Genomic DNA, 56,995 nt, shown 5'->3' with positions numbered 1-56,995 from the left:
CCGGTGGCGTTCTGGGAGAAGGTCATCGCCGAGATCAACAGGACCGACCCCGACGTGATCTTCCTGGCCGAGGCGTTCACCCGGCCGGCGATGATGCACACCCTGGCCCGGATCGGCTTCCAGCAGTCCTACACCTACTTCACCTGGCGCAACAGCCGCCACGAGCTGACCGAGTACCTGACGGAGCTCAGCGGCGACGCGGCGGCGTACATGCGGCCGAACTTCTTCGTCAACACGCCCGACATCCTGCACGCGTACCTCCAGAACGGGGGGCGCACGGCCTTCGAGGTGCGCGCCGTGCTCGCCGCGACGCTCTCCCCGAGCTGGGGCGTGTACGCCGGCTACGAACTGTGCGAGAACACGCCGGCGGCGCACGGGAGCGAGGAGTACGCGCACTCCGAGAAGTTCGAGCTGAGGCCGCGCGACTGGGCGCGTGCCGACGAGGAGGGGCGCAGCATCACCCCGCTCATCACCGTCCTCAACGAGCTGCGGCGGCGCCACCCGGCGCTCCGGCAGTTGCGCGACCTGCACTTCCACTACTCCAACAACGAGCACATCCTGGCGTACTCCAAGCGGTCCCGGACACCGCACGCCGACTGCGTGCTGACTGTGGTCAACCTCGATCCGCACCACACCCACGAAGCGACGATCTCGTTGGATATGGCGCAACTCCAGGGGTGCGGTCTCACGCCCGCGCAGGAAGGCGGAGCCGAGCCCTTCCCGGTGTGCGACGAGCTCACCGGAGCGACCTATTACTGGGGCAGGGACAACTATGTGCGGCTTGAGCCGGGACGGAGCGGCGCGTACGCCTCGTCCGCCCACATTCTGGCCCTGCGACCGTCCTCACAGACCGGAGGGTCACCCACACCATGAGCGTCAATGAGCCGGTCCTCGACACCTTCGAGGACACGCCAGCCCGCGACCGCGACCCCGAGTGGTTCAAGCGCGCGGTCTTCTACGAGGTCCTTGTCCGATCCTTCCAGGACAGCAACGGCGACGGAGTCGGTGACCTGAAGGGGCTCACCGCCAGGCTCGACTACCTTCAGTGGCTCGGCGTGGACTGCCTCTGGCTCCCGCCCTTCTTCGCGTCCCCGCTGCGGGACGGCGGGTACGACGTCTCGGACTACACCGACGTGCTCCCCCAGTTCGGCGACCTGGCCGACTTCGTGGAGTTCGTGGACGCCGCGCACCAGCGCGGCATGCGGGTCATCATCGACTTCGTCATGAACCACACGAGCGACCAGCACCGGTGGTTCCAGGAGTCGCGCAAGGACCCGGAAGGCCCGTACGGCGACTACTACGTCTGGGCCGACGACGACAAGGGGTACGCGGACGCGCGCATCATCTTCGTCGACACCGAGTCGTCGAACTGGACGTTCGACCCGGTCCGCAAGCAGTACTTCTTCCACCGCTTCTTCTCGCACCAGCCGGACCTCAACTACGAGAACCCGGCCGTGCAGGAGGAGATCCTCTCCGCGCTGCGGTTCTGGCTGGACCTCGGCATCGACGGCTTCCGCCTCGACGCCGTGCCGTACCTCTTCGCCGAGGAGGGCACCAACTGCGAGAACCTGCCGGCGACGCACGCGTTCCTGAAGAAGGTGCGCTCCGAGATCGACGCGCACTACCCCGACACCGTCCTGCTGGCCGAGGCGAACCAGTGGCCCGAGGACGTGGTCGACTACTTCGGCGACTTCGACAAGGGCGGGGACGAGTGCCACATGGCGTTCCACTTCCCCGTCATGCCGCGCATCTTCATGGCGGTGCGCCGCGAGTCGCGCTACCCGGTCTCCGAGATCCTCGCCAAGACCCCGGCGATTCCCGCGCACGCGCAGTGGGGCATCTTCCTGCGCAACCACGACGAGCTGACCCTGGAGATGGTCACCGACGAGGAGCGCGACTACATGTACGCGGAGTACGCCAAGGACCCGCGGATGCGGGCCAACATCGGCATCCGCCGCCGTCTCGCGCCGCTGCTCGACAACGACCGCAACCAGATCGAGCTGTTCACGGCGCTCCTGCTGTCCCTGCCCGGCTCGCCGATCCTGTACTACGGCGACGAGATCGGCATGGGCGACAACATCTGGCTCGGCGACCGCGACGCCGTCCGCACCCCGATGCAGTGGACCCCGGACCGCAACGCCGGCTTCTCCTCGTGCGACCCGGGCCGGCTGTACCTGCCGACCATCATGGACCCGGTCTACGGCTACCAGGTCACCAACGTCGAGGCGGCCATGAGCTCGCCCTCGTCGCTGCTGCACTGGACGCGCCGCATGGTCGAGATCCGCAAGCAGAACAGCGCCTTCGGGCTCGGCAGTTACGTGGAGCTGCCGTCCTCCAACCCCGCGGTCCTCGCGTTCCTGCGCGAGTACGGCGACGACCTCGTCATGTGCGTCAACAACTTCTCCCGCTTCTCCCAGCCGACCGAGCTGGATCTGCGGTCGTGGGAGGGGCGGGTGCCGGTCGAGCTGATCGGCGGGGTGCGGTTCCCGCCGATCGGTGAGCTGCCGTACCTGCTGACGCTGGCGGGCCACGGCTTCTACTGGTTCCGGCTCCGCCAGGGGGCCGCCGAGCGCTAGCCCCGCGGCGCGTGCCGTGCCGCCCCGCCGCCCCGCCGGAACGGGGCGGTGGAGCGCGGGCGGCGGGGCCGCGGCGCGGGAGCAGCACAGGCTTACCCCCGGACATCCGGGGGTAAGCGTTTCTGCATCGCCGCCCAGCTCTGCCCAAGGCACTCCATCTGCGTTACGGGCCTCACCCGCTCGGTCGCTGCCTTCACGACACGTCCCACACCGCTGGGCAACGCTCACCGCAATCCGGGACACTTCGCCACATATCTCGTGCCCGGGGAAAGGACGCCATGTCGGACAGCTCCTCACCCCGGACGGTTCCGGCGCGCCTCCCGCTCGCCACCCCGCCGCAGGGCAGCGCCCTGCTGAGGTCCCTCACGGGCCTCCTCGCCCGCTGGATGCCGAGGCAGCGGTGGTTCGCGGGCAAGGGCCGTCCGCTCAGCTCGCTCACCCTCGTCTCGGCGACCGAGCTGCTGCCGTGCACCGGTGACGGCCCCACGCCGGGCCTGCTGCACCTCCTCGTCCGCACGCGCCTCGGCGGCCAGGAGGGCGCCCCGCCCCCGAGGGCGACTGCTACCAGTTGCTCCTCGGCGTACGGCCGGTCCTGCCCCCGTCGCTCGGCCCGGCCCTGGTCGGCCGCCCCGCCGACGGGCCGCTGCGCGGCCGCGCCGTCTACGAGGCCCTGCACGATCCCCGCCTCGCGGGGCTGCTGCTGGAGCGGCTGCGTGCCCCCGGACGGCTGGGCGGCCTCACGTTCGCCCGCGCGCCCGGCTCCGTGATCCCCTCCGGCGCGTCGGCGCGGGTGCTGACCGGCGAGCAGTCGAACACGTCCGTCGTCTACGGCGACAGCCACATCCTGAAGCTGTTCCGGCGGGTCTCCCCCGGCGTCAACCCGGACCTCGAACTGCCGCTCGCCCTCGCCGAGGCGGGGTGCGACCGGGTGCCGCCGCCCGCCGCGTGGTTCGAGGCGGCACCGCCGGCGCCCGCGCCGCCCGGGCACCCCTCGTCCGCGTCACAGCCCGCGGGCCGGGAGGAGCCGGTGACGCTCGGGGTGCTCGCGCCGTTCCTGTCCAAGGCCACCGACGGCTGGCAGCTCGCCGTCCAGTCCCTCGCGAGCCGCACCGACTTCACCGGCTCGGCGCGCGACCTGGGCCGTGCCACCGCCGAGGTCCACACGGCCCTCGCCACCGCCCTGCCGACCGCCGAACTGCGGGGCGAGCGCCTGGAGCAGATCGCGGCGGGGATGGCCGGCCGGCTCGACGACGTGGCGGACGCCGTGCCCGCCCTGCGCCCCCACCGCGCGGGCCTGCGGCGGTCGTTCGACGCCGTGGCGGCCTGGGCCCGGCGCGGCGGCACGTGCGTCGCGCAGCGGCTCCACGGCGATCTGCACCTGGGGCAGGTCCTGTGCGCGCCCGGCGAGGACACCTGGACGCTGATCGACTTCGAGGGCGAACCGGCCCGCCCGCTGGCCGACCGGCGGCGGCCGGGCCCCGTGGTGCGGGACATCGCGGGGATGCTCAGATCGTTCGACTACGCCGCCTGCCAGCACCGCGCCGGCGGCGCCTGGGTGGACGCCTGGTCGCGCGCCAACCGGGCCGCCTACTGCGCGGGTTACGCCGACGCGTCGGGCCAGGACCCGATGGGCCAGCTCGACCTGCTGCGCGCCTACGAGGCGGACAAGGCCGTCTACGAGGTGCTGTACGAGGCACGGCACCGCCCGGCGTGGCTGCATGTGCCGATGGCGGCGGTGCGGCGGCTCGCCGCCGCACCGGACTGACCGCGCCCCGCACCCCCGTACCGCGCGTGCCCGCGTCCGTGGCGGCGCCGTGCACCGATCGAAGAGGAGAGAGCCTGTGCCTTCCGCCGTGCTGTCCGCCGAGGACCGGAACCGACTGCTCTCCGGCGCCCACCACGATCCGCACGCCCTGCTCGGCGCCCACCCCGAGCCCGGGCGGGGCGTACGGGTCCGGGTGCTGCGCCCCGGGGCGCGCGAGGTCACCGTGCTCGGGACGCGCCTCGCGCCGGAGGGCGACGGGCTCTTCTCCGGGCTGCTGCCGGCCGCGGCGGCCGGGCCGGGCGGCGGGGTCCCGGCGTACGAGCTGGAGGTGACGTACGGGGACGGCGACACCCGCGTCGCGCACGACCCGTACCGCTTCCTGCCCGCGCTCGGCGACTACGACCTGCACCTTTTCGCCGAGGGGCGGCACGAGCGCCTGTGGGACGCGCTCGGGGCGCGCGTGCTCACACACCAGGGCGTGCGCGGGACCAGGTTCACCGTGTGGGCGCCGAACGCCCGGGGCGTGCGCGTCGCGGGCGACTTCAACGGCTGGGACGGCGGCGCGTATCCGATGCGGTCGCTCGGTTCGTGCGGCGTGTGGGAGCTGTTCCTGCCGGGGGTGGGCGCCGGGGCGCTGTACAAGTTCGACATCTGCGGGCAGGACGGGCGGCACGAGCTGCGCGCCGACCCGATGGCGCGCCGTACCGAGTGCCCGCCGGCGACGGCGTCGGTCGTGGAGGAGAGCGGCTACACCTGGGGCGACGACGCGTGGATGGCGGCGCGGGCCGGGCGCAGGCCGCACGAGGAGCCGATGTCGGTGTACGAGCTGCACCTCGCGTCGTGGCGCCCCGGGCTCACCTACCGGCAGCTCGCCGACGAACTGCCGGCGTACGTCGCCGACCTCGGGTTCACGCACGTCGAGCTGATGCCGCCGGCGGAGCACCCGTTCGGCGGCTCGTGGGGCTACCAGGTCACCGGCTACTACGCGCCGACCGCGCGGCTCGGCACGCCCGACGACTTCCGCCACCTGGTGGACGCGCTGCACCGGGCGGGGATCGCCGTCCTGATCGACTGGGTGCCCGGGCACTTCCCGAAGGACGAGTGGGCGCTGGCGCGGTTCGACGGGACGCCGTGCTACGAGCACCCGGACCCGCGCCGCGCCGAGCATCCGGACTGGGGCACCCTCGAGTTCGACTTCGGGCGCCGCGAGGTGCGGAACTTCCTCGTCGCCAACGCGGTGTACTGGTGCGAGGAGTTCCACGTGGACGGGCTGCGCGTGGACGCGGTCGCCTCGATGCTGTACCTCGACTACTCGCGCCCCGAGGGCCAGTGGGTGCCCAACGAGCACGGCGGCCGGGAGAACTGGGACGCGGTCGCGTTCCTGCAGGAGATGAACGCCACCGTCTACCGGCGCTGCCCCGGCGTCATCACGGTCGCCGAGGAGTCCACGGCCTGGGACGGCGTGACCCGGCCGACCGACGCGGGCGGCCTCGGTTTCGGCTTCAAGTGGAACATGGGCTGGATGCACGACTCCCTCGTGTACATGGCGAAGGACCCGGTACACCGGGCGTACCACCACGGCGACATGACGTTCTCCATGGTGTACGCGTACTCCGAGAACTACGTCCTGCCCATCTCGCACGACGAGGTGGTGCACGGCAAGGGCGCGCTGGTGTCGAAGATGCCGGGCGACTGGTGGCAGCAGCGGGCGAACCAGCGGGCGTACCTCGGCTTCATGTGGTCCCACCCGGGCAAGCAACTGCTCTTCATGGGGCAGGAGTTCGCGCAGGGCGCGGAGTGGTCGGAGAGCGAGGGGCCGCAGTGGTGGGTGCTGGACGACCAGTGGCCGGCCGCCGAGGACCACCGGGGCGTGCGGCGGCTGGTGCGCGCCCTCAACACGCTGTACGCCGCGACGCCCGCGCTGTGGGAGCGGGACACGGACCCGTCCGGCTTCCGCTGGCTGCTGCCGGACGCGGCGCACGACAACGTGCTGGCGTACGAGCGGTTCGCGGCGGACGGCACGCCGCTGCTCGTGGCGTGCAACTTCTCGCCGGTCGTCCGCCACGGCTACCGGCTGTACCCCGGCGGTCCCGTGCCCGGCTGGACGGAGGTGCTGAACACGGACGACCTCGCCTACGGGGGGAGCGGCGTGACGAACCCGGACACGCGGAAACCCGACCCGTCGGGCGCCCTGGCGCTGACGCTGCCGCCGCTGGCAACGGTATGGCTGCGGCCGGCGTGAGGCGGGTTCCGCGTCAGGGGGTCCGGGCGGTGCGGACGCGGTCGGAGACCAGACGGGCGAGCTGCTCCAGGTGGCCGATGTCGAAGGGCTGCCCCTCCTCACCCCGTCCGCTCACGAGGGCGATCGTCGCGCCGGTGCGGACGACGACGAACCGGGGCTGCGGCCGGGAGATGCCGGTCTCGTAGGCGAAGCTGCCGTCGCCGATCGCCGGCAGGTCGAGCGGCCGCGCCGATCCGTCGCTCGACGACAGCGCCAGTTCTTCGAGGAGGACCTGGGCGATCTCCGTGTTGTCGAGGGCGTAGAGCGTGACGTCGGCGGTCATGCCTGCGTCGTCCGTGTAGGAGACGGTGGCCTGCGGGCCGCTGAGTGTGCCGGAGTCGTGGTTCAGGGTCGCGATCGTGGTGACGGGCAGTGCGGCGAGCAGCCAGCCGTCGGGCAGGTCGAACGAGTTCGGGAGGGCGTCGGCCACCGTCTCCTCGGTGAGGACGACGGCGGCGCGGGCGTCGTCGCCGCCGCCGGGCGGGGGCGTCGTGATGGCGATCTCGCCGGGATCGGAGGTGTCCGAGCCGCCGGTGACCCGCCAACCGCCGTACGCGCCGAGGCCGACGAGGGCTGCGAGACCGCAGGCGGTGACCGCCAGGGCGGCGCGGCCGGCCGGGGTCCGTGCGAAGGAGACCGGGCCGATCGTCAGCGGAGTGCGGGGCGGGACGGGTGGCGGCGCGTCGTCGGTGCCGGCCGGGGGCTCGTCCTCGGGAGGGCGGGCGGGTCGGCGGGGGCGGCGGTGGCGCGGTGCACGACGCGGGTGAGGGCGGCCAGGAACGCCGGGTCGCGGTCGCCGAGGGCGCGGATCGTCCCCTCCAGGCGCCGTACGGTGCCGGGGTCGTCCGGTGCGTCGTCCAGAGCGGTGAGGGCGGCCCGGCCGACGGGGTCGTCGGCGAGGCGGCGGCGGACCAGGTCGGCCACGGCCGCGGGGGCGATCCCATCGCCGGGCGCCGCCATCAGCCGTACCGCATCGCGCACCGTGTCCGACGCCACGCCGCCCCCTCTGCCGCCGCCCCGCCCCGCGTCAACTCGCTCCAGAACCTGGCTACTTGACCACCACCGTAACCGCCCCCGGCGGCCGGGGCCACCGGGGGCGGAGCGGGACGCGTCAGACGAGCGCCTCGCGGTAGTACGGGTCGGTGACCGTGCCGGAGCGGCGCTCCTCGTCCCACCGGTAGACCTCGCGGCCCTCGATGAAGACGGTGAGGGCGCGGCTCATCACGTCCAGCGGGTCGCCGGACCAGATGACGATGTCGCCGTCCAGGCCGGGCCGCAGGGCGCCGACGCGGTCGTCGAGGCCGAGGATCTCCGCCGGGTTCGCCGTGATGGTGCGCAGCGCGGCGTCGCGGTCGAGGCCCTCCTTGACGGCCAGGGTGACCTGGTGCACGAGGAAGTTGATCGGGACGACCGGGTGGTCGGTGGTGATGGCGACCTTGACGCCGGCCCGCTGGAGGATGCCGGGGTTCGCCAGGGTGCGTTCGCGCAGCTCCACCTTGCTGCGGGTGGTGAACAGCGGGCCGCTGATCACCGGGATGTCGCGGCGGGCGATCTCGTCGGCGATGAGGTGGCCCTCGGTGGCGTGGTTGATGACGACGCGGTAGCCGAACTCGTCGGCGAGCCGCAGGGCCGTCGATATGTCGTCGGCGCGGTGGGTGTGCTGGCACCAGGGCAGCTCGCCGTCGAGGACGCGGACCAGGATCTCCAGGCTCGGGTCGCGGTCGAACGGCTTGCCCTCGGCCGCCGCGTGGTCGCGCTTCGCCCGGTAGTCCTGGGCGCGGGTGAACGCGTCGCGGATGACGGCGGCCACGCCCTGCCGGGTCGAGGGGAGCTGTTTCTTGTCGCCGTAGACGCGCTTCGGGTTCTCGCCGAGGGCGCTCTTCACGCTGACCGGCTCGCGGATCAGCATGTCGTCCACGCTGCGGCCCCAGCACTTGAGGGCGACGGTCTGTCCGCCGATGGGGTTGCCGGAACCGGGCTTGATCACGGCGCTGGTGACGCCGCCGGCGAGGGCGTCGGCGAAGCCGGTGTCGGCGGGGTTGATGGCGTCGAGGGCGCGCATCCGGGCCGCGTTGGGGTCGGTCATCTCGTTGGTGTCGTTGCCGGCCCAGCCCTCGCCCTCCTCGTGGATGCCGATGTGGCCGTGTGCCTCGACGAAGCCGGGCAGGACCCAGCGGCCGGCCGCGTCCACGGTCCGCACGCCCTCGGGGACGGTGACCTCGGCGTCGGGGCCGACGGCGGTGATCCGGCCGTTCTGGACGAGTACGGTGCCGCCGTCGATGGGATCGCCGGTGACGGGGACGACATGACCCGATCTGATCGCTATATCCATGGCGAATGAACCTATCCCACGGGCCGGCGGGGGCGGGCCGTGCGGGGGCGGGGGTCGGTGCGCGCCGGGCCGCCGCCGTAGGGTGCTGTGGTGATCGACCATGACGACATCGAGGCGGCCGCGGCCCGGGTCGCGGGGCACGTCCGGCCCGTGACGGTGGCGCCCGCCGGGGAACGGCGGTGGTTCGCGCTGGAGTTCCTCCAGCACACCGGGACGTTCAAGGCGCGGGGTGCCCTCAACTTCCTGGCGGAGCGGCGCGAGGCGGGCGTCCTGCCCGACGCGGGCGTCGCGATCGCCTCCGGCGGGAACGCGGGGCTCGCCTGCGCGTGGGCCGCGGCGCGCGAGGGTGTCACGGCCACCGTCTTCGTGCCGGAGACCGCGCCGGCGGTGAAGGTGGCGCGGCTGCGGCGGCTCGGCGCTGATGTGCGGCAGGTGGGGCGCGAGTACGCGGAGGCGGCGGCCGCGTGCGCGGAGTTCACGGCGGGCAGCGGGGCGCTGGCGTCGCACGCGTACGACCATCCGCTGATCGCGGCGGGGGCGGGCACGCTGCTGACGGAGATCGTGGCCGTGCGGCCCGGGGTGCGTCGGGTGGTGGTCGCGGTCGGCGGGGGCGGACTGTTCTCCGGGGTCGCCGCCGCGGCCGCCCGTCACGGGATCGAGGTGGTGGCCGTCGAACCGGAGCACTGCAGGGCGCTCGACGCGGCGCTCGCCGCCGGGGAACCGGTGGACGTCGCGGTGGACTCGGTCGCGGCGGACTCCCTCGGGGCGCGGCGGGTGTCGGCCGAGGCCCTGTACTGGGCGCAGCAGCCGCACACGACGTCCGTCCTGGTCACCGACGAGGCGATCGAGACGGAACGCCGGCGCCTGTGGACCGACCACCACCTCGTGGTGGAACACGCCGCGGCAGCCGCCCTGGCGGGAGCGCCGGACACGGACGACGAGACCTGCGTGGTCCTGTGCGGCGCCAACACGGACCCGACCGACCTGACGACGGCCTGACCACCGTCCGGCGAGAGGCCGGGTGGTGGAACGTTGTACCCCGCGGGAAGACACCGGAGTACAACGTTCTACCCCAGGCCCCGCAGCAGCCTCGGACACCACAGAGAAGCCAGCGACCGAACGCCGGTGGAACGTTCTCCCCGACAGCATGTGCGGGGTCGCGGGGGCCGACCAGCCGTGATCACTGCGGTATGTCATCTGTATGAGGCATGCGCGGGGTGGCGGGCCGGCTGCTGAGCGCCGCGAAATCCCGCTCCGGAGCCGTATTGACCCTCGACCTTGTGCAGGGCCCAGAGTGCCGGGTGTGGAGAACGACATGCGCAGCATCGGCGAGACGGCCCGCGACAGCGGCCTGGGCGTGAGTGCCCTGCGGTTCTACGACCGTGCCGGTGTGCTGGTCCCGGCCTGGGTGGATCCGGTGAGCGGATACCGCTGGTACGCGCCCGAGCAGCTCGAAGAGGCCCGGGTGCTGGCCCGCTTGCGCCGGGCCGGCATGCCGCTGGCGGACATCCGGCTGGTGCTGGCCGGCTGGTCCGGCGCGGACACCGGCCTGGTCCGGAAGCTGCTCGAGGCATACCTGCGCCGCGTCGAACAAGGGCTGTCCGATGCCCGCAGCGAGTTCTCCGCGCTCCAAGCGCTACTCGATCACAGGGAGAACGTCATGACTTCGCCCCGCGTCGCCACCGTCCGGCTGTCCATCGCCGCGCCCGGACTGGCAGCCGCACTGGACACCGTCCGTTTCGCGGCGAGCACCGACCCGGAGCTGCCCATGCTCGGCGGGGTCCTGTTCGACATCGAGGGGGAGAGCCTCCGTGTCGTGGCCACCGACCGGTACCGAATGGCCGTCGCGCGGGCCGGCGTCGCCGGACACGACGGGAGCCGGGTGCAGGTCATCGTGCCCGCCCCGCTCGTCGACGCGATGCGGGCGCTGTCGGACGGCGAGGGACCCGTGCGGCTCTGTGTCGACGGTGACCGCGTGACTCTGGAGGCCGGGGACAGGCAGGCGGCCGGTCGGTGCCTCGACCACGACTTCCCCGACTACCGTCGTCTCCTGCCGGTGGCCGGCGGACGCCGTGGCCTTGTCGGGGTGGCGGCCTTCCGGAAGGCCCTGGTGACCGGTCCTGTCCGCGCCGGCGATGCGGGAGCGCCCGACCTCAGCGTGCTCAAGGTGGAGGACGGCGACACGGTGACCCTCTGCGCGGACACCGACGACGACCCGAACCGCGTCGCGGTCAACCGCGGGTTCCTGCTGGACGCGCTGGCCGCCGGAGCCCGGGACCGGTTGTTTCTGGAGCTGGGGGCACCCACGGCGCCGATCGCGATCCGCCGGCCCGACGACGAGGACGCCTTCTCGATCCTGATGCCGGTCCGCCTGGACGACTGACCGTACGTCCGTCCTGGTCCGGCCCGCTCCGGCCCGCTCCGGCCAACCGGACGCAGCCGGATAAGGGCGTCACAGCTGCTGGGCCTCGGCGTGCGACGCCACCAGCGCGAGGGCCGGGAATACCGGCCGACTTGAAGGTCCTGCTTGCCGTACTGATTCGTGTCGCGGTCTGGCTGGAGCGGGGTGTGCCGGCCAACGGGAGATCAGGGATGCGAGACGCGTCGACAAGGCAGCGGCGAACCGGCCGCGCGGCTGACGAACCCGACCGGGCCGACGGCATGGGACGACAACGTTCCACTCGCCCGTACGCGGGTCGGGAAGCCGACAACGTCCTGGGGATCCGGGGACCGGACCGATGTTCCCGGGGGTCGGCAGGGTCCGCCGCGGAAAACGTTCCACCGGGCCGGTCGCGGGCTCGCCAGGGTCGCGGGGCGTCCCTCCCCCGGCCCCGCGGCGGGTGCGCCGCCGGAGAAAACGGCTGATCCGCCGGCCGTGATCCGGTCCTCCGCCGCCTGGGGCACCGGCGTCCGACCGGGCCGGTGCATCGTTCCACCACGCGTCCCGACCGCTCCGACCGGACGACACGCGAACGACCGCGCCCGCGCCCCTCGGGGGCACGCTCCCGGACAGCCCGGCGCGTCATGGGGTAAATCGTTCGACCGGTCCGGACCGCTGCGGCAGGGTCGTGCCATGGAGATCGTCCACTGGCCCCTCTACGCCCTGCGGTTGCGGACCCCGCGCCTCGAACTGCGGCTGCCCGGCCCCGCCGAGCTCGATGAACTCGCCGCCGTCGCCGCTGCGGGCGTCCACGATCCGGAGCGGATGCCGTTCTCGATCGCCTGGACCGACGCGGAGCCGCGCGAACGGGGGCGTGCAACGTTCCAGCACGTCCTCGGCACCATCGGCGACTGGCGGCCGGAGCGGTGGACGCTCAGCCTCGCCGTGTCGTGCGACGGCCGTGTCGTCGGGCGCCAGGACATCTCGGCCCATGACTTCGCCGTCACCCGTGAAGCGACAACCGGGTCCTGGCTCGGACTCGCCCACCAGGGCAACGGCCTCGGGACCGAGATGCGCGCCGCCATCACCCACCTCGCCTTCGAGTGCCTGGGCGCCCGCGCCGTCACCTCCGCCGCCATGCTCGACAACCCGGCGTCGCTGCGCGTGTCGGAGAAGCTCGGGTACCGCCCCGACGGCATCGAGGTGATCTCCGTGCGCGGCGCCGCCCGCACCCTGCGGCGGCTGCGCCTCGACCGCGCGGACTGGACGGCGCACCGGACCGTCCCCGTGGAGGTCGGAGGGCTGGACGGCTGCCGAGGGCTGTTCGGCCTGTGAGCCGGACCGCGCCGGAAGTACCGGACGAACGCATGTCCACCGCCCGGCGCCGGACAGTGGGAGACTGATGCCCGTGCAGGTCGGCATTCTCGGGCCGCTTGAAGTGGCCACCCCGCAGGGACAGCCCGTCGCCGTCACCGGCGCGCGGCTGCGGACGCTCCTGACCCGCCTCGCACTGGACGCGGGCTCTCCGGTGCGGGCCGAGTCCCTCGTGGACGCCCTGTGGGGCGGTGGCGAGGTGCCGGGGGACCAGGCGAACGCCCTGCAGTCCCTCGTCTCACGGCTGCGCCGCGCCCTGCCCGACTCCGGTCTGATCGTCTCGGCGCCGGGCGGGTACCGGCTGGCGGTCGCGCGGGACGAGGTGGACGCGTTCCGCTTCGAACGGCTGGCCGCCGAGGGCCGGCGCGCCCTCGGCGCGGGGGACGCGGAGGCCGCCGCCGGGGCGCTGCGCGCGGCGCTCGCGCTGTGGCGCGGCCCGGCGCTCGCCGACGCGGCGGACGCCCCGTTCGCCACCGCGCCCGCCGCCCGTCTGACGGAGCTGCGGCTCGCCGCCCGCGAGGATCTGTACGGGGCGGAGCTGGCGGCGGGCCGGGGCGCGGCCGTCCTCCCCGAGCTGGAGGCCCTGGTCACCGACCACCCCCTGCGGGAGCGCCCGCGTGCCCTGCTCATGCGGGCCAGGTACGCGGCCGGACGGCAGGCGGAGGCGCTGACGGCGTACGAGGAGTACCGCACGCTGCTCGCCGACGAGCTGGGCGTCGATCCCTCGCCCGAGCTGCGGGACCTGCACCTTTCCGTCCTGCGCGCGGACCCCGCGCTCACCCCGCCGGCCGCCGCGTACCCGCCCCCCGCCGAGGAGGCGCCCACCGGCACGGGCGCGGCCGGTCCCCGCACCGGCAATCTGCGGGCGGCCCTCACGAGCTTCATCGGCCGCGAGGACGAGCTGAACCTCATCACCAAGCGCCTGTCCGAAGCGCGTCTCGTGACGCTCGTCGGCCCGGGCGGCGCGGGCAAGACCCGGCTGGCGTCCACGGCGGCCACCGCGCTGGCGGACGGCTTCCCGGGCGGCGCGTGGATCGCGGAGCTGGCGCCCCTGACCGACCCGGACGACCTGCCGCAGGCCGTGCTGGACGCGCTGGGCCGCCGCGTCACCGCCATGCTGGAGCGGCCCGTCCCGCCCGGTGCGGCGAGCCGCCCGAGGGACGCCCTCGGCATGCTGACGGACGCCCTCGCCTTGACGCCGACGCTCCTCGTTCTCGACAACTGCGAACATCTCATCGACGCCGCCGCCCGCCTCGCCGACCACCTCCTGGGCCACTGCCCCGCCCTGCGTGTCCTCGCGACGAGCCGGGAACCCCTCGGCATCACCGGCGAGACGCTTTCCCCCGTGCCGCCGCTCGGGCTGCCCACCGACGGCGCCGACCCGCGCACGGCGGCCGACGCGGCGGCCGTACGGCTGCTGACCGACCGAGCAGCCGCCGTGCGCCCCGGCTTCACCGTGGACGAGCACAACGCGGCGGCCGTCGTGGAGATCTGCCGCCGCCTGGACGGCCTGCCGCTCGCCATCGAACTGGCCGCCGCCCGCCTGCGTTCCCTCTCCCCCGCTCAGCTCGCGGCGCGGCTGGACGACCGGTTCAGGGTGCTGACCGGCGGGAGCCGGACGGCGATGCCGCGGCACCGCACGCTGCACGCCGTCGTCGCGTGGAGCTGGGAGCTGCTCACGGACGAGGAGCGGCGGCTCGCGGACCAGCTCGCCGTCTTCTCCGGCGGCGTGACGCCCGCGTCCGCCGAGGGCGTGTGCGGGATCCCGGCCGACGAGGCGCTCGAACTGCTCACCTCCCTCGCCGACAAGTCCATCCTCCAGGTCGCGGGGCAGGCGGACGATCCGGACGGGCCGCGGTTCCGGATGCTGGAGACGCTGCGCGAGTACGGGTTCGAGCGGCTCGCCGCCCAGGGACGGGTCCGCGCCGTCCGCGACGCGCACGCCGCCTACTTCCTGCGGCTGGCGGAGACGGCCGAACCGGAGCTGCGCGGTGCCGGGCAACTCCCGTGGATCGCCGCGCTCATCGCGGAGCGGGACAACTGCATGTCGGTCCTGCACCACGCCGCCGCGACCGGCGACGCCGAGACGGCGATCCGGCTGTGCGCGGCGCTTGCGCTGTTCTGGACGATGCGGGGACTCCACACGGAGGCCGTCAACTGGATGCGGATCGCCCTGGCCGTCCCCGGTGAGTCGCCGGCGGAGGCCCGTACGCTCGTCCTCGGCGTGGCCCTCATCAACGAGGCGTCGACGGGCGACGGGCAGGGGCTGACGCCCATGGTCAGCCGTCTGCGGCGCGAGCTGAAGGCGCTCGGCGACCTGTCCGTGCGCCATCCACTGCTCGCGTTCTTCGTCCCCGGCATCGAGATCTTCAGCCGGCGGATGAAGCCCGGGGGACCCTTCGAGCTGCCGACGCTCACCGTGGACCACCCCGATCCGTGGGCGCGTTCCCTGGTGGGACTGATGCGGGCCGCGGTCCGCGAGAACACCGGCGATCCGCTGGGCACGCGGGACGAGATCCTGCGCGCGATGGACGATTTCCGGTCGATCGGCGAACGCTGGACCCTCGCGATGGCGCTCACCACCCTGGGCGAGACGGAACGGATCCTCGGCGAGTACGGGTCGGCCGAGGCCAGGATGACCGAGGCGCTCGCCCTGATGCGGGAGTTGCGCACCGAGACGGACGAGCACCAGGTCAGCGTGCGGCTGGCGGCGCTGCGCGCGTTGCGCGGCGACCCGGAGGGCGCGATCGCCGAGCTGGAGCGGCTGACCGAGGCGGCGGAGCGGCGCGGCGGAAGCTTCCTGGTCACCACGTCGCGGCAGATGCTGGGCTCGGTGCTGCGCGGAAGGGGCCGGTACGCGGAGGCGCTCGCGCACCTCGACGCCGCGCTGGAGGTCGTGGAGCGGCGTGCGTTCGCCCAACCGCAGCTCGCCGCGATGGTGCGGCGCGAGAAGGCCGTCGCACTGCTGGCGAGCGGCGCGGGGCCGGTGTCCGTCGAACGGGACCTGACGCACGCGCTGCGCGAGGGCATCGGCGTGACGGACATGCCGGTCGTCGCGTTCGTCGGAGTGGGGCTCGCCGTGCTCGAGGAGGCCCGCGGCGAACCGGGGCGCGCCGCGACCGCGCTCGGCGCGGCGGCGTGCGCGCGGGGGATCGAGACGCCCGCCGACCCGGACGTCGCCGCGCTGACCGCGCGGCTGCGCGGGGCGCTGGGCGACTCCGGGTTCGATGCGGCGTACGGCCTCGGGCGGGACGTGTCCCGCGCCGAGGCGATCGATCTGCTACGCCGTGCGGCGGTAGGCCCGGACGGCGAGTGGGAAGAAGACGGCGAACAGACCGACTGACCACAGCAGGGTGTGCGTGACGGGTCCGGCGACGGCGCCCCCGTTCAGCAGTCCGCGCGCGGCCTCCATCACGTCCGTCACCGGGTTGACCTTGACCCACGCCTGGAGCCAGCCGGGCAGGGTCTCGGTCGGGGTGATCATGTTGGTCCCGAAGGTGAGCGGGAACATCGCGAGGAACATGATCCCCTGCACAGCTCCCGGCTCCCGCGCCGTGACACCGAGCAGCACGGAGATCCAGATGAGCGAGAAGCCGAAGAGGATCACGAGCAGGACGGCGGCGAGCGCGGACAGCGGGTCGGTGCCGATGCGGTAGCCGACCGCGTAGCCGAAGCCGAGCAGGACGGCGATGCAGACGACGAACCGCACCATGTCGCCGAGGACCGAGCCGAGCAGTGGCGCCGAGCGGATGATCGGCAGGCTGCGGAACCGGTCGAAGATGCCCTTCTTCATGTCGGTGTTCAGGTTGACGCCGGTCGCGACGGTCGCGAACACCACGGTCTGCACCATGATCGCGGGCAGCAGCACGGTGAGGTACGCGGTGGTGTCGCCGGAGACCGCGCCGCCGAGCAGGTAGACGAACATGACGACGAAGATGATGGGCTGGAGCGTCACGTCGATGAGCTGTTCCGGCGTGCGGAGCGTCTTGATGAGGCTGCGCTTGGCCAGGACGAGGCTGTGGGCGAGGGCGCGTTGGACGGCGGGGCGGCGCGATGCGCCGGGCGCGGGGGCGCCGGCCGGTGCGGTGGTGGGTCGGGTCGTGGTCATGGCGCTCATACGGTGGCCGCCTCCTGGTTCTGCTGCTGGTCCTTCTGGTCCTTGGCGCTGTCCTTGCCGTCACTGCCGGCGCGGCCGTGCTCGCCGGTGAGGGCGTAGAAGACCTCGTCGAGGCTGGGCAGCCGCAGGGACAGCTCCAAGACCTCGATGCGTTCCTCCGCGAGCCGCGCGACGAGCGGAGGGAGCGCCGCGTCGCCGGTGACGGGGACGCTCGCGACGCCCCGGGCCGGGGAGTCGGGGCGCGTGCCGGTGACGCGTTCCAGCACGGCGGTCACGTCGGGCAGCCGCGCCGGGTCGACGGGCCGGACCTGGAGGGTCTGGCCGCCGACGACGGCCTTCAGCTCGTGCGGGGTGCCCTGCGCGATGACGGAGCCGTGGTCGATGACGGCGATCTCGTCGGCGAGGGCGTCGGCCTCCTCCAGGTACTGGGTGGTGAGGAGCACGGTGACGCCCTGGTCGACCTGCTCGCGGACCAGTGCCCAGACGTCGTCGCGCTTGGCGGGGTCGAGACCGGTGGTGGGCTCGTCCAGGTAGACGACCTCGGGGTGGGCGACGAGGCTCGCGGCGAGGTCGAGGCGGCGGCGCATGCCGCCGGAGTAGGTGCCGGCGCGGCGGCGGCCGGCCTCGGTGAGGTCGAACTGGGCGAGCAGTTCGGCCGCCCGGGCGCGGGCGGTGCGGCGGGGCAGGTCGAGGAGGCGGCCGATCATCTCCAGGTTCTCGACACCCGTGAGGTCCTCGTCCACGGAGGCGTACTGGCCGGTGAGCCCGATACGGCGGCGGACCTCCTCGGACTGCTTGACCACGTCGTGGCCGGCGACCTCGGCACTGCCCCCGTCGGGCCGCAGCAGGGTCGCGAGGATGCGGACGGCGGTCGTCTTGCCCGCGCCGTTCGGTCCGAGGACGCCGAGGACGGTACCGGGCCGGGCCGCGAGGTCCACCCCGGCCAGCGCCGTGGTGTCCCCGAACCTTTTCACGAGGCCCGAGGTCCGGAACGCGTACGTCATGGCGGGCTCTCCTCTCCTTAGCTTGCCCCAGTCCGGTGGGACAGGGCCGGTGCATCGTTGTCGGTGCAAGCCTCGCGAAGGCGCCTGTCACCGCCCGCACAGGAAGCTGACAGGCGGGGCGCCCTCTCTGACAGGCGCTGCCAGACACCGACAGCGCGGGGGCGGAGGCGGCGGGGTGGAACGTTGTCCGTACCGTCGGTGGAACGTTTTCCGGTCGACGGTGAGGCGCCGCGTACGGACACGGGGAACCACCCGATCCGGCGGACACGCGGCGCGGAACCGCCGGCGACCACGGGGTCGAGGGCTAGGGACAGTAGAACGTTCCACCGTGGCGTGCAGGAGTGAGGACGCTCGCGGCCCGGCTGCCAGGCGGCCCGGGAACAGCGACGTCTCGGCAGCCGGAAGCACCAGCCGCATCGGTCGGCACAGCCGCCGCTACAACGATGCACCAGCAGCCGCGCGGCCGGGCGCCCCGGGAACGCCGACGACACGCGCCGATCCCCAGCCCAGGTGTAACGATGCACAGGCAGCCAGAGGACCGAGGAGACGGACGGGAACGGACGACACCGCCGTCCCCCAGACGTCGTTGTGCCGGCAGCCAGGCAGACTCGCAGTCGGAATGCGCCAGCGAAAGGACCGCGCTTCATCCCAGGGGCTACATCGATCCACCAGCATCCGGAACGGCCAGGCGCGTGGCCTGCACGGAGCAGGACAGCGGGCCAGGCGCGTGCTCCGGACCGGGCGCACAACAGCCGGGGATGCACCAGGGGCCGGGCAGCGTGACCGTCGCCGGTACAACGATGCACCTGCGGCCGACCGATCTAGAAGATCGGCAGGTTGACCGCGCGCCCTCCCTCGGTGCAACGGTTCACAAGCAATCGATACGGCCGGAAGCGGCCCCGGATTCACGATCTCCGTGCCGTGCGGCGCCGTCATCATGCCGAACTCGCCCGGTGCGCCGCCTCCACCGCGTGCCAGCCGAACCGGGCCGCGAGGACGCGGTCGTACGCCGTCGGCGTGCCGCCGCGCTGGACATGCCCCAGGACGACGGGCCGCGCCTCCTTGCCGAGCCGATGCACGAGCTCTGCCGCGAGCCGAGTCCTGATCCGGGCACGACAACCGTCGGGAGCGTGCTCCGGACCGGCAGCTCGGCCGCCCGACTGCAACGATGCACGAGCAGCCGGGCGATCGGGCGATCAGAAAGGCGGCGGGGTGGACTGAGCCCTCGTCCCGGGTAGAACGATGCACGAGCCGCCAAGCGGCCGAGGAGACTTACGGGTCGCCCCGACGACGCCGCGCGGAAAACGATGTACCAGCAGTCGGGCGGTCGCGGGCAGAAGGTGCCTGCGAAGGGACCGCGCCTCATCCCCGGACTACAACGATCCACCAGCATCCGGAACGGCCAGGCGCGTGGCCTGCACGGAGCAGGACAGCGGGCCAGGCGCGTGCTCCGGACCGGGCGCACAGCAGCCGGGAGTACCTCCTGGGCCGGGCAGCTCGCCCCTCGCCGGTAGAACGATGCACCAACAGCCGGGCGACCGGGCGGTCAGGAAGAGTCGGCGAGGAAGCCGTGCCCCACGCCCGAGGTGCAACGATTTACAACCAGCCGGTACGGCCGCGAACGCGCCGGCGGTCCGAGCAGGGCCGATCAACCGACGGACGCGCGGTCCGTGCCGGGCAGCGCTGCTGTCGCCGGGTACAACGATGGCGGCGGCAGCAGGGCGGCTTGCGACCGGGAAGTACGGGCGAGGAGACCGCGCGCCCCCGCCCAGGTGTAACGATGCACGGGCAGCGGTGGTCGGGTATGTGCCGGAGACCGGACGCGCCGGGCGGCGCGGCTCCGTGCCGTCACCCCGAGCGCAAACGTTTTCCCGCGCCATGGCGAACGCCCTGGTCGGCGCCGGGTGGAACGATGCCGCGACGGCCGTGCCCCTCACACCGCCCGTCCGGGCGCGCCGGACGGGCGGAGCGGAATCCCTGGACCGCGAGCCGTCAGAAGACGGCTTCGGTCTCGTCCATGCGGTTCTGCGGCACCGTCTTCAGCTCCATCGTGGCGCTGGCCAGCGGCGCCATCACGATCTCCGTGCCGCGCAGCGCCGTCATCATGCCGAACTCGCCCCGGTGCGCCGCCTCCACCGCGTGCCAGCCGAACCGGGTCGCGAGGACGCGGTCGTACGCCGTCGGCGTGCCGCCGCGCTGGACGTGCCCCAGGATGACGGGCCGCGCCTCCTTGCCGAGCCGGTGCTCGAGCTCGGCCGCGAGCCGCGTCCCGATGCCGGTGAACCGCTCGTGCCCGTACGCGTCGATCTCACCCCGCTCGTACGGCATGGACCCCTCGGCCGGCCGGGCGCCCTCGGCGACGCAGATGACCGCGAACTTCTTCCCGCGCGCGAAGCGCTCCTCGATCATCTTGCACAGGTCGTCCACCTGGAACGGCCGCTCCGGCACGCAGATGCCGTGCGCACCGCCCGCCATCCCGGCCTCCAGCGCGATCCACCCGGCGTGCCGCCCCATGACCTCGACGACCATCACCCGCTGGTGCGACTCGGCGGTGGTCTTCAGCCGGTCGATGGCCTCGGTCGCGACCCCCACGGCCGTGTCGAAGCCGAACGTGCGATCGGTGGCGGAGATGTCGTTGTCGATGGTCTTGGGCACCCCGACGACGGGGATGCCGGCGTCGGACAGCATGCGGGAGGCGGTCAGCGTGCCCTCGCCGCCGATCGGGATCAGCGCGTCGAGGCTGAGCTTGCGGCGGAACGCCTCCGCGTTGTCGCACGCCTCGGCCAGCCGTGCGCGCTCCAGGCGGCTGGAGCCGAGGATCGTGCCGCCCCGGGCCAGGATGCCGCTGACCTCGTTGATGTCGAGTTCGCGGTAACGGCCCTCCAGGAGGCCCTTGAAGCCGTCCTCGAAGCCGATGACGGAATCGCCACGGTCCACCACGGCGCGGTGGACGACCGACCGGATCACGGCGTTGAGACCCGGGCAGTCACCGCCTGCGGTGAGAACTCCGATTCGCATGGTGGTGCTCTCCTGCTCGCTAGGGACTGGGTGCCGCGCCATCGGGGCAGCGGAATTGTTTCACGCGCGCCGGGGGCGTGGTCACGGCGCTTCCCCGCCCGCCGCGCGCTCACCGCCCGCGCGCGGGTACGGTCGGAGAGACTGCCCGCCGCACCCAAGGGCGAGCTTGCCACGAGCGGGCCTTGAAGCGAACGGGAAGGGGACTGTGACGCGCAGCGTGTATGTGACCGGGATAGGCCGGGGCGACGGCCGGCAGGTGGTCGACCTCGGGGTGATGGAGCTCCTGACCCGGCGCGTGGATCGGGTCGGCGTGTTCCGGCCACTGGCGCACGACGGCCCCGACGGGGTGTTCGACCTGCTGCGGGGCCGCTACCGGCTGGCGCAGGAGCCGGCCGCCGCGCGCGGCATGTCGTACGCCGAGGCGGCGGTGCTCCAGGCCGAGCGCGGGACGGACGAGCTGGTCGGGCGGCTGGTCGAACGGTTCCACGAGGTGGCCCGCGCCTTCGAGGTGGTCCTCGTCCTCGGGACGGACTACGCCGACACCCAGCTCCCCGCCGAGCTGGCCCTGAACGCGCGGCTGGCGAACGAGTTCGGCGCCCCCGTCCTCGCGGTCGTCGCCGGTCCCGGGCAGAGCGGCGCGTCGGTGGCCGCCGAGGTCCGCAACGCCCACCACGCCCTCGCCTCCCTGGGGTGCGACGTGGTCGCCATGATCGCCAACCGTGTCGCCGAGGCGGAGGCGGCGCCCGCCCTCCGCGAGCTGGCGGGCCACCTGCCCGTGCCGGTGTGGGTCCTGCCCGAGGACGCCGCGCTGGCGGCGCCCACGGTGGCGCAGGTCGCGGACGCCATCGGCGCGCGGGTGCTGCTCGGGGACGCGACGGGCCTCGCGCGGGACGTGCGCGGGTTCGTCTTCGGCGGCGCGACGCTGCCGACGTTCCTCGACGCGCTGACCGAGGGCTGCATGGTGATCATGCCGGGCGACCGGGAGGACCTGGTCGTCGGCGCGCTCGCCGCCCACAGCGCGGGCTCGCCGCCGGTCGCCGGTGTCCTGCTCACGCTGGACCAGCGCCCGTCCGACCGCACGATGGCCCTCGCGCACCGCCTCGCGCCGGGCACGCCGGTGCTGCTGGTGGCGGACGGCTCGTTCCCGACGGCGGCGGCGCTGTCGGGCCTTGAGGGCAAGCTGACGGCGGCGACCCCGCGGAAGGCGGAGATCGCGCTCGGTCTCTTCGAGTCGCGGGTGGCGACGGCGGCGCTGGGCGAGCGCCTGGCGGTGGCGCGCAGCGGCCGCATGACGCCGATGATGTTCGAGCACGGGCTCATCGAGCGGGCGCGCGCCGACCGGCGCCATGTGGTGCTGCCGGAGGGCGACGAGGAGCGCGTGCTGCGGGCCGCCGAGGTGATCCTGCGGCGCACCATCTGCGATCTGACGCTGCTCGGCGACGAGACGCGCATCCGCAAGCATGCCGCCGACCTGGGCCTCGACCTGCGGTTCCTCGGCCCCGACGAGCTGCCGGGGGACGACGCCGCGCCGTCGGCCCGCGTCGTCGACCCGCGCACCTCCCCGCTGCGGGAACGATTCGCCGAGCTGTACGCGGACCTGCGCGCGCATCGGGGCGTGACGCCCGAGCTGGCGTGGGACGTGGTCGCGGACGTGTCGTACTTCGGCACGTTCATGGTCCGCGAGGGCCTGGTGGACGGCATGGTGTCGGGCGCCGCGCACTCGACGGCGGCGACGATCCGCCCGGCGTTCGAGGTGATCAGGACGAAGCCGGACGCGTCGATCGTGTCGTCGGTCTTCTTCATGTGTCTGGCCGACCAGGTGCTCGTCTACGGCGACTGCGCCGTGAACCCGGACCCGGACGCGGCGCAGCTCGCCGACATCGCGATCCAGTCGGCGGTGACGGCGGCGCGGTTCGGTGTCGAGCCGCGGATCGCGATGCTGTCGTACTCGACGGGGACGTCGGGCAGCGGCGCCGACGTCGACAAGGTGCGCGAGGCGACGGAGCTGGTGCGGCGGGCGCGGCCCGATCTGCGGGTCGAGGGTCCGATCCAGTACGACGCCGCGGTGGAGCCGACGGTGGCGGCGGCGAAGCTGCCCGGGTCGTCGGTGGCGGGCCAGGCCACGGTGCTGGTCTTCCCCGACCTGAACACCGGCAACAACACGTACAAGGCGGTCCAGCGCTCGGCGGGCGCGGTGGCGGTCGGCCCCGTCCTGCAGGGGCTGCGCAAGCCGGTGAACGACCTGTCGCGGGGCGCGCTCGTCCAGGACATCGTGAACACGGTCGCCATCACGGCCGTCCAGGCCCAGCAGCAGCACGACCAGCGGCGCGACGAGGAGAGCGGGACATGAGCGGCACGGGACGGACACGGGTCCTCGTCCTCAACACGGGGTCGTCGTCGGTGAAGTACCAGCTCCTCGACATGGCGGACGCCTCGCGCGTGGCGACCGGCCTGGTGGAGCGGATCGGCGAGGACTCGGCGCGCCTTGCGCACACCCCCGCCGGCGGGCGGGAGCGCGAGCGCCCGGGTCCCTTCCCCGACGTGGCGGCGGCGCTGCGGGCGGTGGCGGACGAGCTGGCGGCGGACGGCACGGGGTTCGACGCGCCGGACCTCGCGGCCGTGGGCCACCGGGTCGTGCACGGGGGTGAACGGTTCAGCGGTCCCGTCGTCCTGGACGACGCGGCGGTCGCCGAGATCGAGTCCCTGGTGCCGCTGGCGCCGCTGCACAACCCGGGGAACCTCGACGGCATCAGGACGGCCACCGCGCTGGCGCCCGGCGTGCCGCAGGTGGCGGTGTTCGACACGGCGTTCCACACGACGATGCCGGAGTACGCCGCCCGGTACGCCATCGACACGGCGACGGCCGACGAGCACAGGATCCGCCGCTACGGCTTCCACGGCACGTCCCACGCCTACGTGTCGCGCCGTACGGCCGAGTTGCTGGGCCGTGCCCCCGAGGACGTCAACGTCATCGTCCTGCACCTCGGGAACGGCGCGTCCGCGTCGGCGGTGGCGGGCGGCGTGTGCGTGGAGACGTCCATGGGGCTCACACCGCTGGAGGGCCTGGTCATGGGCACGCGGTCGGGCGACATCGATCCTGCGGTGGTGCTGCACCTGGCGCGCAACGCCGGCATGTCGCTGGACGCGATCGACACGCTGCTGAACAAGCGCTCGGGCCTCCTCGGCCTGTGCGGCGACAACGACATGCGCGAGGTCACCCGCCGCGCGGCGGCCGGGGACGGCGCGGCGCGGCTCGCGCTGGACGTCTACACGCACCGGCTGAAGAAGTACGTCGGCGCGTACACGGCCGTCCTGGGCCGGGTGGACGCGGTGGCGTTCACGGCCGGGGTGGGCGAGAACTCCCCCGTCGTACGGGCCGCCGTGCTGGCGGGTCTCGGCGGGTTGGGCCTCGTGGTGGACCCCGACCGCAACACGGCACCGGATCGAGGCCCGCGGTTCATCTCTCCCGAGTACGCTGCGGTCGCCGTGGCCGTGGTGCCCACGGACGAGGAACTGGAGATCGCGCGTCAGGCTTACGATCTGGTCAGCCCCTGAATTATTCCTCCACGGAACAAAAGGTTAGGATCGCTTCATGCGCCGTTCCAAAATCGTCTGCACCCTGGGTCCCGCCGTGGACTCGTTCGACCGGCTGAAGGCGCTCATCGAGGCGGGCATGAACGTGGCCCGCTTCAACTTCAGCCACGGGTCACACCAGGAGCACGAGGAGCGGTACCACCGCGTCCGCAAGGCGAGCGAGGAGACGGGGCGCGCGGTCGGCGTGCTGGCCGACCTGCAGGGGCCCAAGATCCGCCTGGAGACGTTCGCCGGCGGCCCGGTGGAGCTGACGCGTGGCGACGAGTTCACCATCACCACGGAGGACGTCGCCGGTGACCGCACGATCTGCGGCACCACCTACAAGGGCCTGCCGGGCGATGTCGCCAAGGGTGAGTCGATCCTCATCAACGACGGCAACGTCGCCCTGCAGGTTCTCGAGGTCGACGGCCCGCGCGTGCGGACGATCGTCATCGAGGGCGGTGTCATCTCCGACCACAAGGGCATCAACCTCCCCGGCGTCGCGGTGAACGTCCCGGCGCTGTCCGAGAAGGACGTGGAGGACCTGGAGTTCGCGCTGCGGCTGGGCGTGGACATGGTCGCCCTGTCGTTCGTGCGCAACGCCGACGACGTCCGCGACGTGCACCGCGTGATGGACCGCGTGGGCCGCCGGGTGCCGGTGATCGCGAAGGTCGAGAAGCCGCAGGCCGTGGACAACATGGAGGAGGTCGTCCTCGCCTTCGACGGTGTGATGGTGGCCCGCGGCGACCTGGCCGTGGAGTACCCGCTGGAGAAGGTCCCGATGGTGCAGAAGCGCCTGATCGACCTGTGCCGCCGCAACGCGAAGCCCGTCATCGTCGCCACGCAGATGATGGAGTCGATGATCGAGAACTCCCGGCCGACCCGTGCCGAGGCCTCGGACGTGGCCAACGCGATCCTGGACGGCGCCGACGCGGTGATGCTGTCGGCCGAGTCGTCGGTCGGCCGCTATCCGATCGAGACGGTCAAGACCATGTCGAAGATCGTCATCGCGGCCGAGGGCGAGCTGCTCTCCCGCGGCCTCCAGCCGCTGGTGCCGGGCAAGAAGCCGCGCACGCAGGGCGGTTCCGTGGCCCGCGCGGCCGCCGAGATGGCCGACTTCCTGAACGCCAAGGCGCTCGTGGCCTTCACCAAGTCGGGCGACACGGCCCGCCGCCTGTCCCGCTACCGCGCCGTGCAGCCGATCCTGGCCTTCACCTCCGAGCCCGCGACCCGCAACCAGCTCACACTGAGCTGGGGCGTCGAGACCACGGTCGTCCCGAACGTGAACCACACCGACGAGATGGTCGAGCTGTGCGACGCGGAGCTGTCCCGGCTGGGCCGCTACGAGCCCGGCGACACGATGATCATCACGGCCGGTTCGCCCCCCGGTGTCGTCGGCACGACGAACATGGTCCGTGTGCACCACCTGGGCGGCCACCAGGGCGTGTGACCTCCGCCCCACCGACCCGTGTCCCGAAGCGCCCCCGGCATCCGACGCCGGGGGCGCTTCGCCGTCCGCCCGCCCACCGGCCGTCCCCGAACTCCCCCGTACGAGCGCCCCGTTCCGGCCCGCCGCCGGACCGGGGCGCCTGTCGTGCCGTGCGCGCACGCGGCCCCTTCTGCCCGGGATCGGCCGGGCGAAACGGACGTTTGGCCGCCGCCGGGCCAAGGAACCCGACTAGAGCCATGGCAGAGAAGAGACGCAACGACGGCAGTGACGACAACGACGAGGCGGACGTGGCCCGTACACCCCGGCCCGTGCTTGAGGTCGTCCGTACGGCCGGTGCCGAGTTCACCGGGCTGACGGGCCTTCAGGCGGAGGCCGTCACCCGGGTCGAACGGACCGGTGACGGCTGGCTGATCGAGGCCGAGGTCGTCGAACTGGCCCGCGTGCCCGAGACGATGAGCCTGATGGCGGCCTACGAGGTCACCACCGACGCCGAGGGGCGGGTCACCGGCTACCGGCGCACGCGGCGCTACGACCGCGGCCGGGCCGACCGGCGCTAGCACCGCGCCGGAGTCCGCGACACGCGAACGAGGCAGGAGGCATTCCGACATGACCACCGCAGTGGCCACATCCGCGCCGACCGCTCAGGGCGGCGGCGGGGGATCCCGATCCGGAACGCTCTACGACGTACTGGAGCTGATCCTCGACCGAGGACTGGTGATCGACGCGTTCGTGCGCGTCTCGCTGGTGGGCATCGAGATCCTGAAGATCGACGTCCGGGTCGTGGTGGCGAGCGTGGACACGTATCTGCGCTTCGCCGAGGCCTGCAACCGGCTCGACCTGGAGGCCGGCCCGAAGAAGGACCCGGGGCTGCCCGAACTCGTCGGCACGATGACGGAGTCGGGCGCCAGGGGCAAGACGAAGGGCGCCGTCGCCGGCGCCGTCGAATCGTTCACCGACGCGTTCCGGCAGGGCCGCGGCGAGGGCCGGTCGGACGACGAGTCCGCCGACGGGACGGGTGACGGCGGCGACGAGAACGAGAAGCGCAGGACCCGGCGCGCGTCGGCCGCGCGACGCGAGAAGGACACGGCATGAGCACCTACGTGTACGGCATCACGCACGCCGGACTCCCGGACCTCCCGGAGGACCTGGCCGGTGTCGGCGACCCGCCGCGCCCCGTCCGCGTGCTGCGCGAGGGCGACGCGGCGGCGGTCGTGAGCGACTGCCCGGAGGGCCTGCGGCCCAAGCGGCGCGACCTGTTCGCGCACCAGCGGGTCCTGACGGCCGTCTCCACGGCCGGCGCGGTCCTGCCGCTGCGGTTCGGCAGCGTGTCGGCCGACGACGACGCCGTGCGGGCCGAACTCGCGGCCAACGCCGACCTGCACCGGCAGCAGCTCGAAACGGTCGCGGGGCGCGTCGAGTACAACGTGAAGGGCGTGCACCGGGAGGACGTGCTGCTGCGCGCCATCGTCACCGGCGACGAGGAGATCGGCCGGCTGAACGCCGCCACGCGTGGCGAGGGCGGCCGCCACGAGGACCGGGTGCGGCTCGGCGAGCTGGTGGCCGGCGCCGTGCAGGCGCAGGCGGCACGCGACTCCGCCGCCGTCGCCGAGGCCCTCGCGCCGCACGCCGTGGACCGGGCCGCGGGTCCGGAGGGCGGGGAGCGGGTGGTGAACCTCTCGTTCCTCGTGGACCGGGAGCACGCCGCCGACTTCCTGACCCGGGTGGAGCAGCTCCAGGAGAGCGCGCCCCACCTGGAGCTGGCCGTCAGCGGCCCGCTGCCGCCGTACAGCTTCGTGCGGACGGCCTCGGCGACGGCGGCGTGATGTTCGGGCTGCTGAAGGAGGTCCTGCTGCTGCCGCTGGCTCCCGCGCGCGGCACGGGCTGGGTCCTGTCCCAGGTGACCGCCGAGGCGGAGCGCCGGTACTACGACCCGGCCGTCGTGCAGCGGGAGCTGGCGGCGCTGGCGGACGACCTCGACCGCGGCCTGATCGACGAGACGGAGTTCGACCGCAGGGAGGACGAGCTGCTGGACCGGCTCCTCCCGACACACGATTGGCTGGCACGATGACGAGCAGAATCACCCTCGCGGCGGCACTGGCCACGGGCTACGTGCTCGGCCGCACGAAACGCGGCAGGACGGCGCTGGCCGTCGGCGGCGGTCTGGTCGTGGCGAAGCGCCTCGACCTCGGCCCCCGCAGACTCCTGCTGCTCGCCGCCGGGCCGCTCGCGGCGAACCGGCGGATCGCCGAGGCCGGTGCCCGGGTCCGCGGCAACGTCGTGGAGATGAAGGACTCCGCGGCCCGCGTGCTCGTCACCCGCCGCATGGAGGCACTGGCGAACGGGCTGCGCGCCCGTACCGACGCCGTGAACCAGCGGATCGACGGGCTGGGCGAGGGCCTGCGGAAGGCCACGCCCGAACTGCCGGGCGCCGTACGCGACACGGCCGGTGACGCCAAGGACACGGCCGAGGGCGCCAAGGACACCGCGAAGGGCGCGGCACGCGCCACGGCGGGCCGCGCGGCCCCCGCGAAGAAGACGGCCGCGAAGCGGACGCCGGCGAAGAAGGCACCCGCGAAGAAGACCGCGACGGAACGGAAGAGCGCGTCCGCCGGGAAGAAGGCGCCCGCCAAGAAGACCACGACGGCCCGCAAGAGCGCCGCGAAGCGGACCGGCGCCGGCAGCGGTGCCGCGCGCCGCTCCGCCGACGACAGGGGTGACGACGCGTGACCGACGCCGCCGCGCCGCATCCGGCCGGGCGTCTCCGCGAGGAGGCGGCGGCCTTCGCCGCCGCCCATGCGGAACGGCTCCTGATCGCCGCCGGACGCGGCCTCGGCAGGGCGACGGAGAAGCTCAACGACATCGCCGAAGGCAGGGAGACGGGGCTGATGAAGATGGCAGTGGCCACCGGCAGGAAGACCGCCGAGGGCAAGAGCCCGGTACGCGCCGCCGTGGAGGCGGGCGCCGCCGGGCTGAAGGACAACCTGAAGGAGCGCATCACCACCGGCGTCAAGGACGGGGTGAAGCACACCGCGACCGGCCTCAAGGACACCGCGGTGGGCCTGAAGGACCGGGTGACGCCCGGCCGGAAGAGCGCCGCGGCCGGCGAGGCCGAGCGGGCGGCCGGCGACGCGCACGCCCGGTGCCTGACCATCGTCGAGGACCTCGACGTGGGCGTGCCGCTGCGCGAGGCGTACGACCAGTGGACGCAGTTCCAGGAGTTCAGCGGCTTCACGCGCGGGGTGCGGAGCGTCGAGCAGGTCGACGACGTCACCACCGAGTGGGAGGCGAAGGTCCTGTGGTTCACGCGGAGCTGGACGGCGACGATCACCGAGCAGGTGCCGGACGAGCGGATCGCCTGGACGTCCGAGGGCGGCAAGGGGACGACCAGGGGCGTCGTCACCTTCCACGAGGTCACCCCGACGCTCACCCGGGTGCTGCTCGTGATCGAGTACTTCCCCCGGGGCCTCGTGGAACGCACCGGCAGCCTGTGGCGGGCGCAGGGCCGCCGCGCGCGCCTCGACCTGAAGAACTTCCGCCGCTTCGTGATGCTGCGCGGCGCCGCGACCGGCGAGTGGCGCGGCGAGATCGACCGGAGCGAGGTCGTCGTGTCCCATGACGAGGCGGTGGCCGACGAGGAGCCGGCGGCGGACCGGGACGAGGCGGACGGCGACGACGGCGGACGGTCATGACGAACCCCGCCGTACCCGGCTCGTTCCCACCCGCGCCCGGCCCGCCCCCGCTCTCACCGGGCGGGCCGGGCAGCGCGAACCTGGCCGACATCCTGGAACGGGTCCTGGACAAGGGCGTCGTCATCGCCGGCGACATCCGTATCAACCTCCTCGACATCGAGCTGCTGACGATCAAGGTCAGGCTGCTCGTCGCCTCCGTGGACAAGGCGAAGGAGATGGGCATCGACTGGTGGGAGCACGACCCGTCGCTGTCGTCGGGCGCCCGCCCCCGCGAGCTGGCCGAGGAGAACGAACGGCTCCGGGAACGCGTCGCCGCCCTGGAACGAGCCCGCGAGGAGGCACCGTGACCACGCCCGACGACACCGCTTCCCTGCGGTACGTGTACGCGGTGGTGCGGGCGGACGTCCCCCCGCCGCCGGACACCCTGCACGGCATCGGCGACCGCCCGCCCCGCGCCTGCGCGGACGGCGGGCTCGCCGCCGTGGTCGGCGACGTCCCGGCGGCCGACTTCGCCGAGGAGCCGCTGCGCGCCCACCTGGAGGACCTGGCCTGGCTCGAGGGCGTCGCCCGCGCCCACCAGGGGGTGGTGGACGCCCTGGCCGGCACGGCCGGCTGCGTACTGCCGCTCCGCCTCGCCACCGTGTGCCGCGACGAGGACGGCGTCCGGAGGCTGCTGGCGGAGAACCGGGAGCGGTTCACGACCGCCCTGGAGCGTCTCGACGGCCGCGCCGAGTGGGGCGTCAAGCTGTACGCCGACCTGCCGGCCGCGCAGGGTGACGTGCCGCCGCCTCCGGCGGGCGGGGGCACGGCCCGCTCCGGCCGGGACTACCTGCGGCAGCGCCGCCGCTCCCGCGACCTCGCGGGCGACGCGTGGCGGCGCGCCGAGGCGGCGGCGCGGCTCGTCCACGGGACGCTCACCGGTGTCGCCGAGCACGCCAGGCTCCACCAGCCGCAGGACGCGCGCCTGACCGGCGAGCGCGGCACGAACCTGCTGAACGGTGCCTATCTCGTGCCGCACGAGGCCGAGTCGGAGTTCCGCGCCCTGGTCGGCCGGCTCGCCGCGCAGGTCGACGGCCTGCGGCTGTCCCTCACCGGGCCGTGGGTGCCGTACTCGTTCACCGCCACGGTCGCCGGCGGGCCGGCGGGGGCCGGGGCATGACGGCACCGGTGCCGGACGTGTTCGACGCGGCGGCGGGCGGGCAGCCGCTGGCCCAGCGGCAGATCGCGCTCGTGGACCTCCTCGACCGGCTGCTGGCCGGCGGCGTCGTCCTCACGGGGCATCTGACCCTGAGCATCGCCGACGTGGACCTCGTCCACATCGACCTCAAGGCGCTGATCAGTTCGGTGAAGGAAGGAGGCGGGGTGTGACCGGCGGACGGATCGAGATCGACCACGACACGGTGGAACGCGACCTGATGAAGCTCGTCCTCACCGTGATCGAACTGCTGCGGCAGCTCATGGAACGGCAGGCCCTGCGCCGGGCGGACGAGGGCGACCTCTCCCCCGAGCAGGAGGAGCGCGTCGGTCTGACGCTCATGCTGCTCGGCGAGCGCATGGAGGAGCTGTGCTCCCGCTACGGGCTGACGCTCGACGACCTGAACCTGGATCTCGGGCCGCTCGGCTCGCTGCTGCCGGAACACCGCTGACCACCGCGCGGAACGGCGGGTGCCCCGGGGAGGGGCACCCGCCGTTGTGCTGTCCGCTCAGTCCTCGGGACCGGTGGTGGGGCCGTCCTCGGTGGTGAAGATGTTCATGCCCGTCATGGTCAGATCGCCGCCGAACTGGCCGGCCTGCGTCACGAACACGTCCGTGAAGTAGGCGATGGGGATGTCGAGCGGCGGCTCGTGCTCGGGGTCGAAGACGATCGGGATGACGCCGAAGAGGTTCCCTTCGAGGCGCTCCGTGTACATGGTGACCGTGCCGTTGCGGAACGTCGAGTTGGAGCCCTGCTCGGTCGTCACGTGGTACCGGGTGGAGCTGCCCGCCTCGTCCACGATCTGGTGCAGGTCGCCGATGTCGACGCTCTCCACGGTGAACTTCAGCACCTGCTTGACCTGCCCGCTCGATGTCGGGACGTTGACCACGCCGTGGTAGTCGAGGCCGCGCAGCGTGAGGTAGGTGGCGTCGAGGTACCAGGGGTCGTCGGGGAGCACGATGGGCGGTGTCTCGTCGGTGCCGGCGACGTGCTGCTCGGTCGGGCAGGGGTACGGCTCGCGGCCCTGCTCGTCCTCGGCGAACGGGTCGTCCGCCCCGCCGGCGTCCGTCCCCTCGGTGTCCTCGTCCCCCGCGCCGTCCGTCCCGCCGGTGTCCTCGGCGGTGCCGTCGGCCTCCTCGTCGGGCTCGCTGTCCGCCGGCGCCTCGGATTCCTCGGATTCTTCGGGTTCCCCGGTGTCAGCGGGAGCCTCGGGCTCCTCGGATTCGTCGGGCTCCTGGGTGTCCGCAGGTGCCTCGGGCTCCTGCGGTTCTTCCGTCGCCCCGGTCTCCCCCGACTCACCGGCCTCGGCGTCCTCCTCGTCACCGCCCGGGACGAAGATGTCCTCCAGCGCGTCCCCGAGGTCGGACAGCCCCTGGCCGATCCCCAGCGGATCCCAGGGGTTGAACGTCTCCTCCTCCTGCGGCTCCTCGGATTCCCCGGGTTCCTCGGGTTCTTCCGTGTCGGCGGGTGCCTGCGGTTCGGCGGGCTCCTCGGCCTCCCCCGACTCCTCGGCTCCGCCGTCCGCCTCCGGAGCCTCGGTCTCCCCCGCGTCCCCCGGCGCCGCGTCCTCCCCGGTCGGCTCCGGCTCCGGGGAGCCGTCCCCGGGCGCGGTCTCCTCCGTACCCCCGTCCTCCTCGGCTTCGTCCCCGGCCTCTTCCGGGTCCCCGGTGTCCGCCGCCTCCTCGTCCGGGGCCGTGACGCACGGACGGTCCTGGAACGGGTTCTCCGGCGGCTGCGTGTCGGCCTTCGCCAGCGGCGAGCCGATACCGAGGCCGAGCAGCGCGGCGGACGGCATCGCCACGAGCGCGATGACCTTGCCCACCGGCATCTGGATCCTGCTGCGCAGCGTCCGGACCCGTGTGCCGGGTCCCGCGCCCCCGTCCCCCGCGGCTATGTCGTCAGTCGGCACCTTCGCCTTCCTTCCCCGATTCGGTGTCGCGGCCCGGCGCGGTTCCCCCGAAGGCGGCGAGCGCGCTCCCGGTGCCCCGCGCGCCGGCCGGCCGCGCCGTCTCCCCCTCCCCGCCCGCGCTTCCGGCGGCGCCGCCCGCACCGCTCCCGGCGGCCGGTGCCGCCGTGCCCGGCACCCAGGCGACACTCATCGCGCCGCCGACGAGCCCCAGCAGGAAGCCGATGAATCCGCCGCCGAAGTTGGCCACGACCAGCGAGACCAGCGACAGCAGGATGGCCGCGACCCCGGCGAAGATGCGGACGTGCGGCTGGAACCAGATGGTGAGACCCAGCACGACCAGCAGGATCCCGATCACCGCTGAGCTGGCCCCCGCGGTGGTGGCCAGCCGGACATTCAGCTGACCGATCGTCAGGTTGGCGTAGGGCATCCACAGGATGGGGCCGCCCGCGACCATGACGAAGAGCCCCGCCCAGAACGGCCTGCTCCACCGGAAGTTCCGGAACGCGACGCGTCCCCCGGCTATCGCGGAGACCCCGGCTCGCTCTTCGGTGTTGACACTCACAGCACGTACTCCCCTGGTGGCGCGTTCGGTGGCGGGATGCACGATACGGCGGTCCGGACCGGCCGCGCGGGATCGCTGCGCCCCGTCCTCCCCGGAGCAGGAGCGGCCGCCGGCGCGCCGCCCACAGCTCCGGGGCGTGGTTCGGTCAGAAGCACTCTTCTTCCGAGCCCCGGTGCAGACTCAGGCTCAGGTCGGTGAGTTTGAACGAGCCGGCGGACGTGCCGTACGCGACCTGCTCGACGTCCGTCAGGTAGACCCCGTCGGACCGCTGCGCGAACGAGTCCTCGTCGGTGTCCTCGCCGTCCCGGATGCGCCCCGTGGAACCGGTACTGACGCCGATCTCGATGTTGGTGAAGGTCGCCTGGGCGTCGAGCTGGGTCACGTCGATGAACAGGTTCTCGGCCACCACCGGGTTCTCGGGGTCGGTACCTGCCGTGATCTTGAGCGTGTACTCGCCCAGGACCGGGAGGTCCACCACGACCGACTGGCAGAGATCGACGATGTCCGCGTGCGAGAACGACGAGGCGGCGACAGCGCGGTCCCCTTCGCCCGACGCGGTGATGGTCGTCCCGTACTGGACGAAGCCGTCGCCGTCCAGCGACGCGACCCTGACCTTGAACTGGTCACCCGACATGGTGAGGGACGCGGCCAGCGCCCCCGAGCCGATGGCGACGCCTATCGCGGCTGTGGCGGCCACGCTCGGCACCATGACCAGACCGAACCGCCGCCATCTGGTGCCGCCGCGAGCCTGAGACTCCATTGGTTTCCTCCTTTTCGGACGAGCATCCCCGAGGCTCCCGGCGAGCCCCGGTTCCGCGAACCGTCCGGCGCCTGGGGAGGAGCAGCGCGATGCCGCCGGTCTGCACCCCGGCGTCTGCCACGGACCGCCGGCGGGCGGCGGTCCACCGGCACAGGTCCCACCGCGGTGGGGACTCCCCTGTCCCGGACCGGCGGTATGACACCTCCGGTCATCCGATCGTGGTCCATCTCCCGCGCAGACACAAGGGGTTGCTTACTTACCAGTAAAGAAGATAGGGCGGGGCACCGGGTCCCCGGCCGGGTGCGCCACGCTTCGCTGCCGTCCCGAAACACCCCAAACCACGGCCAACCCCGCGGATCCGGCCGCGCGTCACGCGTGCCGTTCACCGAACGTAGAGGTGGCCGCGCTTCACCAAGTTTCGGTAAAGCGCGGCCACGGAACGGGGGGAAGGGCGGGATCGGATCAGAAGAGCACCCGCGCGAGGGCCTGCCGTGCGGCGACGACCCTCGGGTCATCGCCACCGACGACATCGAAGAGTTCCAGGAGCCGGACCCGTGCCGTCTCGCGGTCGTCGCCCGCGGTGCGCTGCACGGTGGAGACGATCCGGCTGAACGCGTCCTCCACATGACCGCCGGCCAGGTCGAGGTCGGCGACGGCGAGCTGCGCCGCGACGTCGGCCGGACGCTCCGCCGCGTCCCTGCGCACCCGCTCCTGGTCCGCCGCGTGCACCCGCTGGAGGAGCCGGGCCTGCGCGAGGCCGATGCGGGCCTCCTCCTCGGCCGGGTGGTCGGTCAGGACGTTCTCGTACGCCTGGATCGCGCCGTTCAGATCGCCCGAGTCGAGGGCCGCGTGGGCCGCGGCGAGCGCCGGGTTCTGCGGAACGGCGGGCGGCCGCGGGCCGGCCTGCGCCGCCTGCTCCGGGTCCACCGGCTGCCCGACGATGCCGAACCGCTGCTCGGCCGCCGCGATCAGCTGGTCGAGGACCTGCCGCACCTGCGGCTCCGGCGCCGCGCCCTGGAACAGCGGCAGCGCCTGACCCGCGACGACGGCGAAGACGGCCGGGATGCCCTGCACGCCGAACTGCTGGAACAGCATCTGGTTGCTGTCCACGTCGATCTTGGCGAGCACGAACTTGCCGGCGTACTCCGCGGCCAGCCGCTCCAGGACCGGGCTGAGCTGCTTGCACGGCTGGCACCACTCGGCCCAGAAGTCGATGACGACGGGCACCTCGGTGCTGCGCTGCAGCACCTCCTGCTCGAAGCCCGCCTCGTCGACATCGACCACGAGCGGGACGGCGGCGGCCGCCGCCGCGGGCGCGTCACCCTCCTGCTGCTGGGCGGCGCGCTGCGCGCGGGCCTGTTCGGCCTTCTCCCGGGCCTCGGCGGCGGCCTTCACCGCAGAGAGGTCGACGGCTCCGCTGATGGACATGTTGCGTGGCTGCATGGCACCAGTCTCCCTCCTTCCGGTGCCGTTCCGGTACGGGGGCGGGCGCCCGGCCACCCGGGCGGGGGTCAGAAGCCGGGCGGCTCCCGGTACACGCCCCACTCGTCCTTCAGCGCGCCGCAGATCTCGCCCAGCGTCGCCTCGCTGCGGGCGGCCGCCAGCATGGGCTCGATCATGTTGCGGCCCGACCGGGCGGCGTCCAGCATCGCGGCGAGCGCGGCCCGTACGGCGGCGTCGTCGCGGGCGGCACGGCGGTCGGCGAGCGCGCGGACCTGCTCGCGCTCCACGGCGTCGCCGACCCGCAGGATCTCCAGGTCGCCCGTGACGGAGCCGGTGTGGACGTTGACGCCCACGACGCGCTTGTCGCCCTTCTCCAGCGCGCGCTGGTAGGTGAAGGACGCCTCCGCGATCCGGCCGGTGAACCACCCGTCCTCGATGCCGGCGAGCAGCCCGGAGGTGACCGGGCCGATGGGGTGCCGCCCGTCCGGCCGGGCACGGCGGCCCTTCTCCAGGATCTCCTCGAAGATCCGTTCGGCGTCGGCCTCGATCCGGTCGGTGAGCTGCTCCACGTACCAGGAGCCGCCGAGGGGGTCGGCCACCGAGGTGACGCCGGTCTCCTCCATGAGGACCTGCTGCGTGCGCAGGGCGATCTCGGCTGCCCGCTCGCTGGGCAGCGCCAGCGTCTCGTCGAGGGCGTTGGTGTGCAGGGAGTTGGTGCCGCCGAGGACGGCGGACAGGGCCTCGACGGCCGTGCGCACGACGTTGTTGTACGGCTGCTGGGCGGTGAGGGACACCCCGGCGGTCTGCGTGTGGAAGCGGAGCCACTGCGCCCGGTCCGTCGTGGCGCCGTACCGGTCGCGCATCCAGCGCGCCCAGATGCGGCGGGCGGCGCGGAACTTCGCGATCTCCTCGAAGAAGTCGATGTGCGCGTCGAAGAAGAACGACAGGCCCGGCGCGAAGGTGTCCACGTCGAGACCGCGGGAGCGGCCCAGCTCCACGTACCCGAAGCCGTCGGCGAGGGTGAACGCCAGCTCCTGCGCGGCCGTCGAGCCCGCCTCCCGGATGTGGTAGCCCGACACCGACAGCGGCTTGTACGCGGGGATGCGGGCCGCGCAGAACTCCATGAGGTCGCCGATGAGGCGCAGGTGCGGCGCCGGGCCGAAGAGCCACTCCTTCTGCGCGATGTACTCCTTGAAGATGTCCGTCTGGAGGGTGCCGTCGAGCTTCGCGATGTCGGCGCCCTGGCGTTCGGCCGCGACCAGGTACATGCAGAAGACGGGGACGGCGGGACCGCTGATCGTCATCGAGGTGGTGACCTCGCCCAGCGGGATGCCGTCGAACAGCACGTCCATGTCGGCGGCGGAGTCCACGGCGACGCCGCAGTGGCCGACCTCGCCGAGCGCGAGGGGGTCGTCGGAGTCGCGGCCCATGAGGGTCGGCATGTCGAAGGCGACGGACAGGCCGCCGCCCCCGTTGCGGAGGATGGTGTGGTAGCGCTCGTTGGTGCTGCGGGCGTCGCCGAAGCCGGCGAACTGCCGGATCGTCCAGGTGCGGCCGCGGTAGCCGGTGGGGTGGAGCCCCCGGGTGAAGGGGAACTCGCCGGGCCAGCCGATGCGCGCGAAGCCCTCGTACCGGTCGCCGGGGCGGGGGCCGTAGACGGGCTCCACGGGGTCGCCGGAGAGCGTGGTGAAGTCCGCGTCCCGGGTGCGGGCCGCGTCGAAGCGGGCCTGCCAGCGTCGGCGGCCCGCGGTGATGGCGTCGTCGTCCATACGACCAATTTACTAGGAAGTCCAAGTAAACGGGCCGCGGCGCGGGCCACGAGGGCGCCGCCCCCCGGCGGGGGGCGCACGCCCGGCCTGCGGTCAGACGCCCGCGGGCTCCTGCTCCGGCGCCTCGATCAGCGGCTCGGTCTCGGCGACGACCCGGCGCTCCACGAAGAAGGCGGCGGTCGGGATCGTCCCGGCGACCAGGACCCACAGCAGCTTCCCGAACGGCCAGCGGGCCTTCTGCCCCAGGTCGAACGCGAAGATCAGGTAGAGGATGAACAGCACCCCGTGGATCTGGGCCACGAACAGGGTTACGTCCTCGCCGGCGCCGAAGCCGTACTTGACGACCATGCAGACACACAGGACGAGCAGCATGACGGCGGTGACATACGCCATCGCCCGGTAACGCGTGAGCACACTCCGCTTCATACGGCGAGCCTAACCGGTCATTCGGGGCGTTCCCGCCCGGCCCCCTCCCCCGGAGCATCGAAGTCCTGCGCCGCCACGCGCAGGGGTCGCAGCAGGGCGAAGATCTCCGCGCACTCCTCCGCGTCGTACACGCCGAGGCCGAAGTCCATGGCCATCAGGTCGCGGGTGGCCGCGTCGCAGACGGCGCGTCCCTCGTCCGTGATGGAGGCGAGCGTGCCGCGTCCGTCGTTCGGGTTGGGGCGCTTCGTGACCAGCCCGGAGCGGACGAGGCGGTCGACCGTGTTCGTCACGGAGGTGGGGTGCACCATGAGCCGCTCACCGATCTTGGACATCGGGAGTTCGCCCTTTTTGCTGAAGGTGAGCAGCACGAGCGCCTCGTACCGGGCGAACGTCAGTCCGTACGGCCTGACCACCGCGTCCACCTCGGACAGCAGGATCTGGTGGGCCCGCATGATCGACGTGATGGCGGACATCGCGGGGACGGAGCCCCAGTGCCGCTTCCACAGTTCGTCCGCGCGGGCGATCGGGTCGAAGGGAAGGCTCAGCGGTTTGGACACGCCAGCGACCCTACCGGCTGGTCATACGAACGCCGGGGCGCACCCGCCCCCCGTTCCCGCCGTCACCGCCTGCGCAGACGCCGCAGCACGGGCCGGAGCAGCGCGCGCACCTCGGGCACGCGCAACGGCCCGGCCAGCGCGACCACCGAGACGAGGAGCACGGTGCCGCCCGCCGCGAGACCGGCAGCCGACCCGGCCGGGCCGCCGCCGAGCCGCCCCGCGCACCACTCGGCGAGCAGGTGCCCGCCGACCGCGCCGGGCGCCGCCGCCAGGGCGACGCGGACGTGGGTGCCGAGCGTGCCGGGCCACCTGCCGAGGCGGCGGACGAGCGTCCGCGTCGTGCAGAACAGACCGACCGTGCAGGCGACGGCATAGCCGCCGGCCATGCCGACGACGGCCCAGCGCGGCGGCAGCAGGAGGTAGGAGCAGCCGGCCAGGGCCGCCTGGGTGGTGGCGATGACGAGGTTCAGCAGGAAGGGGGTGCGGGTGTCGCCGAGTGCGTAGAAGGCGCGGGCGGACAGGTACTGCCCCGCGAAGGCCGGCAGCCCCGGGGCGAACGCCATGAGGATCCAGGCGAGGACCCGCACGTCGTCGTCGGATGTCTGCCCGTACTGGAAGATCACGCCCGTCACCTGCGGCGCGAACGCGAGGAACGCCAGCGCCGCCGGGACGACGGCGACGGCGTTGCGGCGCAGGCCCCAGGACAGGTCGCGGCCCGCCGCGGCGGGCGAGCCGTCGGCGACCGAGGCGCTCATCCGCGGCAGCAGCGCGGTCGCGAGGGAGACGGTGATGATGCCCTGTGGCACCACCCAGAGCTGGTAGGCGTTGGTGTACGCGGCGAACCCGACGCCCGTGGTGACGCCGTCGGCGGCGGCCCGGACGGCGGCCGAGGTGGCGAGGCTCGTGACGACCCACAGGGCGAGCTGGTTGACCAGGACGAGGAGGACCGTCCACACGGCCGCGCGCAGCGGCGCCGACAGGCCGGCGCCCCGCAGGTCGAGCCGCGGCCGCCAGCGGAACCCGGCCCTCCGCAGCGACGGCACGAGCGCGACGGTCTGGGCGAGGACGCCGGCCGTGCTGCCGGCACCGAGCAGCAGCGCCTGCCCGCCGCTCATCGCGCCGGCGTCCGTGACGTCGCCCGCGATCACGAGGAACAGGCCGAAGACACCGATGACGACGACGTTGTTCAGGACCGGCGCCCACATCATCGCGCCGAAGCGCCCGTCGACGTTGAGGACCTGGCCGAGGAGCGTGAACAGGCCGTACAGCAGGATCTGCGGCAGGCAGTAGCGGGCCAGGGCGACGGTCAGGTCCCGCTGCGCACCGGTGAAGTCGGGCGCGTAGGCGGTGACGATCCACGGCGCGGCCAGGACGGCGGCGGCCGTCAGCAGCAGGAGGCCGAGGAGGCAGGCCGTGAGGATGCGGTCGGTGTGCGCGGCGCCGCCGTCCGGGTGGGTGCGGCGGGCGCGGACGAGTTCGGGGACGAAGACGGAGTTGAGCGCGCCACCGAGGATCAGGAAGTAGACGATGTTGGGGACGGTGTTGGCGATCTGGTAGGTCTCGCCGAGCAGGGCCGTGCCGAGCGCGGCGACGACGACGGCGGTGCGCAGGAAGCCGGTCGCGCGGGAGACGAGGGAGCCGAGCGCCATGAGGGCGCTGCCCCGGCCCGCGGAGATGGTGCCGGCCGGCCGCGCCCGCGGCTCGTCCGGCGGGGCGGGGGCACGGTGCCGGCCGGTCGGACGGGGCGGCTCGCCCCCCGTGACGGCGTGCTCCCCGGCCCCGGTGCCTCCGACGCCCTCGACGACGGCCCCGGGCCGGCTGTGTCTCCCCACGGGCCGTGATTCTGCCATGTGGGTGACACCCGCCCCGACCGGCGGCGGGGCGCGCGGTCCGCCCGCGCGGCGGCGGGTCCCCGGCCGGGAGGTCACCCCGTGTCACGATGACGTCATGCTGCGTCGTTCATCAGCCACCGCCGTCCTGTGCTGCGCGATCCTCGCGCTCGGGTGCTCGGGGGCGGCGACGCCTCCGATGGCCGGGAGGAGGGGAGCGCCGCGGCCGCGGCCGGCATCGAGGACCGGTACTGGGTCGATCCCGGGAGCCCGGCCGCGCGTCAGGTCGAGGAGTGGGAGGCGTCCGGCCGCACCGAGGACGCCGCGCTGATGCGGCGGATCGCGGACCGGCCGCTCGCGCACTGGGCGCCGGGCGAGGAGGACCCGGAGCGGTGGGCGCGCGAGCTGACGTCGGCCGCTGCGGCCACCGACAGCACCGCCGTCCTCGTGGCGTACAACATCCCGCACCGCGACTGCGGCCAGTACTCGCAAGGCGGCGCCGACGACGAGGCCGCGTACGCCCGCTGGATCGACGCGCTCGCCACCGGCATCGGGGACGCGCACGCGATCGTCGTCCTGGAGCCGGACGCCGTCCCGCACACGGCGGACGGCTGCACGGCGCCGATGTACGTGGAGGACCGGCTCGACGCGCTCGCCGGCGCCGTGGACCGGCTGAAGCAGCAGCCGCACACCCGCGTCTACCTGGACGCGGGCAACCCGGCGTGGATCGCCGACCCGAACCGGATCGCCGAGCCGCTGCGCCGCTCCGGCGTGGAGCGGGCCGACGGCTTCGCCCTCAACGTGGCGAACTTCCAGACGCTCTCCGACAACATCGCCTACGGCCGCGTCCTGTCCGACATGCTCGGCGGCGCCCACTTCGTGATCGACACCAGCCGCAACGGCAACGGCCCCTACGACGGCGGGGACGAGTCGTGGTGCAATCCCCCGGGCCGCGCGCTCGGCACACCGCCCACGGCGGAGACCGGCGAGGCGCTGGCCGACGCGTTCCTGTGGATCAAACGCCCCGGCGAGTCGGACGGCGAGTGCCGGGGCGGTCCGGCGGCCGGCGAGTGGTGGCCCGAGTACGCGCTGGAACTCGCGCGCGCCGCGGCGCCGTGACACCGGCCGGTGCCGGGCCGCGGCGCCGCGCGCGGGGCGTGCCCCGTCAGCCGACCTGCACCCAGCTCGCCACGCTCGGCGTGCCCTCGTCGTCGAGCGCGAACAGCATGTACCAGCCGGGCGGCACCAGCGACGGGTCGTCCGGCACGGCGAACGTCACCTCGCCGTCGCCCGTCGCGACCCCCAGCTCGATGGACCGCTGCTCCACGTCGGTCGTGTGGGTGACGGCGCTCGGACGCATGAGGCGGGCCTCGGCGATGCGGTCGGCGTCGTCGGTGGCGAAGGTGAGGCTGCCGCCGGGTTCGGCCCGGTCGGGTCCGTCGCCGAGGACGGGCCGGTTCTCGCCGCGTTCCCCCTGGAGGTAGGGCGGCGTGTAGATCTCGACGCGGTCCTCGAACGTGCCCTCGCGCGTGTTGTCCCGGTCGCCGAAGAGCGGGTCGGAGCCGAACGTGGCGACGCGGCCGTCGGGCAGCAGCAGGGCCTCGGAGTGGTAGTTGCGGCCCACGGTCGGCGCGGCGGCCTCGCGGAACTCGTTCTTCTCCGGGTCGTAGAACTGCGCCTTCAGCACGTCGCTCTCGCCGCGTCCCCGGTAGTCCTCGGAGCCGCCGGTCGTGAAGACCGTGTCGTCGGGGAGGATGACGCTGGACAGGTAGCGGGTGCCCTGCGGCAGGTCGGGGCCGTCGCGGTAGGCGGGGTTCTCGTCGTCCAGGTCGATCAGCGCGGTGCGGGCCGTGGACTTCTCCGACTCCCCCACCCCGCCGCCGCCCAGCACCATGAAGCGCTGGTCCTGCGCGGGCGGCAGCAGCAGGGAGGCGGAGGTCTCCAGCTGGTCGGCGTCCGACAGGCCGCCGACCTCGGTGAAGGTGTTGGTCTCCAGGTCCCACAGGCCCGGTTCGCGGCCCTTGTCGGCCGGCCCGTAGCCGGCGTTGGAGCCCGTGTAGAACAGTTCGCCGCCCTCGGTGAGGAACAGCGCGGGATAGGTAGGGAAGTAGCGCTCGGGCCCCTCGGACCAGGTCTTCGTCTCCGGGTCGTAGATCTCGGTGATGCCGGGGACGACCTCGCCGACGTCGTCGAGCCCGGAGACGGTGAGGACGCGGCCGTCGGGCAGGGCCGTGAGGGTCGGGTACCAGCGGGCCTCGTCCATCGACTGGACGGGGACGTACTTCTCGGCGACCGGGTCGAACTCGTAGGCCGCCTTGATGCCCTGGAAGTCCTGGTCGTCCAGGGTGATCGGCCCGGCCATGCCGTAGAGGTTGCGGGCGTCCTCGCCCTTCAGCCCGACGATCTCGTACTGCGCCGACTCCTCCGTGACGTACTCCTCGCCCTCCTCGGCGGCCACGACGAAGACCCGCGCCTCGGACGCGGTGACGGTCACCTCGCCGTCCTCGTCCTCCGTCTTGGTGGCGGCGGGGACGGTGATGTCGGCCTCGGTCAGGTACTCGCGGCCGTCCGGGGAGCGCAGCCGGGTGCCCTCGGGGAAGGTGCGGCGGTGGTCCGGGTCCTCGTTCTTGATGAGCATCGCGCCGCCGGCCCGGGTCACGTCGTCGCCGAGGACCTCGTAGCGCGCCGTGCCGCCGGCGACGAGGAGCCGGCCGTCGGGGAGGGCGGCGTGGCCCGAGCAGAACAGGTCGTCGGGGGTCTCGACCTTCTTGTACGTGTTGTCCGCCGGGTTCCACAGGATCGAGTCGAACGTCCCGGCGTCGAAGGTCTCCTGCTCGTTGCCCGACCCGGCGATCAGCAGGACCTTCCCGGTGTGCAGGAGCGCGGCGTGGATGGCGTTCGTCCTGAACTCCTCGGGGACGTCCATCACCTGCCAGGAGCCGTACTCCGCCTTGTACTCGGGCCGGGATATGCGGTACTCGTGCAGCCGGTCCTGCGCGAAGCTCAGCGCGGCGGGGGCGTTCATGCCGGCGAGGACGAGCGTGACGCCGGTGCCGATGACGGTCTTCTTGAGCCCTTTGCTCGGGCGGTACCTCATGTGTCAGCTCCCACTGGTCGTCGCGGCGACGGGGCGGGGCGCCGCGGTCTCGGGGGTGGATTCCTGGTCGGCGGTGACGGGGACGCCGCCGGGCGGTACCTGCGTCCGCGCGCGGCGGCCGGTCCAGGCCCAGACGGTGGGCGGGGCGAGGCAGACGACGAGGGCGAGCAGCGACCAGACCCGCATCGCCGTGTGCCCGTGGCCGAGGAAGCACGACGCGACGAGCGCGGCGGTGATGACCGCGGCCCACGCGAGGTGCAGGCGGAAGGTGGCGGGCCGGTCGTCGCTCGCGCGGCCGCCCTTGGGGGTGACGACGAACCCGCTGCGCCGCCGCAGCACCGCGTCCAGGAGGGAGCGGGCGTAGACGGGCGCGCACAGGGCGGACATGACCATGCCGGCTGCGCCGGACGAGCCCTCGGGTTCGTGGGGGGAGACGTTGTGCCGCCTGTTCCACAGGTACAGGCCGATCTGGAGCGCGGCGACGTCGCTGTAGAGCATCATCCACACCGACGAGGCGACCTGTGTGCCGGAGGCGCCGAGGATCAGGTACAGCAGGCAGCCGAGGACGCCGAGGGTCCAGGTGATGGCCGCCATGGGGTAGAACGCGAGCATCAGCGAGTAGCTGAGCATCGGGCCGGGGCCGTGGCGGCGGCGCCCGCGGCCGTACTGGCGGAAGATCGTCTCGTACGTGCCGCGCGACCAGCGCAGTTGCTGGGTGAAGAAGTCGGTCCAGCACGAGGGTCCCTCGCCGACCGCGAGCACGTCGGGCGTGTAGACGGAGCGCCAGCGGCGGCCCGTGGCGGGGTTGCGCCGGCGGTGGATCTCGAAGCCGGTGGCCATGTCCTCGGTGACCGAGTCGTACAGGCCGCCGACGGACCGCAGGGCGTCCACGCGGACGGCGTTGTTGGTGCCGACGAACATGGGGCAGCCGTAGCGGTTCCCGGCCCGCTGGATGAGGGCGTGGAAGAGGAACTGCTGGCTCTCGGCCGCCTTGGTGACCGGGCCGGCGTAGTTGCCGTACACCTGCGGGCCGACGACGAAGGCGACGTCCGGGTCGCGGAAGTAGCCGAGCATCCGCTCCAGGTAGCCGGGGAGCGGGACGTGGTCGGTGTCGACGGAGGCGAAGAAGTCGTACTCGTCGCCGTGGGCGTCCAGCCAGGAGTTGTAGTTCCCGTGCTTGGTGCGGGCGCGGTACGGCCCGTCGGGCTGGTTCCACTCCTCGACGCCGCGGCGCGAGAAGTGCCGCACGCCGAGTTCCTCGCACAGCGCGCGGGCGTCCGGATCGTCGCCCTCGTCGAGGAGCCAGACGTCCAGCGGCCCGGTGTGCCGCAGCCGGACGGCCCCCTCCAGCGTGGCGCGGACCATCGCGAGGGGTTCCTTGCCGGGGACGAAGGTGGTGAGGAACGCCACACGGGTGCCCGGTTCCGGCGTGACGGGCACGGGGTCGCGGGCGACAAGGGTCGCGTGCGCGATGGACACGACGTTGACGAGCCGGAACAGCTCGACCAGCGCGACGCAGCCGAGCATCACCGCGTCGGCGACCGGCAGCCACCAGGGCGCGTGCTCGCGGTCCGTCCAGTGGCTCGGCCAGATCAGCCAGACCAGGAGCAGCGCCGACAGCAGGGGCGCCAGCGTCATGAGGAGGACGGCTCGTATTCGGTGCGGCTCGCGGGAGAGCAGGCTGCGGTACGCGACGCGGTAGCCGGGCGCGGGCTCGGCCGCGGGGCCGGCGAGCCTGCTGTACCTCTCGTAGTCGTAGCGGTGGCCGTCGAGCCGTGTGTGCCGCACGGCACCCTCCTCACCGGGGACTTACTCCGCGAATCGGACAAGTCCCACCCCATGGCAGGGGGTGCCGGATGTCGAGCCGGGGAGGCCCGGAGGGGTTACCGGATGACGCCGGAGGGTGACAGCGGCGTGCGGCGGGGGGCGCGTGTCAGGCGCCGACGACACCCTCGCGGCGTGCGCGGGCCGCGATGACGGCGTCGTCCTGGAGACGGCGCAGGGCGCGTTCGGCGAAGAAGCCGCCGAGCGGCAGGACCGACATCAGGAAGTACCAGGCGGCGGTGCGCGGCGCCCACTTGGCGCGGTTCCAGGCGTCGGCCCAGAACAGGACGTACGCCACCCACAGGATGCCGTGCACCGCGCCCATGACCGGCACGAAGTCGAGGTCCGTGGTCCGCTTCAGGACCGAGCAGACGAGCAGGACGAGGAAGGAGACGGCCTCCGGGGCGGAGACCAGGCGGAGCCGGCGCAGGGCGGTGGCGGTCTTGAGGTCCATGGGGTCCGCTTTCGTGGTCCGGTGTCGTGGGGTCGGGCGGGGCGGCGCGCGCCTGCTTGTGAACGCACGCACAAACGTCTCGGCCATTGTGGCAGCACGGTGTCCCCGGCCGGCACCCAGGGCCGTCCGGGGGACACGGCGGGTTGGCTAGTGCCGCGTCAGGCAAGGTTCGCCCCGTCGCGTCGCCCGGCACGGCACCTCGCTGCGTTGCCGAATCGCGCGAATACGACGGGTATGAGCTGCGATCCGGCGCCTTGCGATGCACCGCACCGGACGCCGCTCCTTGACGGGCAAACCTTGCCTGACGCGGCACTAGAGTTCTCGGCATGGAGACGGACGAGGGGACCCGCTGGCTCAGCGACGCGGAGCAGCGCGCCTGGCGCGTGCACCTTGAGGTCAGCAAGCTGCTGACCCACCGCCTGGAGCGGGACCTCCAGCCGTTCGGGCTGACCATGAACGACTACGAGATCCTGGTCAACCTCTCCGAGTCGGACGGGCGCCGGATGCGGATGAGCGACCTCGCGGCGGCCACCCTCCAGTCGAAGAGCCGCCTCTCCCACCAGATCACGCGCATGGAGAAGGCCGGGCTCGTGCGGCGGGAGAGCTGCGAGGCGGACCGGCGCGGACTGTTCGCCGTCCTCACCGAGCACGGCTGGACGACGATGCGGGAGGTCGCGCCGCACCATGTCGCCTCCGTCCGGCGGAACTTCGTCGACCGCCTGCCGCCCGAGGCCCTCGCGGCACTCACCGAGGCGCTGGCGCCGGTGGCCTCCCACCTGCACGCGGAGCGCGGCCGGCCCTGACCTGCCCGAAAAACACCCACTGCACCTCATGTAACGTTTGCTGCCGTGAACGCGGGTGTGTCCTGCCGTGCGCGGGGGATACGCCACCCGACCGCCCGCGTGCACGGGACACCACAGCGAACGAGGGGCAGCACTCATGGCTCAGCAGGAGGCGGGCCGCCAGCAGTGGGGAAGCCGCCTGGGCTTCCTCATGTCGGCGATCGGCTCGGCCATCGGCCTGGGGAACATCTGGCGTTTCCCGGCCGTCACCTACGAGAACGGCGGGGGCGCGTTCATCGTTCCCTACCTGTGCGCGCTGCTGACGGCGGGCATCCCGCTGCTGATCCTCGAGTACACGATCGGCAGACGGCACCGCGCCTCGCCGCCGGGCGCGCTGCGGCGGCTGCGGCGGCCGGCCGAGGCGATCGGCTGGTGGCAGGTCGCCATCTGCTTCGTGATCGCCGCCTACTACGCGGCCATCCTGGCGTGGGCCGTGCGGTACACCGGCTTCTCGGTCACCAAGGCGTGGGGCGACGACCCCGAGGGCTTCCTCTTCGGCGAGTTCCTCCACACCACGGACGACCCGGGACACATCTCCGAGTTCGTGCCGGGCGTCGCGTGGCCGCTGATCGCGGTGTGGGTCGTCGTGCTCGTCATCCTCGCGCTGGGCGTGCGGCGCGGCATCGAGAAGGCCAACATGGTCTTCATCCCGCTGCTCGTCGTCTTCTTCCTGATCCTGGTCGTGCGGGCGCTGACGCTCGACGGCGCGGGGACCGGCCTGCAGGGCCTCTTCCAGCCCGACTGGGGAGCCCTCAGCGACGGCGGTGTGTGGGTGGCCGCGTACGGGCAGATCTTCTTCTCGCTGTCCGTGGGCTTCGGCATCATGATCACCTACTCGTCCTACCTCGGCCGGCGCTCGGATCTGACGGGCTCGGCACTGGTCGCCGCCTTCGCGAACAGCTCGTTCGAGATCCTGGCCGGCGTGGCGGTGTTCGCGACGCTCGGGTTCATGGCCGTGCAGAGCGGCGTCGGAGTCGGCGAGGTGACGGACAGCGGTGTCGGGCTCGCCTTCGTGGCGTTCCCGCAGATCATCTCGGAGATGCCGATGGGCGCGCTGTTCGGCGTGCTGTTCTTCGTCTCCCTCGTGATCGCCGGGCTGACCTCGCTGATCAGCATCGTCCAGGTGATCGTGGCCGCCTTCGAGGACCGGACGGGCATGCGCCGCGTTCCCGCGGTGCTGTCGGTGGGCGGCGCGGTGGCCGTCGTGTCGGTGCTGCTGTTCTCCAACGACAGCGGGCTGCACTTCCTCGACGTGGCCGACCACTTCATCAACCAGTACGGCATCGTGCTGGCCGGCCTCGCCCTCGTCATCACGGTGAGCTGGGTCCTGCGGCGCCTGCCGGTGCTCCAGGCGGACGCCGACGCCACCTCGGCGGTCGGTCTCGGCGTGTGGTGGCGGCTGTGCCTCGGCATCGTCACCCCGCTGGTGCTGACCTGGATGATGGTGGACAGCCTCACGGGCGAGTTCGACGAGAACTACGGCGGCTACTCGTCGTCGTTCCTGCTGTGGTCCGGCTGGGCCGTCGCGGCGGGAGCGCTGGTGGTGGGCGTCCTGCTGTCCCTGGTGCGCTGGCGGCACGACGCCGGGACCGACGGTGAACCGGTGCCCGCGACGGGTGCCACGACGGTGGAAACGGAGGAGCGGTGATGTCGGCCTCAGCGATCGTGATGATGATCATCGCCATGGTGGTGGTCTGGGGCGGCCTGGTCGCCGCCGTCCTGAAACTCCGCGCCCACCCCGACCCCGGCGCGGAGGACTGACACACCCGCCGGTTCAGGCCCAGCGGCGGGTACGGCCCAGGCACAGCGCCAGTGCCACCGTGCCCGCCGTCGAGGTGCGCAGCACGGTCGGCCCGAGCCGGTACGGCCGCGCGCCGGCCGCCGCGAACGCGGCCAGCTCCTCCGGGGAGACACCGCCCTCCGGGCCGACCACGAGCACGATTCCGCCGTCCCCCGCGCCGCCGTCCACGGGCAGCGGCGCACCGGACAGCGCCTCCGTACCGCTCTCGTGCAGCACGGCCGCGAACGACGCCCCGGCGAGCAGCCCGGCCGCCTGCCGGGTCGTCACCGGGTCCGTCACCTCGGGGAACCGCAGGCGCCGCGCCTGCTTGCCTGCTTCCCTCGCGGTGGCACGCCACTTCGCGAGCGCCTTCGCGCCCCGCTCGGCCCGCCACTGCGTCACACAGCGGGCCGCCGCCCACGGCACGATCCGGTCCACGCCCGTCTCCGTCATGGTCTCGACGGCAAGCTCGCCCCGGTCACCCTTGGGCAGCGCCTGGACGACCGTGACGCGGGGCGCCGGCTCCGGCTCGCGGCGGACCTCGGTCACCAGGACGTCGAGCCGGTCCCGGCCGGTCACGGAGGCCACCGTGCCGACGGCGCCGGTGCCGCGTCCGTCGGTCAGGACGATGTCCTCACCGGCCCGCAGCCGGCGCACCGCGACGGCGTGCCGGCCCTCGGCGCCGTCCAGGACGAGCGTGTGCCCGGGAGCGGCCGTGTCCAGCGACCCGGCGAGGAAGACGGGAGCGGTGCTCATCGACCGTTGAACGCGTCCTTCAGGCGGGAGAACAGGCCCTGCTGCCCCGGCTGGAACTGGCCCATCGGCCGCTCCTCGCCCCGCAGCTTCGCGAGCCGCCGCAGCAGCTCCTCCTGCTCGGCGTCGAGCTTGCCCGGCGTCTGGACCTCGACGTGCACGACGAGGTCGCCGCGCCCGCTGCTGCGCAGGTGCGTGACGCCGCGGCCGTGCAGCGGGATCGACTGCCCCGACTGCGTGCCGGGGCGGACGTCGACCTCCTCCATGCCGTCCAGCGTCTCCAGCGGGACCTTGGTGCCGAGCGCGGCGGCCGTCATCGGGATGGTGACGGTGCAGTGGAGGTCGTCGCCGCGGCGCTGGAACACCGCGTGCGGCTGCTCGCGGATCTCGACGTACAGGTCGCCGGCGGGGCCGCCGCCGGGGCCGACCTCGCCCTCGCCCGCGAGCTGGATGCGCGTGCCGTTGTCCACGCCGGCGGGGATCTTCACCGTGAGCGTGCGGCGGGTCCGGACCCGGCCGTCGCCCGCGCACTCGGGGCACGGCGTCGGCACGACCGTGCCGAAGCCCTGGCACTGCGGGCACGGGCGCGAGGTCATGACCTGGCCGAGGAACGACCGCGTGACCTGCGAGACCTCGCCGCGGCCGCGGCACATGTCGCACGTCTGCGCGGAGGTGCCGGGCGCGGCGCCCTCGCCGTTGCACGTGGAGCAGACCACGGCCGTGTCGACCTGGATCTCCTTGGTGGTGCCGAACGCCGCCTCGTTGAGGTCGATCTCCAGACGGATCATGGCGTCCTGCCCGCGCCGGGTGCGGGACTTCGGGCCGCGCTGCGACGCGGTGCCGAAAAAGGCGTCCATGATGTCCGAGAAGTTCCCGAAGCCGGCGCCGCCGAAGCCCGCGCCCGCCCCGGCGCCCGCCGACGCGCTGCTCAGCGGATCGCCGCCGAGGTCGTACATCTGCTTCTTCTGCGGGTCGGAGAGCACCTCGTAGGCGGTGTTGATCTCCTTGAACCGCTCCTGCGTCTTCGGGTCCGGGTTGACGTCCGGGTGCAGCTCCCGGGCCAGCCTGCGGAACGCCTTCTTGATCTCGTCCTGCGAGGCGTCCCGCCGTACACCGAGGACCGCGTAGTAGTCCGCCGCCACTTAGTTCTCCGCGAGGATCTGTCCGACGTACCGTGCCACTGCGCGCACCGCTCCCATCGTTCCCGGGTAGTCCATGCGGGTCGGTCCGACCACGCCGAGCTTGGCGACCGCCTCGTCACCAGAACCGTAGCCGACCGACACGACCGAGGTTGAGGTCAGTCCCTCGTGCGCGTTCTCGTGGCCGATGCGCACCGTCATCTCCGAGCCCTTGGCCTCGCCGAGGAGCCGCAGCATCACCACGTGCTCCTCCAGCGCCTCAAGGACGGGCCGGATCGTGAGGGGGAAGTCCTGCCCGAAACGGGTCAGGTTCGCCGTGCCGCCGATGACGAGACGCTCCTCGGTCTCCTCCGCCAGCGTCTCCAGCAGGGTGGACAGGACGGTCGCGACCGTCCCGCGCTCCTCGATCTCGAACGACTCCGGCAGGTCGGCGACGAGCCGGGGCACCTCGGGGAAGCGCTGGCCGGCGATCCGGCTGTTCAGCCGGGCGCGGAGGTCGGCGAGCGAGGTCTCGCCGAACGGCGCCGGGCAGTCGATGAGGCGCTGCTCGACGCGGCCGGTGTCGGTGATGAGCACCAGCATCAGGCGCGCGGGGGCGAGCGCGAGGAGCTCCACGTGCCGCACGGTCGAACGGCTCAGCGACGGGTACTGCACGACGGCGACCTGCCGCGTGAGCTGCGCGAGCAGCCGGACCGTGCGGCCCACCACGTCGTCGAGGTCGACGGCGCCGTCGAGGAAATTCTGGATGGCGCGGCGCTCGGGCGCCGACAGCGGCTTGATGTCCGCGAGCTTGTCGACGAAGAGGCGGTACCCCTTGTCGGTGGGGACGCGCCCGGCGCTGGTGTGGGGCTGGGCGATGTACCCCTCGTCCTCAAGGGCCGCCATGTCGTTGCGCACGGTGGCCGGGGAGACCTGGAGATTGTGCCGCTCCGTGAGGGCCTTGGAGCCGACCGGCTCCTCCGTGCCCACGTAGTCCTGGACGATGGCCCGCAGCACCTCGAGCCTGCGTTCACTGAGCATGCCGCCACACCTCCCGTCCGGCCGTCCGTTCCGTTCCGCCGCCTGGCACTCACCGTCTCCGAGTGCCAATCCCTGGACCAGTGTACGGCCGGGGGGCACGCCCAGGGAATCGCGGCCGGGAGGAAGGCCCCGCGAGCGCCCGTCGCGCACCGTGGCCGCCTCCCGTCCGACGAGGCTAACGTCGCAGGATGACAGGCGATTGGGAAGAGGTGGCGGCGGGTGTGCTGCGCCGCCGGCTCGCGGGGTGGGACGAGACGGCCGGGGCGGTCGCGGTGCCCGGCGGGGTGCTGCTCGTGGACGCCGGGCCGACGGCGGCGGCCGGCGCGGAGCTGACGCGGGAGGCGTGCGAACTGCTCGGCGCGCCCGTGACGCATCTCGTGGTGACGCATCCCCATTTCGACCACATCCTCGGCGCCGGTGCGGTCACGGCGGCGTTCCCGGGGGTCACCGTGCACGGTCCGCGGCTCGAAGGACCGGATCCCGTGGCCGGGGTCGTGGCGGACGCGGTGCGGCACGGGGTCCCCGCGGCCGAGGCGGCGCAGGCGGGACGGCTGCTCGCGGCGGCGCCCTGCCGCGCGGTGTCGGGGGACGCGCCCGTGTCCGGCCCCGCCGGCGGGCCGCGTGCGCGCCTCCTCGACCTGGGCGCCGCGCACTCGCCGCACGACGTGGCCGTCGTGGTCGAGGGCACGCCGCGCGTCGTGTTCTGCGGGGATCTCGTGGAGGAATCGGGGGAACCGCAGGCGGGTCCCGACGCGGTGCCCGCGCGCTGGCCGGCGGCGCTGGACCGGCTGCTCGCGGCCGGCGGCCCCGACGCGCTGTACGTTCCCGGCCACGGGGCGGTGGTCGGCGCGGCGTTCGTGCGCGCCCAGCGGGACGCCCTGCGGCGGCGCTTCGGGGCCGCCCCGTCGTGACCGGCCCCCGTGCCCGGCCCCTCGTGGCCGGGCGGGTCCCGTGATCTCATGAGGGCGTGCGCAACCGACGTTACGGACCCGATCTGACGCCGCCCTGGAAGCGAAGCGCCCCCGTGCCCGAGGTGCCGGCCGACGCCGGCCTGGTCGTCGAGGAGGTAGCGACCGGGTTCTGCGGCGCGGTCGTCCGGTGCGAGCGGACGGCGCAGGGGCCGACCGTGACGCTGGAGGACCGGTTCGGGGCGCTGCGGGTGTTCCCGATGGAGCCGCGCGGGTTCCTGCTCGAGGGCAGGACCGTCACGCTCGTGCGGCCCGTGCGGCGCCCCGGCGCGGCGGCGGGGCCGGCGCGCACGGCGTCCGGCTCGATCGCCGTCCCGGGGGCGCGGGCGCGGGTGGCGCGCGCCGGGCGGATCTTCGTCGAGGGCCGGCACGACGCGGAGCTGGTCGAGAAGGTGTGGGGCGACGACCTGCGGATCGAGGGCGTCGTCGTCGAGTACCTGGAGGGCGTGGACCACCTCCCGGCGATCGTCGAGGAGTTCCGGCCAGGTCCCGACGCGCGGCTCGGCGTGCTGGTGGACCACCTGGTGGAGGGGTCGAAGGAGTCGCGGATCGCGGCGTCCGTCACCGATCCGCACGTGCTGGTGGTGGGGCATCCGTTCATCGACATCTGGGCGGCGGTGAAGCCGGCGTCGGCCGGCATCGCGGCATGGCCCGACGTGCCGCGCGGACAGGACTGGAAGACGGGCGTGTGCCGTGCGCTCGGCTGGCCGGAGAACACGGGCGCCGCCTGGCAGCGCCTCCTGGGGTGCGTCACGTCCTACCGGGACCTGGAGCCGGCGCTGCTCGGGCCGGTGGAGCACCTGATCGACCATGTGACGGTGGGCGGCCCGAACGGCTGAGTCCCGGCACGCCCCGGCGCTCGGGGACAATGGGAGCCATGTCCCCCTCCACCCTCCCGGACGGCGAGCCGGTGCCCGCCGACGGCGCGCTCCCGGTGTCGGCGACGGCCGGCGCCGCGGACCGTCCGCTGGCGTTCTACCTGCATGTGCCGTTCTGCGCGACCCGCTGCGGCTACTGCGACTTCAACACCTACACGGCGTCCGAGCTGCGCGGCGCGGGCGGGGCCGCCGCGTCGCGGGAGAACTACGCCGAGGTGCTGGCTGAGGAGGTGCGGCTCGCCCGCAAGGTGCTGGGCGACGACCCGCGCGAGGTGTCGACGGTGTTCGTCGGCGGCGGGACGCCCACGCTGCTGCCGCCGGCCGACCTGGGGCGGATGCTCGCGGCGGTCAGGTCCGAGTTCGGGCTGGCGGCGGACGCCGAGGTCACCACCGAGGCCAATCCGGACTCGGTGGACGCCGCGTCCCTCGCGGCGCTGCGGGAGGCGGGCTTCACGCGGATCTCGTTCGGGATGCAGAGCGTCAGGCCGCACGTGCTGGCCGTCCTGGAGCGCACGCACACGCCGGGCAGCCCGCAGCGGCGGGTCGCCGAGGCGCGGGCCGCCGGTTTCCCGCACGTAAGCCTCGACCTGATCTACGGCACCCCCGGTGAGACGGACGACGACTGGCGCGCCTCGCTCGACGCGGCGATCGCCGCGGGTCCCGACCACGTGTCGGCGTACTCGCTGATCGTCGAGGAGGGCACGCGGCTCGCGCAGCGGGTGCGGCGCGGCGAGGTCCCGATGACGGACGACGACGTGCACGCCGACCGCTACCTGATCGCCGAGGAGGCGCTCACCGCGGCCGGTTTCGGGTGGTACGAGATCTCGAACTGGGCGCTCGCCCCCGCCGACCGCTGCCGCCACAACGAGCTGTACTGGACGGGCGCCGACTGGTGGGGCGCGGGCCCCGGGGCGCACAGCCATGTCGGGGGCGTGCGCTGGTGGAACGTGAAGCACCCCGGCGCGTACGCGCAGGCGCTGGCCGCCGGGCGCTCCCCCGGCGCCGGCCGGGAGCTGCTCGCGGCGGACGACCGCCGGGTGGAGCGGATCATGCTGGAGCTGCGGCTGCGCGCCGGCGTCCCCCTGGACCTCCTCGGTCCGGCGGGGCGCGCGGCGGCGGACCGGGCGCTGGCGGACGGCCTGCTGCGGCGTGACGCGTACGGCGCGGGCCGCGCGGCGCTGACGCTGCGGGGCCGGCTCCTCGCCGACGCCGTGACGCGGGACCTGACCGACTGAGCCGGCCGGCCGTCCCCGTGCGGGGGCGGCCGGCCGGCCCGTGCCTGTCCGGGAAGCCGGGCGGGTCAGGAGGTGAGGTCCTCCAGGACCGGCAGCATCCCGTCGAGCGCGACCGGGATGGACAGCGGGGTGTTGGCGGCGTACGCCTCGCTCAGCTCGCTGGTGAGGACGATGGAGCGGCCGTCCTGGACCGCGGGTACGGCCTGGTAGAGCGGGTCGTCCTCGATCGCCGATGCGTCGACGCCGATGGTCTCCATGATCAGGACGTCGGCGTCGAGGAGGTCGATGCGTTCGTTCGAGAGGGAGACGGAGAACGAGTCGGTCGCCTGCTCCTGGATGGCCGGGTTGTTCTCGAAGCCGAGCGACTCCAGGAACTCCACGCGGCCGCCGCCGCGCACGTAGGCGCCCCAGCCGCCGCTGTAGAGGCTGCCGGTGGTGACCGTCTTCCCGTCGAACTCGGGGTGCTCCCCCGCCGCGGCGGTGAACTGCCCCTCCAGGTCGGCGATCAGCTCCTCGCCCTGCTCGGCGCGGCCGAGGGCGGTGGCGATCATGGTGACCTGGTCCTGCCAGCTGATCATGTACTGGTCGGCGCCGGCGTCGGGGACGCCGATGGTGGGGGCGATCTCGCTGAGCCGGTCGTAGCGCTCCTGGTCGCCGCTGGACTTGGTGTCCAGGATGAGGTCGGGCTCGAGCTCGGCGATGCGGTCGTACTCCGGTTCCAGGGTGCCGATGATCTCGGGCGACTCGTCGTACGCGTCCTCGGCCCAGGGGCCGACGCCGTCGCCGCCGAAGCCGAGCCAGTCGCTGGCGCCGACCGGCTGCACGCCCAGGGCGAGCGCCGTCTCGGCGTCGCCCCAGCCGAGGGCGACCACGCGCTGCGGCTCGCTGTCGACCGTCACGTCGCCGAACTTGGTGGCGACGTCCACCGGGAAGGCACCGGCACCGGAGGACGCGGTGGCGTCCCCGCTCGCGCCCGGGTCGGACTCGTCGTCACCGGACCAGGCGCAGCCGGTGGACAGCAGGGTGAGCAGGGCCGCCGCTGAGGCGAGCCCGATACGGGCGAGCCCGGCACGGCGGGCGATTCGAACCATCACAAGGGAAGGTTAGCCTAACCTTACTTTCCTTCGACGGCGGGGGTGCGGTCCGGCTCCGCGCAGTGGTGCCGGCCGACGGGGACGACCATCGGCGTGCCCGACAGCGGATCCGGCACGAGCGCGCAGCGCATGCCGAACACCTCGGACACCACCTCCTGCGTCAGCACCTCACCGGGCGGCCCCTGCGCGACGATCTCCCCCGCGCGCAGGGCGACGAGGTGATCGGCGTAGCGGCAGGCCAGGTTCAGGTCGTGCAGCACCGCGACGACGGTGGTGCCCTCGGCGCGGTTCAGATCGGTCAGCAGGTCGAGCACCTCGACCTGGTGCGGCAGGTCCAGGTACGTCGTCGGCTCGTCCAGCAGCAGCACGTCGGTGTGCTGGGCCAGCGCCATGGCGATCCACACGCGCTGGCGCTGCCCGCCCGACAGCTCGTCCACGGACCGGCCGGCCAGCTCCAGCACATCGGTGGCCAGCAGCGCCCGCGCGACCGCCGCCTCGTCCTCGGCCGTCCACCGCCTGAACCACCCCTGGTGCGGGTAACGGCCGCGGCTGACCAGGTCGGTGACGGTGATGCCCTCCGGCGCGACCGGGCTCTGCGGAAGCAGCCCGAGGGTGGCCGCCACCTCCCGCGTCGGCAGCGCGTGGATGCTCTTGCCGTCCAGGTACACCGCGCCCGACGCGGGCGCCAGCAGCCTGGCCATGCCGCGCAGCAGCGTCGACTTGCCGCAGGCGTTCGGCCCGACGACGGCCGTGACCCTGCCCGGCGGCACGTCGAAGGTGAGGTCCCTGACCACCTCGCGGCCGTCGTAGGACAGCCGCAGGTTCCGCGTGCCGAGCGTGTGTGAGTCCGTCATCCTGAGCACTTCCTCGCGGGGCGGCGCGGTCGGGCGGTGGGCTGTGCGGCCGGTACGGCCGGGGCACGGGTCATCCGCCGCGCCCGACCCGGTTGGTGCGGGCCAGCAGCCACAGCAGGTACGGCGCGCCGACCATGCTGGTGACCATGCCGACCGGGAACTGGTTCGGTCCGAGGGCGTGCTGGCCGACGAGATCGGCGACCAGCACCAGCAGCGCCCCCACGAGCGCGGCAGGCACCAGCGCCGTCCCGGTGCCGCGGACCATGCGGCGGGCGACGGGTCCCGAGACGAACGCCACGAACCCGACCGGTCCCGCGGCGGCGGTCGCCACCCCCGTCAGCGCGACGGCGCAGCCGATCAGCGCGAGCCGCGAGCGTTCGACCCGGGCGCCGAGGCCGCTCGCCGTGTCGTCCCCGAGCTGGAGCGCGCCGAGGGACCTGGTGGCCGCCGCCGTCAGCGGGAGCAGCACCGCCAGCGCCACGAGCAGCGGGCCGACGTGCTCCCAGCCGCGCCCGTTCAGGCTGCCGGTGAGCCAGACCTTCGCCTCCTGGGCGGCCACGGCGGACGAGCGCGTCATCAGATGGGACACCACGCTCATGAGCGCGGCGGCGACGCCCACCCCGACCAGCACGAGGCGCTGCCCGCTCACGCCCCGGCGCCAGGCGAGCGCGTAGATCAGGGCGGCGGCGAGCAGCGCGCCGCCGAGCGCGGACAGCGACATCGCGGCGCCGCTCACGCCGAACGCGACCGTCGCCACGACGGCCGCGGCACTGGCGCCGGCGCTGATCCCGATCACGTCGGGGCTGGCCAGCGGGTTGCGCAGCAGCGTCTGGAACAGGGCGCCCGCGAGCCCGAAGGCGGCGCCGACCAGCAGGCCCGTCAGCGCCCTGGGCAGCCGCAGCTCCACGATCAGGTAGTACGTGGACCGGGTGCCGCCCCCGCCGATGGCCTCGACCACCTCGCCGAGGGGCACCGCCCGGCCGCTGAGGCACACCGTGCCGGTGAAGACGGCCACGAGCAGGACCGCCAGGACGGCGCACACGACCGC

Annotated in this window: 50 protein-coding genes and 2 pseudogenes (2 of these 52 running past the window's edge); 28 read left to right on the top strand and 24 right to left on the bottom strand. The window is 73.4% G+C overall.

What is annotated here, in order from left to right:
* The 4 genes and pseudogenes from EMA09_RS21325 to glgB form a co-directional block, all read left to right on the top strand.
* Positions 1-873 carry the end of an alpha-1,4-glucan--maltose-1-phosphate maltosyltransferase gene (locus EMA09_RS21325; RefSeq protein WP_129842593.1) on the top strand. It extends 1,164 nt beyond the left edge of the window, so 873 of the gene's 2,037 nt are visible here — the last part of the coding sequence; the start codon falls outside the window, past its left edge; its stop codon occupies positions 871-873.
* Entirely contained in the window at positions 870-2,576 is a 1,707-nt protein-coding gene (treS, locus tag EMA09_RS21320) for a maltose alpha-D-glucosyltransferase (protein ID WP_129842592.1), read from the top strand. The genes EMA09_RS21325 and treS overlap by 4 nt, the downstream gene beginning before the upstream one ends.
* Before the next feature lie 278 nt (positions 2,577-2,854).
* Positions 2,855-4,341, top strand: a pseudogene (locus EMA09_RS21315) (maltokinase).
* A gap of 76 nt (positions 4,342-4,417) precedes the next feature.
* Positions 4,418-6,583 (top strand): 1,4-alpha-glucan branching enzyme, encoded by a 2,166-nt coding sequence (gene glgB, locus EMA09_RS21310; RefSeq protein WP_240796501.1) that lies wholly within the window; start codon positions 4,418-4,420, stop codon positions 6,581-6,583.
* Between the two features lie 13 nt (positions 6,584-6,596).
* On the opposite strand, the gene EMA09_RS21305 is transcribed toward glgB, so the two are convergent.
* The 3 genes from EMA09_RS21305 to EMA09_RS21295 all read right to left on the bottom strand — a co-directional run bounded on the left by EMA09_RS21305 (position 6,597) and on the right by EMA09_RS21295 (position 8,954).
* Positions 6,597-7,052, bottom strand: coding sequence for a hypothetical protein (locus EMA09_RS21305; protein WP_129842590.1), 456 nt, complete (start codon positions 7,050-7,052; stop codon positions 6,597-6,599).
* A 218-nt stretch (positions 7,053-7,270) separates the two neighbouring features.
* Positions 7,271-7,618, bottom strand: a complete 348-nt coding sequence (locus tag EMA09_RS21300) for a hypothetical protein (RefSeq protein ID WP_129842589.1) — start codon at positions 7,616-7,618, stop codon at positions 7,271-7,273.
* A 115-nt stretch (positions 7,619-7,733) separates the two neighbouring features.
* On the bottom strand, positions 7,734-8,954 hold the full coding sequence (locus EMA09_RS21295; protein ID WP_129842588.1) for an amidohydrolase: 1,221 nt from the start codon (positions 8,952-8,954) through the stop codon (positions 7,734-7,736).
* A gap of 90 nt (positions 8,955-9,044) precedes the next feature.
* Between EMA09_RS21295 and EMA09_RS21290 the strand changes: the two genes are divergently transcribed.
* The 4 genes from EMA09_RS21290 to EMA09_RS21275 all read left to right on the top strand — a co-directional run bounded on the left by EMA09_RS21290 (position 9,045) and on the right by EMA09_RS21275 (position 16,051).
* Complete coding sequence (locus tag EMA09_RS21290; protein ID WP_129842587.1) at positions 9,045-9,953, top strand: serine/threonine dehydratase; 909 nt, start codon at positions 9,045-9,047, stop codon at positions 9,951-9,953.
* 304 nt (positions 9,954-10,257) lie between these two features.
* Positions 10,258-11,337 carry a MerR family transcriptional regulator gene (locus tag EMA09_RS21285; protein WP_240796500.1) on the top strand — a complete coding sequence of 360 codons (1,080 nt, stop codon included), beginning with the start codon at positions 10,258-10,260 and terminating at the stop codon, positions 11,335-11,337.
* Between the two features lie 690 nt (positions 11,338-12,027).
* On the top strand, positions 12,028-12,669 hold the full coding sequence (locus EMA09_RS21280; protein ID WP_129842586.1) for a GNAT family protein: 642 nt from the start codon (positions 12,028-12,030) through the stop codon (positions 12,667-12,669).
* A gap of 73 nt (positions 12,670-12,742) precedes the next feature.
* Positions 12,743-16,051, top strand: a complete 3,309-nt coding sequence (locus EMA09_RS21275) for a BTAD domain-containing putative transcriptional regulator (RefSeq protein ID WP_168220775.1) — start codon at positions 12,743-12,745, stop codon at positions 16,049-16,051.
* Here the strand turns inward: EMA09_RS21275 and EMA09_RS21270 are convergent.
* From EMA09_RS21270 to EMA09_RS21255, 4 genes and pseudogenes are all read right to left on the bottom strand, one after another.
* On the bottom strand, positions 15,989-16,816 hold the full coding sequence (locus EMA09_RS21270; RefSeq protein ID WP_129842584.1) for an ABC transporter permease: 828 nt from the start codon (positions 16,814-16,816) through the stop codon (positions 15,989-15,991). The two genes, EMA09_RS21275 and EMA09_RS21270, sit on opposite strands and share 63 nt — an antisense overlap.
* A gap of 5 nt (positions 16,817-16,821) precedes the next feature.
* Positions 16,822-17,829, bottom strand: a complete 1,008-nt coding sequence (locus tag EMA09_RS21265; RefSeq protein WP_129842583.1) for an ATP-binding cassette domain-containing protein — start codon at positions 17,827-17,829, stop codon at positions 16,822-16,824.
* A 906-nt stretch (positions 17,830-18,735) separates the two neighbouring features.
* A pseudogene (locus tag EMA09_RS21260) lies at positions 18,736-18,926 on the bottom strand (6-phosphofructokinase); the annotation flags it as partial.
* 895 nt (positions 18,927-19,821) lie between these two features.
* Entirely contained in the window at positions 19,822-20,847 is a 1,026-nt protein-coding gene (locus EMA09_RS21255) for an ATP-dependent 6-phosphofructokinase (protein WP_129842582.1), read from the bottom strand.
* 205 nt (positions 20,848-21,052) lie between these two features.
* Here EMA09_RS21255 and pta point away from each other — a divergent pair, with 205 nt between their 5' ends.
* The 13 genes from pta to EMA09_RS21190 all read left to right on the top strand — a co-directional run bounded on the left by pta (position 21,053) and on the right by EMA09_RS21190 (position 31,205).
* Positions 21,053-23,197: a phosphate acetyltransferase gene (pta, locus tag EMA09_RS21250; protein WP_129842581.1), complete on the top strand. Its 2,145-nt coding sequence runs from the start codon at positions 21,053-21,055 to the stop codon at positions 23,195-23,197.
* Positions 23,194-24,402, top strand: coding sequence for an acetate kinase (locus EMA09_RS21245; protein ID WP_129842580.1), 1,209 nt, complete (start codon positions 23,194-23,196; stop codon positions 24,400-24,402). The genes pta and EMA09_RS21245 overlap by 4 nt, the downstream gene beginning before the upstream one ends.
* A gap of 37 nt (positions 24,403-24,439) precedes the next feature.
* Entirely contained in the window at positions 24,440-25,870 is a 1,431-nt protein-coding gene (gene pyk / locus EMA09_RS21240; RefSeq protein WP_129842579.1) for a pyruvate kinase, read from the top strand.
* Between the two features lie 236 nt (positions 25,871-26,106).
* A complete protein-coding gene (gene gvpO, locus EMA09_RS21235; protein WP_129842578.1) occupies positions 26,107-26,427 on the top strand; it encodes a gas vesicle protein GvpO in 321 nt (106 codons plus the stop codon).
* Positions 26,428-26,476: 49 nt separating this feature from the next.
* Positions 26,477-26,962, top strand: a complete 486-nt coding sequence (locus EMA09_RS21230) for a gas vesicle structural protein GvpA (protein ID WP_129842577.1) — start codon at positions 26,477-26,479, stop codon at positions 26,960-26,962.
* Positions 26,959-27,693 carry a GvpL/GvpF family gas vesicle protein gene (locus EMA09_RS21225; protein ID WP_129842576.1) on the top strand — a complete coding sequence of 245 codons (735 nt, stop codon included), beginning with the start codon at positions 26,959-26,961 and terminating at the stop codon, positions 27,691-27,693. The genes EMA09_RS21230 and EMA09_RS21225 overlap by 4 nt, the downstream gene beginning before the upstream one ends.
* The gene (locus EMA09_RS21220; protein ID WP_129842575.1) at positions 27,693-27,938 is read left to right on the top strand and encodes a gas vesicle protein GvpG; all 246 of its coding nucleotides are present in this window, start codon (positions 27,693-27,695) and stop codon (positions 27,936-27,938) included. The genes EMA09_RS21225 and EMA09_RS21220 overlap by 1 nt, the downstream gene beginning before the upstream one ends.
* Positions 27,935-28,597, top strand: coding sequence for a DNA primase (locus tag EMA09_RS28690; RefSeq protein ID WP_206305978.1), 663 nt, complete (start codon positions 27,935-27,937; stop codon positions 28,595-28,597). The genes EMA09_RS21220 and EMA09_RS28690 overlap by 4 nt, the downstream gene beginning before the upstream one ends.
* Positions 28,594-29,559, top strand: coding sequence for an SRPBCC family protein (locus tag EMA09_RS21210; protein ID WP_129842573.1), 966 nt, complete (start codon positions 28,594-28,596; stop codon positions 29,557-29,559). The genes EMA09_RS28690 and EMA09_RS21210 overlap by 4 nt, the downstream gene beginning before the upstream one ends.
* On the top strand, positions 29,556-29,906 hold the full coding sequence (gene gvpJ / locus EMA09_RS21205) for a gas vesicle protein (protein WP_240796499.1): 351 nt from the start codon (positions 29,556-29,558) through the stop codon (positions 29,904-29,906). Before EMA09_RS21210 ends, gvpJ begins: the two co-directional genes overlap by 4 nt.
* Positions 29,903-30,718, top strand: coding sequence for a GvpL/GvpF family gas vesicle protein (locus EMA09_RS21200; protein ID WP_240796498.1), 816 nt, complete (start codon positions 29,903-29,905; stop codon positions 30,716-30,718). Before gvpJ ends, EMA09_RS21200 begins: the two co-directional genes overlap by 4 nt.
* Positions 30,715-30,927, top strand: coding sequence for a gas vesicle protein (locus EMA09_RS21195; protein WP_129842571.1), 213 nt, complete (start codon positions 30,715-30,717; stop codon positions 30,925-30,927). Before EMA09_RS21200 ends, EMA09_RS21195 begins: the two co-directional genes overlap by 4 nt.
* A complete protein-coding gene (locus EMA09_RS21190; RefSeq protein WP_129842570.1) occupies positions 30,924-31,205 on the top strand; it encodes a gas vesicle protein K in 282 nt (93 codons plus the stop codon). The genes EMA09_RS21195 and EMA09_RS21190 overlap by 4 nt, the downstream gene beginning before the upstream one ends.
* Positions 31,206-31,262: 57 nt before the next feature.
* Here EMA09_RS21190 and EMA09_RS21185 read toward each other — a convergent pair whose 3' ends face one another.
* The 8 genes from EMA09_RS21185 to murJ form a co-directional block, all read right to left on the bottom strand.
* Complete coding sequence (locus tag EMA09_RS21185; RefSeq protein WP_129842569.1) at positions 31,263-32,663, bottom strand: hypothetical protein; 1,401 nt, start codon at positions 32,661-32,663, stop codon at positions 31,263-31,265.
* On the bottom strand, positions 32,653-33,225 hold the full coding sequence (locus tag EMA09_RS21180) for a DUF6114 domain-containing protein (RefSeq protein ID WP_240796497.1): 573 nt from the start codon (positions 33,223-33,225) through the stop codon (positions 32,653-32,655). The genes EMA09_RS21185 and EMA09_RS21180 overlap by 11 nt, the downstream gene beginning before the upstream one ends.
* 145 nt (positions 33,226-33,370) lie before the next feature.
* Positions 33,371-33,985, bottom strand: a complete 615-nt coding sequence (locus EMA09_RS21175; RefSeq protein WP_129842568.1) for a DUF6230 family protein — start codon at positions 33,983-33,985, stop codon at positions 33,371-33,373.
* 462 nt (positions 33,986-34,447) lie between these two features.
* Positions 34,448-35,428, bottom strand: a complete 981-nt coding sequence (locus EMA09_RS21170; protein WP_129842567.1) for a tetratricopeptide repeat protein — start codon at positions 35,426-35,428, stop codon at positions 34,448-34,450.
* Between the two features lie 68 nt (positions 35,429-35,496).
* The gene (locus EMA09_RS21165; protein ID WP_129842566.1) at positions 35,497-37,197 is read right to left on the bottom strand and encodes a methylmalonyl-CoA mutase family protein; all 1,701 of its coding nucleotides are present in this window, start codon (positions 37,195-37,197) and stop codon (positions 35,497-35,499) included.
* Positions 37,198-37,290: 93 nt separating this feature from the next.
* The gene (locus EMA09_RS21160) at positions 37,291-37,623 is read right to left on the bottom strand and encodes a DUF3817 domain-containing protein (protein ID WP_129842565.1); all 333 of its coding nucleotides are present in this window, start codon (positions 37,621-37,623) and stop codon (positions 37,291-37,293) included.
* Between the two features lie 17 nt (positions 37,624-37,640).
* Positions 37,641-38,180 (bottom strand): MarR family transcriptional regulator, encoded by a 540-nt coding sequence (locus tag EMA09_RS21155; RefSeq protein WP_129842564.1) that lies wholly within the window; start codon positions 38,178-38,180, stop codon positions 37,641-37,643.
* Between the two features lie 62 nt (positions 38,181-38,242).
* Entirely contained in the window at positions 38,243-39,829 is a 1,587-nt protein-coding gene (gene murJ / locus EMA09_RS21150; protein WP_240796706.1) for a murein biosynthesis integral membrane protein MurJ, read from the bottom strand.
* Between the two features lie 330 nt (positions 39,830-40,159).
* On the opposite strand from murJ, the gene EMA09_RS21145 reads away from it, so the two are divergent.
* The gene (locus tag EMA09_RS21145; RefSeq protein ID WP_240796496.1) at positions 40,160-41,128 is read left to right on the top strand and encodes a glycoside hydrolase family 6 protein; all 969 of its coding nucleotides are present in this window, start codon (positions 40,160-40,162) and stop codon (positions 41,126-41,128) included.
* Positions 41,129-41,174: 46 nt separating this feature from the next.
* On the opposite strand, the gene EMA09_RS21140 is transcribed toward EMA09_RS21145, so the two are convergent.
* The 3 genes from EMA09_RS21140 to EMA09_RS21130 form a co-directional block, all read right to left on the bottom strand.
* Positions 41,175-43,106 (bottom strand): kelch motif-containing protein, encoded by a 1,932-nt coding sequence (locus EMA09_RS21140; protein WP_129842561.1) that lies wholly within the window; start codon positions 43,104-43,106, stop codon positions 41,175-41,177.
* A gap of 3 nt (positions 43,107-43,109) precedes the next feature.
* Complete coding sequence (locus EMA09_RS21135) at positions 43,110-44,894, bottom strand: cellulose synthase catalytic subunit (protein WP_129842560.1); 1,785 nt, start codon at positions 44,892-44,894, stop codon at positions 43,110-43,112.
* Between the two features lie 145 nt (positions 44,895-45,039).
* Positions 45,040-45,384: a DUF3817 domain-containing protein gene (locus tag EMA09_RS21130; RefSeq protein ID WP_129842559.1), complete on the bottom strand. Its 345-nt coding sequence runs from the start codon at positions 45,382-45,384 to the stop codon at positions 45,040-45,042.
* Positions 45,385-45,710: 326 nt separating this feature from the next.
* Here EMA09_RS21130 and EMA09_RS21125 point away from each other — a divergent pair, with 326 nt between their 5' ends.
* The 3 genes from EMA09_RS21125 to EMA09_RS21115 all read left to right on the top strand — a co-directional run bounded on the left by EMA09_RS21125 (position 45,711) and on the right by EMA09_RS21115 (position 47,987).
* A complete protein-coding gene (locus EMA09_RS21125; RefSeq protein WP_129842558.1) occupies positions 45,711-46,187 on the top strand; it encodes a MarR family transcriptional regulator in 477 nt (158 codons plus the stop codon).
* Positions 46,188-46,323: 136 nt separating this feature from the next.
* Positions 46,324-47,874 carry a sodium-dependent transporter gene (locus tag EMA09_RS21120; RefSeq protein ID WP_129842557.1) on the top strand — a complete coding sequence of 517 codons (1,551 nt, stop codon included), beginning with the start codon at positions 46,324-46,326 and terminating at the stop codon, positions 47,872-47,874.
* Positions 47,874-47,987, top strand: a complete 114-nt coding sequence (locus EMA09_RS21115) for a methionine/alanine import family NSS transporter small subunit (protein ID WP_129842556.1) — start codon at positions 47,874-47,876, stop codon at positions 47,985-47,987. Before EMA09_RS21120 ends, EMA09_RS21115 begins: the two co-directional genes overlap by 1 nt.
* A gap of 13 nt (positions 47,988-48,000) precedes the next feature.
* On the opposite strand, the gene EMA09_RS21110 is transcribed toward EMA09_RS21115, so the two are convergent.
* From EMA09_RS21110 to hrcA, 3 genes are read right to left on the bottom strand one after another with little or no spacing between them, the layout of a single operon-like run.
* Positions 48,001-48,762 carry a 16S rRNA (uracil(1498)-N(3))-methyltransferase gene (locus EMA09_RS21110; protein ID WP_129842555.1) on the bottom strand — a complete coding sequence of 254 codons (762 nt, stop codon included), beginning with the start codon at positions 48,760-48,762 and terminating at the stop codon, positions 48,001-48,003.
* On the bottom strand, positions 48,759-49,901 hold the full coding sequence (gene dnaJ, locus EMA09_RS21105; RefSeq protein ID WP_129842554.1) for a molecular chaperone DnaJ: 1,143 nt from the start codon (positions 49,899-49,901) through the stop codon (positions 48,759-48,761). Before dnaJ ends, EMA09_RS21110 begins: the two co-directional genes overlap by 4 nt.
* On the bottom strand, positions 49,902-50,918 hold the full coding sequence (gene hrcA / locus EMA09_RS21100) for a heat-inducible transcriptional repressor HrcA (protein WP_129842553.1): 1,017 nt from the start codon (positions 50,916-50,918) through the stop codon (positions 49,902-49,904). It abuts the gene before it with no gap.
* A 188-nt stretch (positions 50,919-51,106) separates the two neighbouring features.
* On the opposite strand from hrcA, the gene EMA09_RS21095 reads away from it, so the two are divergent.
* The 3 genes from EMA09_RS21095 to hemW are packed head-to-tail and all read left to right on the top strand — an operon-like array spanning position 51,107 to position 53,999.
* Positions 51,107-51,829 carry an MBL fold metallo-hydrolase gene (locus EMA09_RS21095; RefSeq protein ID WP_129842552.1) on the top strand — a complete coding sequence of 241 codons (723 nt, stop codon included), beginning with the start codon at positions 51,107-51,109 and terminating at the stop codon, positions 51,827-51,829.
* Between the two features lie 56 nt (positions 51,830-51,885).
* On the top strand, positions 51,886-52,725 hold the full coding sequence (locus tag EMA09_RS21090; RefSeq protein ID WP_129842551.1) for a DUF3097 domain-containing protein: 840 nt from the start codon (positions 51,886-51,888) through the stop codon (positions 52,723-52,725).
* 29 nt (positions 52,726-52,754) lie between these two features.
* A complete protein-coding gene (gene hemW / locus EMA09_RS21085; protein WP_129842550.1) occupies positions 52,755-53,999 on the top strand; it encodes a radical SAM family heme chaperone HemW in 1,245 nt (414 codons plus the stop codon).
* A gap of 65 nt (positions 54,000-54,064) precedes the next feature.
* On the opposite strand, the gene EMA09_RS21080 is transcribed toward hemW, so the two are convergent.
* The 3 genes from EMA09_RS21080 to EMA09_RS21070 form a co-directional block, all read right to left on the bottom strand.
* On the bottom strand, positions 54,065-55,090 hold the full coding sequence (locus EMA09_RS21080; protein ID WP_129844175.1) for an iron-siderophore ABC transporter substrate-binding protein: 1,026 nt from the start codon (positions 55,088-55,090) through the stop codon (positions 54,065-54,067).
* Positions 55,091-55,113: 23 nt separating this feature from the next.
* Positions 55,114-55,947, bottom strand: a complete 834-nt coding sequence (locus EMA09_RS21075) for an ABC transporter ATP-binding protein (RefSeq protein WP_129842549.1) — start codon at positions 55,945-55,947, stop codon at positions 55,114-55,116.
* Positions 55,948-56,017: 70 nt separating this feature from the next.
* Positions 56,018-56,995 carry the 3' portion of an iron chelate uptake ABC transporter family permease subunit gene (locus EMA09_RS21070; protein WP_206305977.1) on the bottom strand. Its footprint extends 117 nt past the window's final position, so only the last 978 of its 1,095 coding nucleotides appear in the window; its start codon lies beyond the right edge, outside the window; the stop codon is at positions 56,018-56,020.

Origin of the sequence: Streptomyces sp. RFCAC02 (assembly GCF_004193175.1) — a bacterium.
In the GTDB taxonomy this organism is placed as follows: domain Bacteria; phylum Actinomycetota; class Actinomycetes; order Streptomycetales; family Streptomycetaceae; genus Streptomyces.
This window is presented reverse-complemented; position numbering and strand designations above follow the sequence as displayed.

Coding starts and splice junctions, on each gene's coding strand:
- EMA09_RS21160 (WP_129842565.1), bottom strand. CDS start 37,623: ATGAAGCGGAGTGTGCTCACGCGTTACCGGGCGATGGCGTATGTCACC.
- EMA09_RS21195 (WP_129842571.1), top strand. CDS start 30,715: ATGACGGCACCGGTGCCGGACGTGTTCGACGCGGCGGCGGGCGGGCAG.
- EMA09_RS21140 (WP_129842561.1), bottom strand. CDS start 43,106: ATGAGGTACCGCCCGAGCAAAGGGCTCAAGAAGACCGTCATCGGCACC.
- treS (WP_129842592.1), top strand. CDS start 870: ATGAGCGTCAATGAGCCGGTCCTCGACACCTTCGAGGACACGCCAGCC.
- murJ (WP_240796706.1), bottom strand. CDS start 39,829: ATGGCGCTCGGCTCCCTCGTCTCCCGCGCGACCGGCTTCCTGCGCACC.
- pyk (WP_129842579.1), top strand. CDS start 24,440: ATGCGCCGTTCCAAAATCGTCTGCACCCTGGGTCCCGCCGTGGACTCG.
- EMA09_RS21095 (WP_129842552.1), top strand. CDS start 51,107: ATGACAGGCGATTGGGAAGAGGTGGCGGCGGGTGTGCTGCGCCGCCGG.
- hrcA (WP_129842553.1), bottom strand. CDS start 50,918: ATGCTCAGTGAACGCAGGCTCGAGGTGCTGCGGGCCATCGTCCAGGAC.
- EMA09_RS21125 (WP_129842558.1), top strand. CDS start 45,711: ATGGAGACGGACGAGGGGACCCGCTGGCTCAGCGACGCGGAGCAGCGC.
- gvpJ (WP_240796499.1), top strand. CDS start 29,556: ATGACGAACCCCGCCGTACCCGGCTCGTTCCCACCCGCGCCCGGCCCG.
- EMA09_RS21110 (WP_129842555.1), bottom strand. CDS start 48,762: ATGAGCACCGCTCCCGTCTTCCTCGCCGGGTCGCTGGACACGGCCGCT.
- EMA09_RS21245 (WP_129842580.1), top strand. CDS start 23,194: ATGAGCGGCACGGGACGGACACGGGTCCTCGTCCTCAACACGGGGTCG.
- gvpO (WP_129842578.1), top strand. CDS start 26,107: ATGGCAGAGAAGAGACGCAACGACGGCAGTGACGACAACGACGAGGCG.
- EMA09_RS21075 (WP_129842549.1), bottom strand. CDS start 55,947: ATGACGGACTCACACACGCTCGGCACGCGGAACCTGCGGCTGTCCTAC.
- hemW (WP_129842550.1), top strand. CDS start 52,755: ATGGGAGCCATGTCCCCCTCCACCCTCCCGGACGGCGAGCCGGTGCCC.
- EMA09_RS21255 (WP_129842582.1), bottom strand. CDS start 20,847: ATGCGAATCGGAGTTCTCACCGCAGGCGGTGACTGCCCGGGTCTCAAC.
- EMA09_RS21295 (WP_129842588.1), bottom strand. CDS start 8,954: ATGGATATAGCGATCAGATCGGGTCATGTCGTCCCCGTCACCGGCGAT.
- EMA09_RS21175 (WP_129842568.1), bottom strand. CDS start 33,985: ATGGAGTCTCAGGCTCGCGGCGGCACCAGATGGCGGCGGTTCGGTCTG.
- EMA09_RS28690 (WP_206305978.1), top strand. CDS start 27,935: ATGACGAGCAGAATCACCCTCGCGGCGGCACTGGCCACGGGCTACGTG.
- EMA09_RS21220 (WP_129842575.1), top strand. CDS start 27,693: ATGTTCGGGCTGCTGAAGGAGGTCCTGCTGCTGCCGCTGGCTCCCGCG.
- EMA09_RS21120 (WP_129842557.1), top strand. CDS start 46,324: ATGGCTCAGCAGGAGGCGGGCCGCCAGCAGTGGGGAAGCCGCCTGGGC.
- EMA09_RS21270 (WP_129842584.1), bottom strand. CDS start 16,816: ATGACCACGACCCGACCCACCACCGCACCGGCCGGCGCCCCCGCGCCC.
- EMA09_RS21165 (WP_129842566.1), bottom strand. CDS start 37,197: ATGGACGACGACGCCATCACCGCGGGCCGCCGACGCTGGCAGGCCCGC.
- EMA09_RS21170 (WP_129842567.1), bottom strand. CDS start 35,428: ATGCAGCCACGCAACATGTCCATCAGCGGAGCCGTCGACCTCTCTGCG.
- EMA09_RS21225 (WP_129842576.1), top strand. CDS start 26,959: ATGAGCACCTACGTGTACGGCATCACGCACGCCGGACTCCCGGACCTC.
- EMA09_RS21280 (WP_129842586.1), top strand. CDS start 12,028: ATGGAGATCGTCCACTGGCCCCTCTACGCCCTGCGGTTGCGGACCCCG.
- EMA09_RS21080 (WP_129844175.1), bottom strand. CDS start 55,090: ATGGTTCGAATCGCCCGCCGTGCCGGGCTCGCCCGTATCGGGCTCGCC.
- EMA09_RS21115 (WP_129842556.1), top strand. CDS start 47,874: ATGTCGGCCTCAGCGATCGTGATGATGATCATCGCCATGGTGGTGGTC.
- EMA09_RS21230 (WP_129842577.1), top strand. CDS start 26,477: ATGACCACCGCAGTGGCCACATCCGCGCCGACCGCTCAGGGCGGCGGC.
- EMA09_RS21265 (WP_129842583.1), bottom strand. CDS start 17,829: ATGACGTACGCGTTCCGGACCTCGGGCCTCGTGAAAAGGTTCGGGGAC.
- EMA09_RS21130 (WP_129842559.1), bottom strand. CDS start 45,384: ATGGACCTCAAGACCGCCACCGCCCTGCGCCGGCTCCGCCTGGTCTCC.